The organism is Arthrobacter sp. B3I4 (assembly GCF_030816855.1).
Taxonomy (GTDB): Bacteria; Actinomycetota; Actinomycetes; order Actinomycetales; family Micrococcaceae; genus Arthrobacter.
On the sequence record NZ_JAUSYK010000001.1, the window covers coordinates 451,777 to 506,175 of the forward strand.

The following is a 54,399-nucleotide window of genomic DNA, read 5'->3' on the forward strand; positions in this document are numbered from 1 at the left end:
GGACGCGGCAGGAATTCCAGCCGCGACAGGACATTTGCGCAGGGCAGGATGGGGGGCGCGTCGCATGCCCGTCCCGCCTAAACTGGATGGGCGGCCGGGGCGGCGATAGCCCCGGGCATGCGACGGGCCGGAGGAGAGCTGGATGGAATTCGACGAATCGTTCTGGGACGAGCGGTACCGCCAGCACAGCGAACACGGGTCGGTGTGGAGCGGCCAGCCGAACGCGCAGCTGGTGGTCGAGGTCGCGGGGCTTATGCCTGGCTCGGCACTGGACGTCGGAGCCGGGGAGGGCGCGGATGCCGTCTGGCTGGCCCGCCGCGGCTGGCGGGTGACGGCCGTAGACATTTCCTCGGTGGCGCTGGCCCGGGCTGCCGCGGCGGTGGCGCCGGACCCTGAAACTGCCGCCCGGATCAGCTGGCAACATCAGGACCTCACCGTTTCACCGCCACCGGCCGGTACCTTCGACCTCGTCTCCGCTCAGTACCTCCACCTGCCGGCTCCGGAACGCGACGGCGTGTACCACCGGCTCGCCGCCTCGGTGGCGCCCGGCGGCACGCTGCTGATCGTGGGCCACCATCCCTCAGATCTGGAGACCAGCGTCCGGAGGCCCTCCGCGCCGGGTCTGCTGTTCACCGCCGAACAGGCCGCGGCGGACCTTGATCCGGACGAGTGGGAGATCATCACGTGCGCCGCCCGTCCACGCGCCACCACGGACTCCGACGACGTACAGGTCACCGTGCGGGACGCCGTACTAAACGCCCGTCGACGGGCGTAGCCGCAGACCTCCCGCCAGCCTGCCGGCGCAGAGGGCCCGCCGCGGCACATCCGCTGCCGGCCCTAGCGGTGCGTGAAGTCGGGCTGCCGCTTTTCACTGAAGGCGGCCATGCCCTCCTTTTGGTCCTCAGTGGCGAAGAGCGAGTGGAACACGCGGCGTTCGAACAGCACACCCTGGGTCAGCCCGGTTTCGAAGGCGGCATTGACCGCTTCTTTGGCCACCATCGCCACCGGCTTGGACTTGGAAGCGATGACCTCGGCGGCCTTCATGGCCTCCTCGACGACGTCGGCCGCCGGCACCACGCGGGAGACCAGCCCGGAGCGCTCGGCCTCCGCGGCGTCGATAAAGCGGCCGGTCAGGATCATGTCCATGGCCTTGGCCTTGCCGACGGCGCGGGTCAGGCGCTGCGAGCCGCCCATCCCCGGCAGGACGCCGAGGTTGATTTCCGGCTGGCCGAACTTGGCATTGTCGCCGGCGATGATGAAGTCACACATCATGGCGAGCTCGCAGCCGCCGCCAAGGGCGAACCCGGAGACGGCCGCCACCACCGGGATGCGCAGCCGGGTGAAGTCCTCCCAGCCGCGGAACCAGTCGGCCGCGTACATCTCCATGTAACCCTTGGACTGCATCTCTTTGATGTCCGCCCCCGCGGCGAAAGCCTTGGCCGAGCCGGTCACGACGACGGCGCCCACGTCCGGATCGGTGTCCATCGCGGTGACCGCCGCGACAAGCTCGTCCATGGTGGCCTTGTTGAGGGCGTTCAGCGCCTCGGGCCGGTTGAGCGTCACGAGACCGACCCGGCCGCGGCGCTCCACCAGAATGTTTGCGTACTCGGTCATGCCTGTCCCCTCGACTGCTGTTCGGATTTGTCCCGGATGTCGGTGATGATGCCGGAGAAGTCCCGCCCGGCACCGCCCTCCGCGGCAAAGGTATCGTAAATTTCGGAGGCGAGCGGCCCCAGCCGGGCGGCGACGCCGGTGCTTTCGAGGGCGTTGAGCGCCAGCTTCAGGTCCTTGGCCATCAGCGCGCCGGCAAAACCGGGCTGGTAGTCGCGGTTCGCCGGGCTGGTGGGCACCGGTCCCGGAACCGGGCAGTTGGTGGTCAGCGCCCAGCACTGCCCGGACGCGGCGGAGGCGACGTCAAACAGCGCCTGGTGGGTCAGGCCGAGCTTCTCACCGAGGACGAAAGCTTCGCTGACCGCGATCATGGAGACGCCGAGGATCATGTTGTTGCAGATTTTGGCAGCCTGCCCGGCACCGTGAGCGCCGCAGTGGACGACACGCTTGCCCATCACCTCCAGCATGGGCTTGACGGCCTCGAAGTCCTCATCCAGCGCGCCGACCATGAACGTCAGCGTTCCCGCCTCGGCCCCGACCACGCCGCCGGAGACGGGCGCGTCGACGGCCCGGTGGCCGGCCTCGACGGCCAGCGCCGACGCCTCACGTGCCTCATCCACGTTGATCGTGGAGCAGTCCAGGAACATGGTTCCGGGGCTGGCCGCCGCGAGCAGTCCGGGTGCTCCGCCGGTTCCCCGGTAGGCGTCCAGCAGGTGCTTGCCGCTGGGCAGCATGGTCAGTACGACGGCGGCATCGGCCACGGCTTCGGCGGCCGTATCCGCGGTGCTGATGCCGTGTGCCCGGGCCGCGTCCAACGCAGCAGGCACCACGTCGAAGCCGGTCACCGTATAGCCGGCCTTGATCAGGTTGACGGCCATCGGCCCACCCATGTGGCCCAGGCCAAGGAAGGCAATGGGGCCGGTCTGCACCCCGGGTTGCGCCGGTTCGGCCGGTTCAGCCGGTGATACGTCAGACATTGTCGCGCTCCTTCGAAAGTTTCAGTTCGCGCTCGCCCAGCGGCGCGAAGTACGCCTCGACGTCGTCACGGCCCACCTCGGCAATGCTGGCCGGCTTCCAGTGCGGGGTCCGGTCCTTGTCCACCACCTGGGCGCGGATGCCCTCACGGAAATCCGGGCCGGCCAGGAAGCGCAGGCCCACCCGGTACTCCTGCTGCAGGGCCTCGGCCAGGGTCAGCCCGGAGGCCCGGCGCACAGAGGCCAAGGCAACCTTGACCGCCGTCGGGGACTTGGCTTCGATAGTGTCCGCGACGTCCACCGCCTCCCCGCCGACGGTGCGCAGCCGGCGGATGATCTCCTCGGCATCGTCCCCGGCGTAGCAGGCGTCGATCCATTCCTGTTGCGCGGCCAGGACCGAGTCGGGCGCGGGCTCGGCGAAGCGTGCGACGGCGGCGTCCACCGCCTCGGTTTCCAGCGCGGATGCCAGTTCCTCGAGCCGGTCGGAGGGCACGAAGATGTCGGCAAGTCCCAGGAACAGAGCATCGGCGCCATTGAGGTGCGCCCCGGTCAGGGCCGCATGGGTGCCGGTCTCCCCCGGCGAACGGGACAGCAGCAGGGTCCCGCCGACGTCGGGCACGAAGCCGATGGTGGTTTCCGGCATGCCCATCCGGGTGCGTTCGGTCACGATCCGCACCGAGCCGTGGGCTGAGATGCCGACGCCGCCGCCCAGGACCAGCCCGTCCATGAAGGCCACGTAGGGCTTGGGGTAGTCCGAGATCAGCAGGTCCAGCCGGTATTCGACGGCCCAGAAGTCCGCCGTGGCGTCCCCGCCGTCGAGCATGTCCCGGTAGATGGCGACGATGTCGCCGCCGGCGCACAGGCCCCGCTCGCCGGCGCCGTGGACCAGCACGGCGGCTACGTCGTCGTCATGGGCCCAGCGCGTGAGCTGCTCCAGCATCGCGGCGGCCATGCCTGCGGTCAACGCGTTCACGGCTTTAGGCCGGTTAAGCGTGACGACGCCGAGCCGGCCGCGCCGTTCGAACAGGACTTCGTCGGTGGCGGCGGTCTTTTCGGCCGCTTGCTCCCCCACTAGCTGCCTTCCGGCATCACGAAGCTGGCGCCCTGGCGGATGCCCGAGGGCCAGCGGGTGGTGACGGTCTTGGTCTTGGTGTAGAAGCGGAAGGCGTCGGCGCCATGCTGGTTCAGGTCACCGAAGCCCGAGGCCTTCCAGCCGCCGAAGGTGTAGTAGGCGATCGGGACGGGAATCGGCACGTTGATGCCCACCATGCCCACCTGGACGCGGCTGGCGAAGTCGCGGGCGGCGTCGCCGTCGCGGGTGAAGATCGCCACGCCGTTGCCGAATTCGTGCTCGCTGCACAGGCGCAGGGCCTCGTCGTAGTCCGCGGCGCGCAGCACGCTGAGCACCGGGCCGAAGATTTCCTCCCGGTAGATCGACATGTCCTTGGTGACGTTGTCGAAAAGGGTCGGGCCCACCCAGAAGCCGCCGTCGTAGCCTTCTACCTTGAGGCCGCGGCCATCGGTGACCAGGGTGGCGCCGGCCTCGACGCCGGCGGCGATGTACCCCTCGATCCGTTCCTTGGCGGAGGCGGCGACGACCGGGCCGAAGTCTGAGTCCTCGGCCAGGCTGGGGCCCACCTTCAGGTCCGCGATCCGTTCCTGCAGCTTCTGCACCAGAGCGTCGGCGGTCTGCTGGCCCACCGGGACCGCGACCGAGATGGCCATGCAGCGTTCGCCGGCTGATCCGAAGCCGGCACCAATCAGAGCATCGGCAGCCATGTCCAGGTCCGCGTCCGGCATGATCACCATGTGGTTCTTGGCGCCGCCGAAGCACTGCGCCCGCTTGCCGTGCGCGGCGGCGGTGGCGTAGATGTACTGCGCGATCGGGGTGGAGCCGACGAAGCCGATGGCCTGGACGCGGGGGTCCTCCAGCAGCGCGTCGACCGCTTCCTTGTCGCCGTTGATGACGTTGAACACGCCGTCCGGCAGGCCCGCTTCGGTGAACAGTTCGGCCAGGCGCAGCGGCACGGAGGGGTCCCGTTCGGAGGGCTTGAGGATGAAGGAGTTGCCGGCAGCAAGAGCCGGACCTGACTTCCAGAGCGGGATCATGGCAGGGAAGTTGAACGGGGTGATGCCTGCGACGACGCCGAGGGGCTGCCGCATCGAGTGGACGTCGATGCCGGTCCCGGCGCTGTCGGAGAACTCTCCCTTGAGCAGGTGCGGGGCCCCGGCGGCGAACTCGACGACCTCGATGCCGCGCTGTACATCGCCCTTGGCGTCAAGGAACGTCTTGCCGTGCTCGGAGGACAGCAGGGTGGCGAGTTCATCCATGTTCTGATTGACCAGGTCCACGAACTTCAGCAGGATCCGGCCGCGGCGCTGCGGGTTCATGGCGGCCCACTCCAGCTGGCCTTTTTCGGCGTTGGAGACCACGTTGCGGACCTCTTCCGCGCTGGCCAGCGGAAGCCGCGCCTGCACCTCGCCGGTGCAGGGGTCGTAGACGTCGCTGAAGCGCCCCGAGGTGCCCTCCACGTGCTGCCCGCCGACGTAATGGGAAAGCTCACGAACCATGATGGAATGCTCCTTTTTGCGTGTGACCTAGATCATCTCTGCTCCCGAATATACTCGGACTTCCTACTAATCTCCAGAGCGCCCTTGGCGGGACAGCGGCAGAGCGGCGGGGGCATGTTGGCCCCGGCCGCCGCTCCGGCCCGGGGCAAGGAAAGGTAAGTTAGGGACTGTGAAAATTGCTACCTGGAATGTGAACTCGCTTCGTGCCCGTGCTGACCGCGTGGAGGCCTGGCTCCAGCGCTCCGATTGCGACGTCCTGGCCATCCAGGAAACCAAGTGCAAGGACGACAATTTCCCCTGGGAGCTGTTTGAGCGCATGGGCTACGAGGTGGCCCACTTCGGCGTGAACCAGTGGAATGGGGTCGCCATTGCGTCCCGCGTGGGCCTGGACGACGTCGAACGCACCTTTCTGGACCAGCCGGCGTTTGGCAAGGGCGGCCTGGGCGAGGTGAAGGAGGCCCGGGCGATCGGTGCCACCTGCGGAGGTATCCGGGTCTGGAGCCTCTATGTGCCTAACGGGCGGGCGCTCGATGATGAGCACATGCCCTACAAGCTCAGCTGGCTGGACACCCTGCGCGCCCATGCCGAGGGGTGGGTCCAGGCCGATCCCGAGGCGCAGATTGCGCTGATGGGCGATTGGAACATCGCCCCGCGGGATGAAGACGTCTGGGACATCGACTACTTCCGCTCGGCGGGCCTGACGCACGTCAGCGAACCGGAACGCGCAGCCTTCCGCGCGTTCGAGGACGCGGGGTTCTCGGATGTGGTCCGTCCCCATGCCCCGGGCCCCGGGGTTTACACCTACTGGGACTACACCCAGCTGCGGTTCCCCAAGAAGGAAGGCATGCGGATCGACTTCGTCCTCGCGTCCCCCGCCCTGGCCGGCCGGGTGACCGGGGCAGCGATTGACCGCGAGGAGCGTAAGGGCAAGGGCGCCTCGGACCACGCCCCGGTGATCGTCGAGCTGGCTGACTGATGACAGCCCGCCGGGTAAGCGCAGGCCCGCGATGACGGGTCACCTCTACCGGGGCCAGGCCGGGCTGCCCTTCTCCTCGACGCTGCGGGTCTATGAGCCTCTGGAAGCGTTCCCCGCCGAGCAGCAGAAGTCGCTGCAGTCCATGGGCGCCCGGGCGGAATCCCGCGCCGCCGTTGAGAATGCCGAACTTCAGGCCTCCCTGGGACGCATCACCCGGCCCGGCGGCGATCCGTTTCCGACCGGTCAGACCGACCTGGTGCGCCTGCTCGCTGTCAGCGCTTCCGGTAGCGGCCCGGCGGGACCCGGGAGGACCGGGCGCCATAACGCCGACGGCGACCGCGAAGTCCTGCCGGCCAGGCTCCTGTACTGCCCCAGCCAACTCGTACTCCGCGCCGGGCTGGCCGCCAATGCGCTGATGGAAGGGATCCACGGGCCCTTGGCCCAGCTCCTGATTCCCGAGGAGCAGCGCGACCGGCACCAGGAACGCATCGACCAGGTCAAAGCCCGGGACGGGGGCGGCCGGGTCCACACGCGCGCTTCGACCTGGGGCATCCCGTTCAGCTGGTTCTGCCTGTTCCAGGAATCCGATCCCACGGACGTGGTGGAGGCGGAGGGCCGGATCGTCACTGTCCGCATCCGGGCCACGCTCGGTGTCGCGTTGGAAAGGGTCAGCAACGCCGTCGCGCATCTGGCCCTTGCCGCCCCTGACCTCGACATGCTGGAAGACCTGACCCAGCTCACCGAGTGGCTGGAGCTATTCCACGCCGACTCGGTGGTGGAGCTCGACTACGGTGCGGTGGCGGACAAGGTCTACCCGGACGATTCACCGCTGGACGTGCGGCTGGGCATCGAGTGCCTGGCCGAGGGCGATATGACCGGGGCGGCCGCCGCTTACCGGCGGCTGGCCTCCCGCTGGATTCCGATCCGTCAGCTCGCCCGCGCCTCCTGAGGGACGCTAGATCTTCGGCAGCCGCGAGCCAGAGACGGACGCGACGGGCTCCGCACGCCGCGGTGGCGCCGTCGTGCTCCGGACGATCAACTCGTGCGGGGCCACGGTGGAGCGTACTGCGCCGACGATCCCGTCGAGCTCGTCAAGCAGCATTTTGGTGGCCAGCTCACCCTGCTCGTCCGGACGCTGGCCCACGGTCGTCAGTCCGGCGACGGCGGAAAACTCGTGATCATCGATGCCCACCACCGACAGGTCCTCCGGCACCCGGACGCCGGCCCGGCGGGCCTCGAACAAGACGCCGATGGCCATCTCATCCGAGGCGCAAAAAATTGCGGAGGGCTTCGGACCGGGCCGGGACCACAGCCGCTGGAACGCTTCCTGGCCACTGTGGACGGTGAAGTCGCCCCACACGTCCCACTCAGGCCGGACCGCCAGACCGGCCTGGCTCATGACGTCATGGAACGCCCTGATCCGAACCCGCGGAACGTCGAAGTTCAGGTCCGTCTCGTCATCGCCGTGCAGCAGTGCGATGTCCCGGTGGCCCAGGCCGATGAGGTGGCGCACCGCGGTGGAGGCCGCTGCGTAGTCGTCGATCCCGATATACGCGCAGCCCTCGACGTGGCCGCCGACCACGACCAGCGGGATGTCGATCTTCTGCAGGTGCTCAAGTTCCTCCGGGCTCAAGGCCATACAGAGGACCAGGAGCGCGTCAATCTGTTTGTAGACCATAGTCTTGCTGAACAGCCGCTCCCGGTGGCTGCCATGGCCGCCCAGGTTGAACAGCGACAGATTGTACTGGCGGCCGTGAAGTTCGCGGTCCGCGCCTTCAATGGCTTTCGAGAAGAACCAGCGGCTGACAAAGGGGGCCAGCACCCCGATGGTGCGGGTCCGGCCCGTGGCCAGCCCGGAGGCCGAGGAGGAGGCCACGTAGCCCAGGGCCTCGGCGACGATCAGGATTTTTTCCCGCGTGGCGGGCGACACCCGGGGAAGGCCGCGGACGGCACGGGAGACAGTGGCGGTGGACACGCCCGCAGCGGCAGCCACGTCCTCAATGCTGACGCCGGCGTGGCCGCCGCGCTGCGCCCTGTCTGTTGTCCGTGCCACCTTGTCCCCTAGTCGGCCGGCCGCCATCAGGCGGCCGGTGTGCCGCCCCGCGGCGCCCATCGTTCCCATACTTGCTCGCGCCCCCGCCTGGGGCCGCCCTTAGCGCTGCCGGGTGGCAGTGCGCTGGGGCAGCCGCCGCCGCAGCCTGATCATGCCGTACAAGGCAAGCAGCGTCGCGAGCAGCCCGAGGGCCCAGCCGAGGGCCGGCTGGGCGGTCACCTCCATCCAGACGGTGACCGCCAGCATGACCACGGCCCAGAAACCAAGGAAACCGATAATGATGTCGAAGTCCTCGCCCGAACGCACCCTGCGGTGTGTCCTGCGGACTTCGCCCTGGTTGTCTCCGGCTGCCATCACGAACCCATCAGGAGCCGGTCACTTGACCGCGCCGGCCGTCAGGCCGGCCACGATCTTGCGCTGGAACACCAGCACCAGGATCACCAGTGGAATCGTCACGATGGTGCCGGCCGCCATGATCGCCGTGTAGGGGATCTGGTTGGGCTGCGCGCCGGCGAAGCTCGCGATGGCGACGGTGACCGGCTGGGTCTTGTCGGACGAGAGCTGGCTGGCGATCAGGAATTCATTCCACGAGGAAATGAACGCCAGGATGGCCGTCGTGAAGATGGCCGGAGCCGCGAGCGGCATGATCACCTTCCGGAACGCCTGGCCCTGGGTGCACCCGTCGACGCGCGCCGATTCCTCGAGCTCCCACGGCATTTCGCGGAAGAACGACGTCATGGTGTAGACGGTCAGCGGCAGCACGAAGGAAATGTTCGGGATGATCAGGGCCTGGTAGGTACCCATCCAGCCGATGTTGGTAAACAGCTGGAAGAGCGGGGTGATGAGGGCGACGCCGGGGAACATTGACGCTCCCAGGATGAAGCCCAGCACGAGGTACTTGAACCGGAAGTTCAACCGGGCCAGGGCGTAGGCCGCGAAGACGCCGATCAGCAACGAGACCACGGTCACGGTGGCGCCGATGAAGACGCTGTTGAGCAGCGCCTGGCCGAAGTGGTTGCCGAACGACGTGTCGAACGCGGTCTTGAAGTTGTCCAGCGTGACGTGCGTGGGCAGGATCGAGGTGTCGTAGGTGAAGCCGACCTCGCGGAACGCCGTCACCACCATCCAGTACGCCGGAGCCAGGCACCAGATGAGGATGACCAGGGCGCTGATGTACGTCCGGCCCTGGGCCCACTTCTCCCGGTTCTGGGCGGTCTTGCGCCCACGGTCCTGCTGCGCGCGCAGCTCGGTCGTGGCGGCGGTCATTTCTTCCCCTTACTAGCGCCGGTCTGTTGCTCCACAACGTTCGCGCCGAGGAACCGGACGAAGATGAAGGCGACAAGGAAAATGATGATGAACGTGATGGTGGACAGCGCCGCGGCCACATTGAAGCCTTGCCTGATCTGGTTGATCACCAGGATGGACAGCGTGGTGGTGTTGTTCGCGCCGCCGGTCAGGATGTAGGGCAGGTCGAACATGCGGAGCGCATCCAAGGTGCGGAACAGGATGGCCACCATGAGTGCCGGCTTGACCAGCGGCAGGGTGATCATGCGGAACCGCTGCCAGGCGGTGGCGCCGTCGACCTTGGCTGCTTCGTACACTTCGGCGGGGATCATCTGCAGTCCGGCCAGGATCAGCAGCGCCATGAACGGCGTGGTTTTCCAGACGTCTGCGATGATGACCGCCCACTTGGCCGGCCACTCGCTGCCGGTCCACAGGATCGAGGTGTTGAAGAGCTTGTTGGCGATGCCCTCGAAGGCGAAAATGAAGAGCCAGAGCTTGGCCGTGACGGCCGTGGGGATGGCCCACGGCACGAGGACGGCGGCGCGGACCAGGCTGCGGCCCTTGAAGGTCCGGGCCATGATCATGGCCATCCAGAAGCCGAGCACGGTTTCCAGCGTCACGGTCACGATGGTGAAGAAGAACGTCGTGGCGGTCGCGGACCAGAACTGGGATCCCAGTGTGCCGGGAGGGCAAGCGACAGTGCCGCCGGCGGGCGCCGCGCACTGCTGGGCGATCCAGTTGACGTAGTTCGAGAAACCGGCCGGACCGCCCTCGGTGAAGAGGCCGGTGGCCGGATCCAGGCCGGCGTCGGCCTGGAAAGACATCACGATGGCGCTGATGATCGGGTAAACGATCACGACGGCCAGCGCGATGATCGTGGGGGCCAGCAGCCACGAGGCCCACTTGCCCTGGCTCGCAATGACGTTGTCTTCCCCGACCCCCTTTGGTGGGCGCTGGGGCTCGGTCCTGCCCGACGCCGGCTTCTTTACCGGCGTCGGGCCCAATTCAGTTGCCATGGCGTCGGCTACTTTCCTGCGGTGGCAGTCTCGATGGATTTCTGCATGTCGGACAGCGCTGCGTCAACCGCTTTTTCGCCCTTGATAGCCGGGTAGGCGTTGTCCTGAATAGCCTTGGTAACGGCCGGGTAGAACGGGGTGACCGGACGCGGCACCGCATTCTCGATCGAGGTCTTCAGCACCGGCAGGTACGGCAGTTTGGCGATGAGATCCTTGTCGTCGTAGAGCTTGGTCAGTACCGGAGCCAGCGAACCCTGGGTGGCGAAGAACTTCTGCGTCTCCTCCGTAGTGAGGAACTTCAGGAAGTCCAGCGCGGTGGCCTTGTTCTTGGAGTAGACACTCATGCCGGCGCTGTGGCCGCCAAGCGAGGAAGCACCGGGGCCGGACTTGCCGGGGAGGGCGGTCATGCCGAGCACGTCCTTGACCTTGGAGGACCCTTCAGTGACGGCCAGGTTGTAGACGTATGGCCAGTTGCGCAGGAACAGCAGCTTGCCGTCCTGGAACGCCTGGCGTGATTCTTCTTCCTTGTAGGTGATCGCTTCCTTGGGGATGTTGCCGTTCGCGTAGGCCTTGGCCAGGTTCTCGAGGCCGGCCTTCGCCTCAGGCGTGTTCAGGCTGGGCTTGCCTTCCTTGTCCAGTACGGAACCGCCAGCGGAGTTGATCGCCTCCGAGGCGTTGACCGTGAGTCCCTCGTACTTCGAGAACTGGCCTGAGTAGCAGCCGATGTTGTTGGTCTTGGCGATGGAGCACATGCTCATCATCTCGTCCCACGTTTTGGGCGGGGTGGGGACCAGGTCCTTGCGGTAGTACAGGATGCCGCCGTCGGACGATTCCGGCGCGGCGTAGAGGGTGCCCTTGTAGGAGGCGGCGTCAAGGGTCGGCTTCAGCATGCCGGCCGTGTCGAGTGCCATCTTGTCCTTGAGCGGCTGGAGCCAGCCCTTCGCGGCAAATTCCGCGGTCCAGACGACGTCGACGCTGACGACGTCGTAGTTGGCGTTCTTGGCCTGGAAGTTCTGGACGAGGTCGTCGTGCTGCTGGTCGGCCTGGTCGGTCTGCTCCTTGAACGTGACCTTCTCGTTCGGGTGCGCGGCGTTCCACTTTTCAATCAGCGGGCGGACGACGTTGCTGTTGTCCTTGCCCTGGACGTACGTGATCGGTCCGCGACCCTCGAGGTTGGCCGCAGCGTCGCCGCCCCCGGCGGAGCCGCCGCCACCGCCGGTGCTTCCGCCGCCACCACCGCAGGCGGAGAGGGAGAGGGCCAAGACACCGGCCGCGGCTACGGGAAGTAGATACTTACGGGTTTTCATACAGGTGCTCCTCGCTGAGTACCGGGCGGACCGGTGGTGCAATCGTGTGGTAACCATCACAGTAGTCAGCACGCTGTCCATAATGCAAGCGTTTACATCTCGCGGGGAGCGCCGGGTGCCCCCTGGCGACGGCACGAAGGCGCTGCAGCTCCGCCCCTACTGCGCGACCGCGGGCGGGTCGGAGCTCTTGTTGATTGTGGAACCCGTGTGGTCAGGATCACCCCGGGGGCCTGCAGATCGAGGCAGGAAATCGGCGGTTCAGCGGACCCGCTCCGCGCGGCCAAACCGGGAGCGCGCTCCGGAGCTGAGGTGGATCAGCACGGGTGTGCGCCGGCCGACAACGGCATCCAATGCCTCCACGAGCGCCGATATCTCCGCGGCCAGGGAATGCGGGGCAACTCCCTGGCGGGGCTGGACCCGGATCCGCAGGGGCGGGTTCACCTTTGATCTCATACGTAGTGACCGTGGCGCCCGCCAGATCGGGCCGGTCCGCGAGCGCGGCCCGCAATGCCTGCTCCGCGACGCCTCCGCCGATTCGGACATCCCCGGGTGTTCCGCCGGCGTCCTCTTCGGCGGCGAGCAGGTTCGCACGGCCTTTGCCTTGCTGGGCCAGCCACGCCACCATGGCGCCGATAACCGCCAGCAGCAGGACGGCCATCACGATCCACAGCCAGCTCTCCGGCCGTCCGGGAAAGCGGGTGCTGTCGAAGAAGGACCGGAGGTTGCTCCAGACTCCGGCGGACCAGCCCTGCCACCAGGTCGCGGCGGCCGGCACTGTCGCCAGCAGGACCAGCAACAGCCCGACGGTCAGCAGCTTCGCGCCGAGGATACCGATCAGGATCCGGTTAAGCAGCCGGGGGGTGCCGTTCATGCGCCGATCACCCCCGAGGCGGCCACGTTGACGCGCACTTCGGGCATGGGTGTCAGGCCCATTTCGCGCAATTCCGCCTCCACCGCAGCCTGCACGTCCGCTGCGCGGAGCGGCACACCGGAGGTCGGCCGGACGTTGACCTGCACCTGGTTTCTGGACACTACGACCATCACTTGTTCCTGCGTCACGTTGGCTGCCAGCCGCCCGCGGCGGGCCAGGGCGGAAGCGATCACCTCGTCATCGACAACGACGGCGGCCCTCGGATCGGCGAGCACATGCCGGGCCCGGCGGCCCGGCAGCACCGCGCTGAGGAAGAAGAACAGACCCGCCACGAAAAGGACGACTCCAATGACCCCGAGCAGCAGCGGTGGAACTCCCGCCGGAAGGGCGGTGATCCGGTCCGCCGCGGTCTGCGGGTCGATCAGCCAGGGTGGCTGTCCGACGGCGCGTACTGCGGTCTCCAGCAGCGCGTAGGCGCACACCGCGATGACGAGGATTGCGGCAATAACGGATGCCGGAGCCCGGGAGGCGGTGGTTTCCCTGACCAGGACCCGTTCCATCACCGCCGCATCGCTGCTCGAAGGCTCGGACCCGGAAGCCCGGGGAAGTCGGGGTGGACGTCCCGGCAGCGGGGCATCGCCGGGGTGCGGATCGTCGGCGTGGCGTTCGACGGCGTGGCTCAACGAACCCGCCCTCCTTCACTGACGGTGGCGCCGCTGATGCGGATGTCGACCCGGCTAAGTTCGGCGCCGCTAATCTCAGTGACGCGGCGCAGGATCTGCTCCTTCGCGGCCACCGCCCGGTCCCAGATGGGGCCGCCGAAGGCCGCCACACGTCCTGGGTCCCGGAGCACGGCGGTGAGTGGAGGGACGGCGATTGGCATGACCAGCGACAGAGCCAGCAGACCGTCGTCGTCGGCCCAGTCCGCACGCACGTCCTGGGGCGAAACGCCGAGTGCCTCTGCGGCTGCGGCGCGGGCGACACTGGTGAGGGCCTGGGTGCCGATCCGGTTGTGCCCGGCCAGCAAGCGCCCGGTGGCCAGGCTCATGATGAGGAACGCCGGCCCGTGATGGCGTCGATGACGCTGCGCAGGTCAAGTTTCCCTTCCGCCGCGCGGCCCAGCAGTGCTCCGATGGCCATGAACAGCAGTGAGCCCAGAAAACCCCAGAGACCAAAGGAGAAGGACATGAAGGCAAGGAAGGCCCCGGCGGCGACGCCGGCCACGGTGGGGGTCACTGCAGGACCTCCCGCGCGGGCCGTGCTTCGGCGGCGGTGGACGGCCTGGCCGGGCCGGGGACGAATACGTCGTGGATCTCGATGTTGACTTCAATCACCTGGAGACCGACGAGCTCTTCCACGGCGGCGTAAACGGCGGCACGGATCTGGTCCGCCAAGGGATGCAGGGGCGTGCCGTAGAGCGCCACGAGGTCGATGTCCACGGCCACCTGCGTCTCACCGACCTCGGCCCGGACCCCGGTGGCGTGGTCAAGGCTGCCGACGGCGTCGCGGATCGCTCCCAGGGCGCGGGAGGGGGCGGAGCCGAGGGAATAAACGCCGGGAACTGCGCGGGCCGCGATGCCGGCGACCTTCGCGACGGCCGCCTCGGATATCACGGTTCGGCCGGTTGCCACCGGTAGCACAACGGGCGCCCCTGCTGTCGGTAAAGCCGGAGATGCTCCCACCGGCGGGCCGGCTGTCGGCTGAGAATTCGGATATTCCATCTGGCACTCCCCCTTCTTTGACTCCACCCTAAACCTTGGGGACGACAGTCGCGCCGGATGCGCGCTTGGCTATCTTTCAAACCCAGACGCCGCAGGGAATAGGAGCCCTCGCCACCATGTTGGTTTCTGGTGTGAAGAGCATCGGATTCCTGTCCTTTGGCCATTGGACCGACCACCCCGAGTCGGGCACGCGCAGCGCGTCCGACGCGCTGCTGCAGGCCATCGACCTCGCCGTCGCGGCCGAGGAGCTGGGGGCGGACGGCGCCTACTTCCGCGTCCACCACTTCGCACAGCAGTACGCCTCCCCCTTCCCGCTGCTCGCTGCCATCGGGGCCCGGACCAGCCGCATCGAGATCGGTACCGGGGTGATCGACATGCGCTACGAGAACCCGCTCTACATGGCGGAGGACGCTGGCGCGGCCGATCTGATCTCGGGGGGCCGGCTTCAGCTCGGCATCAGCAGGGGTTCACCCGAACAGGTCATCGACGGGTGGCGCCACTTCGGCTTCGCCCCCGCTGAGGGCGAGTCCGACGCCGACATGGGCCGCAGGCATACCGAGCGTTTGCTTGAGGTGCTGACCGGTGAGGGTTTCGCGGCGCCGAGCCCGCGTCCGATGTTCCCGAACCCTCCGGGGCTGCTGCGCATTGAACCGTACTCGGCGGGCCTGCGTGAGCGCATTTGGTGGGGTTCGGGTTCGAACGCCACGGCCGTCTGGGCGGCGAAGCTCGGCATGAACCTGCAAAGTTCCACGCTCAAGGACGACGAGAGCGGCAAGCCCTTCCATGTCCAGCAGGCCGAGCAGATCGAGCTCTACCGGCAGGCCTGGAAGGAGGCGGGGCACGAGCGGGAGCCACGCGTCTCGGTCAGCCGCAGCATCTTCGCGCTGACGGAGGAGCGTGACTGGCAATACTTCGGCCGGGACCGCCGCAGCTCTGACCAGGTGGGCTACATCGACGAGAAAACGCGCGCGGTCTTTGGCCGGTCCTACGCGGGTGCCCCGGACGAGCTGGCCGCCAAGCTGGCCGAAGATGAGGCGATCGCGGCGGCAGATACCTTGCTGCTCACGGTCCCTAACCAGCTGGGTGTGGATTACAACGCCCACGTCATTGAGGCGGTCCTGACGCAGGTAGCGCCCCAGCTCGGCTGGCGCTGACTGCTCAGCGAGCCCGGCAATGGTCGGGGTGGGTGCCCGTCATGCAGCAGAGGATTCGGCGATCCGCTTTATCGCGGCGAGAGTTTTGGGGATACCGTCGAGGGCCTGCTGCGTGCGGTCTCTGATTTGAAGTTTCGCCTTGTCACCGAACTTTTCCTCGAACATTGCAATCCCGGCCGGCAGGAAGTCCCAGGACTCGCTCAGGGTCGTCCCTGCGCCTGCCGGGGTCAGCGTGAAGCCCCAGCGGACGAAGCGGCCGCCCACAACCCACGCGAACTCGCGGCCGCGGTCGGCGGCCGCCACCTGCGACCGGGTCTCCCAGGACCGGTGCGGGAGTTCATTACGTCCGGTGAACCAGGCCCCGATCTGACCGGCGTCGACGTCATTGTCCCACCAGCACGACGTGCAGACCGGACTCCACTCGCCCGTGCGGGTAATATCGGAAACCAGATCGTAGAGCGCTTCGGGTGACGCCTGAACTGTGACGGACTCCTGGTGATGGCGGATGCTTGTTTCACTCATGGGTCCATCCTCACAGACCGAATCGCCCGCGGGCCTGAGGCAACGAAAAAACCCCGCCGTTCCCGTGTAAAGAATGGGAACTGCGGGGTTCTAGCTGGTGGCTCCGACCGGCGTCGATCCGGTGACCTTTCGATTTTCAGTCGAACGCTCTACCAACTGAGCTACAGAGCCTAGGTGACGTGTCACCATGACAGCCGGAATCTCTTCTGGCAATCAGAGCGACCCTGACGGGACTTGAACCCGCGACCTCCGCCGTGACAGGGCGGCGCGCTAACCAACTGCGCTACAGGGCCTTGATTTTACTGCTTTTCTTGCTTCCTGCGGTATCGCTACCGCACTTTTTCAAGGGCTCCAGCCTACCAGACTTTTTCATCCGGCCTGACCAGTTCCTTGCGTACCCCCAACGGGATTCGAACCCGTGCCGCCGCCGTGAAAGGGCGGTGTCCTAGGCCGCTAGACGATGGGGGCCAGGACGCCATCCGATGGAACCAACGAGGGCAAAAATTAAGGGCCGAAGCCTGTCGTTTTTGTTCGTTTCGGGTTCCTCCGAACTGGACCTATAAAACTATAGGGCCAACTTCCGGATTCTCCAAAATCCCTTCCACAACCCGGGAATAAGCTCTGGACAAGCGCCGTACCAGTGTGTGGATGATGGTCGGATGGACGCCCACGCTGCCCTCAATGAGATCGCTTTCTGGCTCGAACGCGAGCTCGCCACCCCTTTCAAGGTGCAGGCCTTCCGCAAGGCGGCCGACATCATCGCCGCCCTCCCCGCCGAAGAACTGGCGGCACGGCGACGGGACGGCCGACTGAAACGCATGAAGGGCATCGGTGACCGGACCTTCCAGGTCATCGCCCAGGCCGTCGACGGCGAGGTCCCCGAGTACCTGGCGACTCTCCGCGAACGCGGCGCCGAACCGCTCGTCGAGGGCGGCCGTGAGCTGCTGGCGAGCCTGCGCGGGGACCTGCACATGCACAGCAACTGGTCCGACGGCGGTTCACCGATCGAGGCCATGCTGGACGCCGCCCGCACGCTGGGCCGTGAATACGTCGCCCTGACTGACCACTCGCCCACGCTGAAGATCGCGAACGGGTTGACCCCGGAGCGGCTCAATGAGCAACTGGGCCTGCTGCCGGGCATTGAGGCGGCACAGGCCGACGACGGCCGCCCGCAGCCCCGCCTGCTGGCCGGCATCGAAGTGGACATCCTGGAGGACGGCAAGCTTGACCAGACCCCGGAACTGCTGGACCGCTTGGACATGGTGGTTGCGAGCGTGCACTCGAAGCTCCGCTCGGACAGCCGGACCATGACCCGCCGGATGCTGGGCGGCATCGAGGACCCGCACACCCGCGTCCTGGGCCACTGCACCGGACGGCTGATCACCGGCTCACGCGGGACCCGGCCGCCGTCGGACTTTGACGCCAAGCGTGTCTTTGCGGCGTGTGCGGACAACGATGTAGCCGTTGAGATCAACGCCCGGCCGGAACGCCAGGACCCGCCGGATGAACTGATTCAGCTGGCCCTCGACGCCGGTTGCCTCTTCAGCATCGACAGTGACGCCCATGCCCCCGGCCAGCTCGACTTCCTGCAGTACGGCGCCGAGCGGGCCGCCCGCAACGGCGTCCCTGCAGACCGGATCATCACCACCTGGCCCCTGGACCGACTCCTCGAATGGGCCCGCCGCTGACGCCGGCAGTGTTTTGGCAGCAAACCGACTAGATGTGACCGATTTCCGCGAGCCGGTCAGCCGCCGCACCGGCTAGATTGGCAGCATGGCAACAACGGCCCAGACGGGCTCCCCCGCAACAAAAACGCCCCTCCGGCCCGGACAAATCAGCGGGCTCGGCATCGCCGCAGTCATCGTCACTGTCGTACTCTGGGCCTCCGCCTTCGTGGGCATCCGCGCAGTCGGGCCCAGCTTCTCCCCCGGCCCGCTGACCCTGGGCCGGCTCGCCGTGGCGGCCGTCGCCCTGGGGCTCGTGGTGCTGCCCAAGTTCCGCGCAGCGAGCCTCCCCCGGGGCCGCGAGTGGTGGCCCATCCTGGCCTATGGCGTGATGTGGTTCGGCGGCTACAACGTCGCGCTGAACGCCGCCGAACATCTGCTCGACGCCGGCACCGCAGCGCTGCTGATCAACGTCAACCCCATCCTCGTCGCCGTGATGGCCGGCATCATCCTCAAGGAGGGCTTCCCGCGCTGGCTGATCATCGGGAGCCTGGTGGCGTTCAGCGGCGTCGCCGTCATTGCGCTCGGCTCCGGCCAGCGGTCACCGGCCGACGTAGCCGGCGTGCTGCTCTGCCTACTCGCCGCCGCCCTCGCAGCGGTGAGCGTCATCGTGCAGAAACCGGTGCTCCGCAAACTTCCCGCCGCGCAGGCCACCTGGTTCGGCATCCTCGTGGGCACGCTGTGCTGCCTGCCCTTCAGCGGCCAGCTGGTCACCGAACTGCAGGCAGCCCCGCTGCCCGCAACGCTGGGACTGGTCTACCTCGGCGTCTTCCCCACCGCCATCGCGTTCACCACGTGGGCTTACGCCCTCTCGCTGATCGACGCCGGACGGCTCGCCGCCACCACGTACCTGGTGCCGGGCACCACGATCCTGATTTCCTGGCTGCTGCTTGGCGAGATCCCCACCATCTGGGGCCTGGTCGGCGGGGTCATCTGCCTCGCCGGCGTCGCGCTGACCCGGCGTGGATCAGGCTCCCGCTCCGGCTCCCGGCCAAGGAAGGCATCGAAGCAAAGCTCGGTATCGGGCACCCCCCCAGAGCCCGGGGCATAGAGTTTGCCTATGCCCGCCTCCCGGCCTGCCGATCGTGCCAAGCGGAAACGACGACGGCGCGGCCCCCGGCGGCCCCTTTCCGATGTCCGAGGACGAGTTCGAAGCCGCGGTGGGGGATGCGCTGGCCCGGATCCCGCAGGAACTGGCCAACACGATGAACAACGTGGCCGTCTTTATCGAGGACGACTACATTCCGCAGCCCGACGAGGACCCGGACACCGTGCTGCTGGGCCTGTACGAGGGCGTGCCGCTGACCGAGCGGGATTCATGGTGGGACGCCGGCTCGCTGCCGGACCGGATCACCATCTACCGGAAACCGATCCTGGACCTCTGCGCGTCGCGCGAGGACGTGGTCGAGGAGGTAACAGTCACGGTGGTGCACGAGATCGCCCACCACTTCGGTATCAGCGACGATCGGCTGCACGAACTCGGCTGGGGCTAGCGCGCCGGGGTGCGACTAGCCTTGGAAGCATGGGACACGACCACTCGCACGGCATCACGGCCACGGGCACCGCGCGGCACCGCAAACGCCTGATCGCCGTCCTTGGTATCACCTTGGCAGTGGTTCTGATCCAGGTCGCGGGCGCCGCCATCTCCGGGTCGTTGGCCCTGCTGGCGGACGCCGGGCACATGCTCTCCGACGCCGCCGGTGTCTTCATCGCCCTGCTGGCCGCCTGGATCGCGGCCCGGCCGGCGAGCGATGCCAGGACTTACGGCTACCAGCGGGCGGAGGTCCTGGCCGCGCTGGCCAACGCCCTGGTCCTGATCGTCATTTCCGTCGTCATCTTCACCGAGGCCGTCCGCCGGTTCGGCTCCGCCCCCGAGGTGCACACGGACGTGATGCTCTTCGCCGCCATCCTCGGCGCGGTCGCCAACCTCGTTTCACTGCTGATCCTGCGCGGGGCCCAGAAGGAAAGCCTCAACGTCCGCGGCGCCTATCTCGAAGTCCTTGGCGACCTGCTGGGATCCTTCGCCGTGATTGCCGCCGCCATCGTCATCATGGCCACCGGCTACCAGGCCGCGGACACCATCGCCTCGATGCTGATCGCACTGATGATCCTGCCGCGGGCCTGGCACCTGCTGCGCGACGTCGTCGACGTGCTCCTCGAGGCCACCCCCAAGGGCGTGGACGTCCAGATGATCCGCGAACACATTCTGGCCGTGGACGGCGTCGTCTCCGTCCACGACATCCACATCTGGACGATCACCTCCGGCGTGCCGGTGTTCTCGGCCCACGTGGTGGTGGAGGACGCGGCGATGGGCGCCCGCGGGGCAGACAGGGTGCTGGACAAACTGGTCACCTGCCTCGGGTCGCACTTTGACACCGAACACTGCACGTTCCAGCTCGAGCCGGCCACCCACGCGGAGCACGAGGCCCACCAGCACGCTTGACGCGCCGCTCCCGGTCTGGCAGCGTCCGGAACGTCCTAGGAGAGCACGTCCTTGGTAGTGAACTTCGCGTAAGCAAGGGTTCCAAAGACGGCGAGGTAGCCGCCCTGCAGGAGCGCATTCGCCGCGAACGATTCCCAGACAACCGGTTGCCGCAGCAGGTCCGCGAAATCGAGCCAGCGGTGGGTAAAGAGCCACGGATGGAGCCATTCCAGCTGGGGCAGGGCATCCGCGACCTGGGCGACGACGGCGAGCACCACGGTGGCAGCCATCGCGCCGACGGGCACGTCCGTAAGGCTCGACATAAACAGTCCGACGGCGGAGAGCCCCACGAGTGAGACGGCCAGGTAGGCAGCAATCAGCAACAGCCGCACTACGGCATCGGCAGCACCTATCGTGTCGCCGGAGAGCAAGGTGACCGGGCCCACCGGAAAGAGCGCCGCCCCGATGCCGGCGCCGACCACCGCCACTGTCAGCGGTGCAACCACGGCGAACGCGACGGCGCCGGCGTACTTGACCGCCAAGAGCCGGCCCCGGCCCGCCGGGGCCGCCAGCAGGTAGCGAAGGGTGCCCAACCCGGCCTCGCCGGCGAGGGTGTCACCGGCGACCACGCCGATGGTCAGGGGCAGGAACAGCGGAACCGCGACCAGCATGGCGGTTACGCCGACGAACAGTCCGTTCTGGCTGATCCGGTCCAGGAAGGCCGGTCCGCGTCCTGCCGGCACGGCGGACGAGAGCCGCACGGCGACAGCGATCAATACCGGGATGGCGGCGAGGGCCAGCAGCATGGCCCAGGTCCGTCGGCGCCGGAACAGCACGCCGAGCTCGGAGCCGAGCAGCCGCAGCCCCTGGGTCCGTGGCCGGGTCCGGCGCAACCCCGGGGCGCGCCGTGTCTGCGGAGGGGCCGCCTGCGGAACAGCAGACGGCGGATCGGCTGATTGCCGAACGGCTGATTGTTCAGGAGGCCGCGCGGTCCCGCTGGGTTCACTGGGCAACGTCAAAACCTTCCCCTGTCAGTTCGACGAAGCGGTCCTCGAGGCTGCCCTGTTCGAGGGCGAAACCCCGGACCCGGACGCCGGCGGACACCAGTGCCGCCACGACCTGCTCGGGAGGGGGGACGGTGACGCCGGTGCCGCCGACCGGCAGTGGCGCGTACATCACCCGGCCTGCGCCCATCCCGTCGTCCAAGCTACCGCCGGTCGAACCGCTACCGGCCGAGCTGCCCCCATTCGAGCTTTGCTCAGAGCTCCCCGAGCCCGCTCCCCCGACGCCAGCCGGAGTACCGCCGTCGAGCGTCAGGCCCAGCCCGGCAAGAACGCGGGCGGCGGCGTCGGCGTCGGGAGTCAGCAGCCGGAGCCGGGAGCGTCCCGCCTGCCGCAGCTCCGTCATGGTCCCCTGGGCCACAAGGTGGCCCGCACTCATGATCGCCGCGTGGGTGCAGATCTGTTCCACCTCCGCGAGCAGGTGGCTGGAGACGAACACGGTCGCGCCGTCGGCAGCGAGGGACCGCACCAGGTGCCGCACCTCGCGGGTTCCCTGCGGATCCAGACCATTGGTCGGCTCATCCAGCACCAGCAGCTCGCGCGGGGCGAGCAGCGCGTTCGCGATCCCCAGCCGCTGCTTCATTCCCAGCGAATAGGCCCGGACCTTCTTGTCCGCGGCGTGCGCGAGGCCCACCCGTTCCAGGGCCGTGCGCACCCGCTCATGCCGCGTCCCGGCAAGGGCATGCGGGTCAGCGGCGTCGAAGCGCAGCAGGTTCGCGGCTCCGGAAAGGAAGGGGTAGAACGCCGGGCCTTCCACCAGGGCCCCCACCCGCGGCAACACGGAGTGAAGCTGCCGCGGCATCTCCTCGCCGAGGACGCGCACGGAGCCGCTCGAGGCGGCGGCCAGGCCCAGCAGAATCCTGATGGTGGTCGTCTTGCCAGAGCCGTTCGGGCCCAGGAAACCAAAGACCGAACCCTTCGGCACAGCGAGGTCGACGCCGTCAACCGCCAACTGGCGGCCGAAGCGCTTGCTCAAGCCCCGGGTTTCAATGCTCAGTTCGGCCGCTGGGGCGACGGCGGTCAATGGCTGGTGGCTGCGGCCTGGAGCCGCTCAAGCGGCACGGATCCGGCAAAGACCCGGCCGTCGTCGAGGATCAGCACGTTGACCAGCGCCGTCGAAAGCAGCCTGCCCCCGGCTACCGGGACGGTGGCCTGGGCCAGCAGCTCCGCGGCGTTCCCGGACTTTCCAAACTGGTCAGATTGCTGGCCCTGTTGCGGGTCCGCCTTCTGGTCCGGTTTCTGGCCCGGATGGCCGGCCAAATACTTAGCCAGGGCGCCGGCCGGAAGTTCGATCACGGTCTCCCAGCCGGTTCCGCTGACCCTGGGCTGCCCGTTCTTTGCTCCGGGCCGTTCCTTGGAGCCGGGCTCCATGGCGCCGGGGGTCTTGGAATCATGCGTCTTGGAGCCGTACGCCTTGGCATCCGGAACCGGGATCTCCTTGACCACCGCACCCGCCGGCGGGCTGAACTGGAAGATTGCAGCGTCCGGCGCATCGAGCGAGAGCTTGCTGAACGCGACACGGAATGCCGGATCCGCCTGGCCGCGGGCTTTCACTTCGACGCCGAGGGGCATGCCGTTCTGGCCGTCCACCGCAATCGCCACGGACGCCAGCAGGGTGGACGCGGACTTTGGCGTGAGCACCAGCTGGTAAGCGGCACGTCCGGCGACTTCGACGTCAGCGCCGACGGACACGTCGCTGCTCGAGTCAAGCTTGGCCAGGAGTTTTTCCGCTAGGGCGTCCGGGGCGGGCGCGGACTCCTGCCGTGACCGGTGGTGATCCGCAGCCCCGGCCGGGGGAACGGCGTGGGCGGCAGTGTTGTCCTTGGAGTTATAGAACCAGAGATCGTTGCCGTGACGGACGACGTCGCGCTCCGCGAGCCGGTCCAGGACCTGCACCCGGGCGTTGTCCGGGCCGTCGCGGTAGACCCGGGCGGTGTGCGGGCCAGTCAACAGCTCCAGCCAGGCGGTGTCCCCTGCCCCGGCACCAGGACCGGTCTGCGGAAGTGCGGGCAGGCCCAGGCTGGAGGACTGGTCCACCGTCCCGGAAAAGGACGTGACATGGTGCTGGGCAATCAGCGCCAGCACCTGCTCGGGCGACTTGGACGGCAGCGGGTCGCCCGCGCTGGCCGGGACCGATCCAGCGAGGACCCCGGCGGCGATCACGGCGGGAACGACGGCGGCCGGCAACCAGCGCAGCCAGGTGCGGCTCATGATAAACGCGCTCCAACATTGCAGCTCATGAATCAACTTTACGCCTCCAGCCGGGAGCCATCACGCGCACAGTTGATATTGATGCCGCGGGCTTAGCGGTGCTACGAGTCGCTGCGGTAATCCTCGACCGCGCGGCTAGGTGAGCACGTTGAGTGTCAGCTCGGCCGCGCCGAGCGACAGCGCGAGTATCGATGTTCCAACACCGGCAACGAGCAGCAGCCCCGGGTGGGCAAGCCCCACCACGACCCGCCTGAGCCGTGGCCTCCTCCGGAGGAACTTTTTGGGAATTCGCTCCGGTGCGGGGTCCTGTTTCCAGCCGCGGAGACGCCGCAGGAACCATGCGCAGCGGATAATGAAAGCCAGCCAGAGCAAGGACACCACCAAGGGGACCGCGGCCAGCATGAGGTTGAACCCCAGAGCAGTCACCTCCCGCTCTGACGTGCCGACGAGGGACTGGACGGTGGTCGAAATCGAGGCGCTCATGACCACCGAGACCCCCCAAACGAGGAACGCCGCCGTGAGAGCGAGGAATCGGACGAAAAAATGGCCGAGCACCGAGTCCTTGCGCCGGGTGAGGTGCCGGCGCGGTGTGGCCTGCAGCAGGGCGATGGTCGCCAGCACGGTTGGCAGCGCCGCCATTCCGACCATCACGTACCAGAACCAGCCCGCGAAGTCGAAAACGTCGTCGGCGACGATCAGGGCCGCCCAGAAGCCCGTCCACACCCAGCCGGCGGTGAGCGGCCGGCTGACGAGCCAGGCGGGCAGCCAGGGATCGTCGACGGCGGGCGCCTCCGGTTGGGGCACCGCGGGTTGGTCCGCCGCCGGGACGGCTGCGTTCGGCACGGGCTCAGAAGCGCCCGCCATGTCGGTCATGAGCCCACTGTAGCTAGGCGCCCAGCTGCCCTCCATCCCCGACTGCGTCAAAGGTGGCCAGCGGCGGGCCGGCTTAGCAGGGGTGCTAGGAGTCGCCGAGCATGGCACCGAAGCGCGGCCGGTCGGCCAGACGGGGATCCTCCCGGTCTGGAACCACCATCACGGGACCCTTGGCGTGGTGCAGGATGCCGTCCGAGGTGGACCCGAGCAACATTCCAGCGAAGCCGCCCCTGCCACGGGTCCCCACCACGACCAGCTCCACGTGCCGGGTCGCGTCTACCAGGATGTCCACCGGGGAGCCGTCAACCAGCTGCGTTTCGATCTGGAGCCGGGGAAAGTGGCTCTTGAGCCACTCTACTCCGGCGTCGAGCTGGACGCGGATGTCGGCGAAAAGTGCCTCGCGATCCATCGGGGCGGGTACCCAGGCGAGGGAGCCGCTGTACTGCGGCACCGCACAGACCAAGCGCAGCGGCGCGGAGAGGCGCTCTGCCTGGGCGGCGGCTTCGAGGACCGCCACCCGCGCCTGTTCGGACCCGTCGACGCCCGCCACCACGACGTTCTCGATCGGCTGGTGCCCGGACTTCTCCCGTTCAGCCATGACGCGCTTGTCATCCGTGGTCTCGCCCAGCCGGTCGCCGCAGATCAGCGGCACCGTCACCGTCGGGCATTTTGCGTGCGCGGGAAGGGCGCTGCTGACAGAGCCGAGGAGCCGGCCTACGAAGCCGCCCCGCCCGCGGGTTCCGAAGACCAGCAGCTCGGCGGTTTCGGTCATCTCCAGCAACACCCCGGAGGCGTCACCGTTCTCTACCGACGCGTCGACGTCGATGTTGTAGCGGGCCACCTTGTCGATTGCCTGCTTCAGGATGGCTTCCGCACCCTCGCGGATCACCGAGTCGTCAACCGTCGCATATCCGCCATCGAGGCCGGACGCAGCAAAGACCGGGACCGAGTAGGCAGTCACGATGTGCAGCGGGCGCTGGCGGCGCTCCGCTTCCCGGGCGGCCCAGACCAGGGCACAGTGGCTGTGTTCCGAGCCGTCCACGCCGACGACGATCCCCCGAGAAGCGGAGCGCTCGCCGGCGGCGTCCCCCACCTGGTCCGGCTGCGCCTGCTCTTCGGCCATGGGGTCCGCCTCCTCGCGTTACGTGGCTGTCTTGCGGCTATTCTGCCAGAAGTACTGGCCGGTAGCTTGCAGCCCGGAAAGGCCTGTTCACGGCCGGCAAATTTGGGTATGGTCTGAGGCATTGCTGAACCGAGACTCGTCTTTCAGATCGCCCGCTCCCTTTGGGGAGCGCGTCGGAGACGGATCACGGAAAGCCCCGGGCACCGGCCCGGAACCGCACGATTCGAGGAAGGACCCTGCAGTGTCGAGCATGCCTGTGAGCGGCGGAATCGAACGGACCAGCACCGTGGTCATCGGTACGGGCCTGTCCGGGCTGGCGGTGGCGAGCGAACTGCGGCGCCGGGGGGTCAGCGCCATCGTGGTGGACGGACTGGATCTGCTCGGGTCCGGGAACCCGGCCAACACCTCCTCGCTGCAGCGGTGCGACGCGGCGGACGCAGGCACCTTGCGGGAACGCAACGAGATTTTGCGGCACCTGCGAAACTACGCCGCCAGCCACGAACTCGACATCCGCAACAATGTCAGGGCCCTGCGCCTGGATCACCTTGACGCGGATTACCCGGCGGACGGCGGCCCGGACTCCGGCGAGGCGCCCGGCCATACCCAGGGGGGCCAGACCCAGCAGTGGGCCGTCATCACGCCCGGCGGTATCCTGTACGCCGACCATCTGGTCCTAACCCGCTGCGCCCACAGCCAGTTGCGTCGCATGCTGGCCGACCTCGGGGTGGCTGCCGGCCAGAACCTGATGGCTGCGATGCATGCGCTCGGGATGTATCTCGTGGGCGTCGGTGAGCTCATCACGCCCACGCCGAAGGAAGTTCTGCGTCAGGCCAAGCTGGTGGGCCAGGCGATCTCCGCCAAGGTCAACCCGGGCGGCATGCCTGCGCTGCTGCCCGGCGGGCTGGCGCTGCCCGCCTAGGTTTCAGCTCCGCAGGCGGCCCGGTCGGGCCGCGTCAGGGGGCGCTGTCGCCGTCGCCGGCGTCGAGGCGCCGCTTCGCCACCAGTGCCAGCGCCACCAGGATACCGACGGCCACCGCAACGAAGATCACGATGCTCCACGGGAACGGCTGGGAGGCATCGGCCACCGGCGAGGGAGCCGTTGTTGTGCCCGGTGCGGCGGTACCCATGGTCGGCACGGTCGCCGACGCGGCGCCGGACGCCGGCGCTGCTGCCGCCGGGGAACCCGTACCCGCCGTCGAACTGGCGCCCGCCGTCGCGGTGAAGCTGAAGGTGCCTTCGATCGGGTGCCCGTCAGAGCTTGCCAGCCGCCACTGAACGGTGAAGAGGCCGGCCGGCGCGCCTGCCTTGAGCCGCTGTGAGGCCACGTTGTCAAGGATCTGCACCGCACCGTCGGCCCAGTTCGTGCCGGCGGCGTCGCTGACCTTGATCTGCGAGCCCAGGGCCAGCGGGCGGTTGGTAAGGGTGAGGGAGACCGTCTCCGGCACGGCCGGCACGGTCGCACCGTTCGAGGGGCTGGTGGACTCGACGGCGTCGTGGGCGGACGCCGGCCCCGCGCCCGCGAGCGGAACGCCCAGCAGAACGGCAGCCAGCAGAATCAGGCCCAGCAGGGCGCCCGGAAGTCGTTGAACAAAACGCATGGGTGGCCCGCTCCTAAGTGTTGCCTTCCTTACAGACTAGGCGAGTTTGGCGGGTGGGCGCCGTCACTGCTAATAGGATTTAGCTAACACCCCCATTCCCTCCCGGAGGACCAATGCTTAAGCAGGGCTCTGCACTCGATCGGTATTTCAAGATTTCCGAGCGGGGGTCGAACGTTTCCCGTGAGGTCCGCGGCGGGTTCGCCACCTTCTTCGCCATGAGCTACATCGTGGTGCTGAACCCCTTGATCCTCTCCGGCCAAGACTCGTCCGGCGGAACGCTCGGCTTCCCCGCCGTCGCCGCCGTCACCGCCTTCGCTGCCGGCATTCTGACCATCCTGATGGGCGCGTGGGCCAAGCACCCCTTCGCTCTGGCGACGGGACTGGGCGTCAACGCCTTCGTGGCCGTCACCGTCGCCACCAATCCCGGACTGACCTGGCCGGACATGATGGGCCTAGTGGTCCTCTCCGGCGTGACCATGCTGATCCTGGTGCTCACCGGCTTCCGCACCGCCGTATTCAGGGCAGTCCCCGAAGGCCTGAAAACCGCCATCGTGGTCGGCATCGGCTTGTTCATCGCCTTGATCGGCCTGGTCAACGCCGGCTTCGTGCGCCGCATCCCTGACGTCGCGGGCACCACCGTCCCGGTCGGCCTCGGCTTCGACGGCAAACTCCTGGGCTGGCCCACGCTGGTGTTTGTGGTCGGCCTGATCCTCACCATTGCCCTGGTAGTCCGCAAGGTCAAGGGCGCGATCCTGATCGGCATCATCACCTCCACGGTCCTGTCCGTGATCCTGGAATTCACCCTCCACATCGGCCCGAGCTTCGACGGCAAGAACTTCAACCCGCAGGGCTGGTCCCTGGTAGCGCCCAAGTTCACCGAATGGGCCGCCCCGGACCTGTCCCTGATCGGCAAGGCCAACCCGTTCGGCGCGTTTGAGCACCTCGGCTTCGTGGCTGCGACCCTGCTGGCCTTCGTCATTCTGCTGAGCATCTTCTTCGACGCCATGGGCACCATGGTGGGCCTGGCCACCGAGGCAGGCACCATCGACAAAGAGGGCAACATTCCCAACGTGGACCGCGTGCTGCAGATCGACGCCCTCGGCGCGATCGTCGGCGGCGGCGCGTCCGTCTCCTCCAACCAGATCTACGTGGAGTCCGGCGCCGGCATCGGCGAAGGCGCCCGCACCGGCCTTGCCTCGATCGTCACCGGCCTGCTGTTCCTGGTCGCCATGTTCTTCACTCCGCTGATCAACCTGGTGCCGTTCGAGGCCGTCGCCCCGGCGCTCGTCGTCGTCGGCTTCATGATGGTGTCCCAGGTCGGCAAGATCGACTGGCAGGACTGGGGCATCGCGATCCCGGCGTTCCTGACCTTCACCCTGATGCCGTTCACCTACTCGATCGCCAACGGTTTGGGCGCCGGCTTCATCTCCTTCGTGCTGATCCGGCTCTTCCAGGGCCGCGCCCGGGAAGTGCACCCGCTGATGTGGGCGGTGGCCGCCGCGTTCCTGCTGTTCTTCGGCATCGGCCCGATCGAAGCCGCACTGGGCATCCACTAGTCCTCCCGCTCCCCCGCCCGCCGAGTTGGCATTTCGCGGCAGTGTTTCTCGCAGACATTGCCGCGACGTGCCAACTCGGCGGCGTTTAAGCGCTGGTTCCGGGATTTCGGACACGGCGACGGCGGCGCTGCTGGATTTCCGGCCAGGGCTGCGGTGAGCTAGGGGCATGCCTACTCCCGCCCGCACCGCCGACATCCCGCCGCAGCCCTGGACCGGCCGGAACGACGGCGACGGCGCCCAGCACCGGCGCTGGTGGCAGGCCGTCGCACCCTATACCGAAGCGTCCACGGTTCCGCCGCCGGTACCGGCCGGCCTTTCCCGCGGAGGGCCCGCGGTGCTCCTCGGTTTCGGCAGCGACGCCGGTGTCCGGCGCAATAAAGGCCGGGTGGGGGCGGCTGCCGGGCCCGCCGCTATCCGCGCCGCCCTCGGTCCGCTCGCGTTCCACCTGCCACGGGAGGTCTACGACGCCGGTGACGTCACCGTCGCCGGCGACGAGCTGGAGGCCGGGCAGGCGCGGGCCGGGCTGGCCGTCACCGCACTGCTCGACGCCGGCGCCCTCCCCGTGGTTTTGGGCGGCGGACACGAGACCGCGTTCGCCAGCTATCTGGGCGTGGCGGGGTGCGCCGCGGTCCGCGAAGGCCTGAGAGTCGGCGTGCTGAACCTGGATGCCCACTTCGACCTCCGCGACGAGCCGGTGCCCAGTTCCGGCACGCCGTTCCTGCAGATGGCCCGGGCGGAAGCCGCCGCAGGCCGCGAGCTGGACTACGCCGTCGTCGGGATTTCCGAACCGAACAACACCGCCGCGCTGTTCCGGACCGCGTCAGAGCTCGGCGTGGATTACCTGCTGGACGAGGACTGTTCTGTGGAGACCGCAGAGGCTTTCGTGGCCGGGTTCCTGGCCCGGGTCGATGCGGTGTACCTGACGATTGACCTGGACGTACTTCCGGCGTCGGTGGCGCCGGGCGTGAGTGCACCCGCCGCCTATGGCGTGCCGCTGCCGGTAGTCAGTGCTGTCTGCCGCCAGGTCGCGGCCAGCGGGAAGCTGCTCTCCGTCGACGTCGCGGAACTGAACCCGGACTTCGACGTCGACGGCCGCACCGCGAAGGTCGCCGCCCGCCTGATCAACACGCTGCTGCGGTAGCAGCTCCCGCCAGGGGCCACCTTCCGGTCCTAGCCGACGCCACCAGCTAGATGGGAGTGTGCGGGGCGTGGCCTTCGTCGCCGTGGACCTCGACGGCGCGGCGCTGGCGCAGCCGGTCCAGCCGGTTCATCACCGGCGCCGTGGTCGCGCCGTGCAGCACAATGGACATCGCCACCACGAGTCCCACGAAAGCCCAGAGCTGCTGGGCCTGGGCGCCGAAGTTTCCGTGGCTGAGGGCGTAGGCGAGGTAGTACAGCGAGCCGATGCCGCGGATACCGAAGAAGGCAATGGCGCTGCGTTCGCGCGGGCCGGTCTTGCCCCGGAGCAGGCCCAGCCAGCCCGCCAGCGGCCGGACCAGCAGCAGGAATGCCAGCGCCACCAGCACCTCCGCCCAGCCGATGCCGGCCAGCAGGCCGCGTGCGATTGCCCCGCCCAGCAGCACCAGGATGACCACCGTCATGAGCCGTTCCAGCTGCTCAACGTAGGAGTGCATCACCTTGTGGAAACCGTGGGTGCGCTCCGCTGCCCGGATGGTGACCGCGCAGACGAACACCGCGACGAAGCCGTAGCCTTCGATCAGTTCCGTCACGCCGTAGGCCAGGAAGGTCGCCGCCAGCGCGACGAACCCCTCGGAGTGGTTGGACAGCCGGATGGTCTCGTGCCGGGCGGTGAAGAATAGCCGGCCCAGCAGCTTGCCTGTCGCGAGGCCCAGGAGCACGCCGATGCCGATCCGCCAAAGCACGTCCATCGCAAGCCAGTGCCCCAGCAGGCCCGAGGGCGAGGCCCCGGCGAAGCTGATGGCGATGGCGAGATAGACGAACGGGAACGCGAGACCGTCGTTCAGGCCCGCCTCGGAGGTGAGGCCGAAACGGATCTCGTCCTCAAGATCGGTTCCCTCTTCATCGTCGGCAGGTTCCCCCACCTGGACTTCGGAGGCCAGCACAGGGTCCGTCGGGGCTAGGGCGGCAGCAACCAGAAGCGCTGCCCCGAGGCCGAGGCCCAGGAACCACAGGCCCAGCAGGGTCAGTCCAATGATGCACAGCGGCATCGCGATTCCGAGCATGCGCCAAGTCGTCGACCACTGTTTGCGTCCCAGGGGCCGGTCCAGGGCCAGGCCCGCACCCATCAGCGAGATGATGACGCAAATCTCGGTCAGGTGCAGAACGAACTCCCCGTGCTCCAGAGGATCCGGGTTTGGCAGGTCGGGCATCAGCGAGAACACCAGCATGCCTGCGCCGAGAAACACCATTGGCATCGAAAGAGGCGCGTTGCGCAGCAACTTGGGCAGTACGGCCGCAATAAAGACGGCAATTCCCGCAGCGATAAAGACGATACTGGGAGCTTCGAACATGCGCATGCCCTCCTGTAGTAACCGGAATGCGGGTTCGAAATGGGTCGGGGCGCCGTTCACACAGAACGACGCCCCTTGCCTCAAAAGATATACCGCCTCCTGCACACTATCGGCTTTCGGAGGGAAGCCACGCGGTGCGGACTAGAATAGAGGGTGGCCAACCGGCCGGATTCAAGGAAAGACCAGCTAATGAACACACACACCATGCAGTCGCACGGCTCTGATGGCACATCTATCAAACTTTCGTTTGCCAGCGCCCACGAGGTCCACCATGGCCTTGAAAGTGCCGTCAAAACGCTGATCGCCTCGGCCGCCCAGGACCGCCGCTGCGGGATCAAGGTCACCCGGCACGAGCCGGGCGCCTACACCGTGGCACTGGACGACACGGTTCCGTTCGGCGAAACCCACGAGGACGTCGCGGCCTAGAACCACCCGGCTGACGGAGCCGCAGCGCGCAAGGGCCGGTGAGGGTTGTCCCCTCACCGGCCCTTTGCGACTTTACCGTACGGCCGAGCGACCGTGGGCTGAGCTGCCGTGCGCCTAGCTTCGCCGCACCTCCACGCCGTCGGACTTCAGGAACAGCTGCGCCTCCGACGCCGTGCCCGGCACAAGCCAGAGCACGTTGCCGCTGGCCGAAACTTCTTCGACTTCCCCGGCCGCAAGGACCTGTGCGTGCTTAAGGATTTCTATGCGGTCACCGGCTTTGAGGTTGCCCCAGTCGGAGACCGTGGCGGCGAACGCCGTGCGCCTGGACAGGACCGTCCCGCGTGCTTTCATGAAACTTCTACCCCCTCGTAGAGATCTACGCACAGCATCATCGGTGTGCGCTTAATCATATTTTTACTACAGTTCGCCTGCTAAGGCGCCTTCTGCCGCCGAACATTCAGCACCAAGCGGCAAATGTCCGCCGCCTGCGCATTTTCTTTGCCGTCAGGCAAGAATTCCGACTGCGGATTCGGCGGCGGACCGGACCGCGCCCGAGGCCACCACCCGGTCGGCGGCTTCGAGTTCCGGCGACAGGTAGCGGTCCGTTCCGGGGCCGTCGACGACGTTGCGGAGCGCCGCGATCACCGCCGCCCCGGCAGGACCGGGGGTGAGTTCGCCGCCGGAAAGCTGCGTCCGGATATCCAGCGCCCGGGCCGAGGCCACCAGCTCGACCGCCAGGACCCGGCGCAGGTTCTCCACCGCGCGGCGGAGCTTGCGGGCCGCGTGCCAGCCCATCGAGACGTGGTCCTCCTGCATGGCCGAACTCGGAATGGAGTCCACCGATGCCGGCACGGCCAGCCGTTTGTTGTCCGAGACCAGCCCGGCCTGGGTGTACTGGGCGATCATCAGGCCCGAGTCCACGCCGGGATCGGCGGCCAGGAAAGCCGGCAGCCCGTGCGAGCGGGCCGGATCGAGCATCCGGTCGGTGCGGCGTTCGGCAATCGAGCTCAGGTCCGCCACCGCAATGGCGAGGAAGTCCAGGACGTAGGCCACCGGGGCGCCGTGGAAGTTGCCATTGGAGCTGACCCGGCCGTCCGGCAGCACCACCGGGTTGTCGATGGCGGCGGCGAGCTCCCGGGAGGCAACCAGGGCGGCATGGTCCACGGTGTCGCGGACGGCGCCGGCGACCTGCGGTGCGCAGCGCAGCGAGTAGGCGTCCTGCACCTTGGTGTCATTAATCCGGTGGGAGGCGACGATCGCGGACCCGGACAGGACCCGTAGCATGTTGTCGGCGGCCGCGGCCTGGCCCGGGTGCGGCCGGAGGGCGGCGTGCAGTTCGGGCAGGAACACCTGGTCCGTGCCGAGCAGCGCCTCAACGCTCAGCGCGGCGGTGATGTCCGCCGTCGTGAGCAGCTGCCGCAGGTCCGCGATGGCCATCAGCAGCATGCCCAGCATCCCTTCGGTGCCGTTGACCAGGGCCAGGCCCTCCTTCTCTGCCAGCGTGACCGGCTCGATCCCGTGTTCGGCGAGCAAGTCGGCAACCGGCCGCTCACCGCGTGCTCCGTACCTGACGCCGTCGGGCCCCTCCGCTTCGCCCTCGCCCATCAGGACCAGGGCACAGTGCGAGAGCGGCGCGAGGTCGCCGGAGCAGCCGAGGGAGCCGAATTCGCGGACCACCGGAGTGATGCCGGCGTTGAGCACGTCCACCATGGTCTGCAGCACCACCGGCCGGACACCGGTGCGGCCGGACGCGAGGGTTTTGGCGCGCAGGAACATAATCCCGCGAACCACCTCGCGCTCCACTGCCGGACCCATGCCGGCGGCGTGGCTGCGGATCAGGGATTTCTGCAGCTGGGTGCGCAGAGCGCTGGGAATGTGCCGGTTGGCCAGGGCCCCGAAGCCGGTGGAAATGCCGTAGGCGGGAACGTCGCTGGAGGCGAGGCCGTCGATGTGCGCGCGGACCTTGGCGACGGCGTCGAGCGCCTCCGGGGAGATGCTGACCCGGGCGTCATGGCGGGCGACGGCGAGAACGTCCTCGGGGGTGACGCTGCTCGAGCCGAGCGTGACGGTGAGCGGCGAATGGGTTGTGACGGTCATTGGGTGTTCCTAAGTCTGGGGGGCCTGGGTTAGGGGGTCTCTAGCATCGGGATGCGGACGCCGCGTTCCTTGGCGACCTCGACGGCGCGGTCGTAGCCGGCGTCGGCGTGGCGGATGACACCCATGCCGGGGTCGTTGGTGAGGAGGCGTTCGAGCTTCTGCGCGGCGAGGTCGGTGCCGTCGGCCACCGAGACCTGACCGGCGTGGATGGAGCGGCCGATGCCGACTCCGCCGCCGTGGTGCAGGGAGACCCAGGTGGCGCCGGAGGCGGTGTTGAGCAGGGCGTTGAGCAGCGGCCAGTCGGCGATCGCGTCGGAGCCGTCGGCCATGGCCTCGGTTTCGCGGTACGGGGAGGCGACGGAGCCGGAGTCGAGGTGATCGCGGCCGATCACGATGGGCGCCTTGACCTTGCCTTCCTTCACGAGTGAGTTGAACAGCAGCCCGGCCTTGGCGCGGTCGCCGTAGCCCAGCCAGCAGATCCGGGCGGGCAGGCCCTCGAACTCGACGCGTTCGGCTGCGGCGTCGAGCCAGCGGTGGAGGTGCTTGTTCTCCGGGAAGAGGTCCTTGATGGCGGCGTCCGTGACGGCGATGTCCTCCGGGTCGCCGGAGAGCGCCACCCAGCGGAACGGGCCGAGGCCCTCGCAGAACAGCGGCCGGATGTAGGCCGGGACGAAGCCGGGGAACTCGAAGGCCCGGCTGTAACCGCCCTTACGGGCCTCGTCCCGGATGGAGTTGCCGTAATCGAACACCTCGGCACCGGCGTCCTGGAACTCGACCATCGCCTGGACGTGCCGGGCCATCGAGGCTTGGGCTTTCTTAGTGAACCCCTCCGGGTCGGCGGCTGCCTCGCGGTGCCAGTCCTCCACGGTGATGCCCTCGGGCAGGTAGCTCAACGGGTCGTGCGCCGAGGTCTGGTCCGTGACAATGTCGACCGTGAGTTCGCCCGCCTTGTGCCGGCGGAGTATTTCCGGGAAGACCTCGGCAGCATTGCCCACGTACCCCACGGACCAGCCGCGGCGCTCCTCCTTGGCTGCCAGAACCTTGGCGATGGCGGCGTCGAGGTCGGTCTCGACTTCGTCGAGGTAGCGTTTGCCGGCCCGGCGGCGTAGCCGGGTTTCGTCGACGTCGACTATCAGGCAGGCGCCGTCGTTCAGGGTGACGGCGAGCGGCTGGGCCCCGCCCATGCCGCCGCAGCCGCCGGTGAGGGTCAGGGTGCCGGCGAGTGTGCCATCCGCGTCGCCGGTGAGCTTGCGGGCGATCGCGGCGAAAGTCTCAAAGGTTCCCTGCAGGATGCCCTGGGTTCCAATGTAGATCCACGACCCCGCTGTCATCTGGCCGTACATCATCAGGCCCTCGGCCTCGAGCCGGCGGAATTCCGGCCAGGTGGCCCAGTCCCCGACCAGGTTGGAGTTCGCGATCAGCACCCGCGGCGCCCACTCGTTGGTGCGGAAGACGCCGACCGGCTTGCCGGACTGGACCAGTAGGGTCTCGTCCTTGTCCAGGGTTTCCAGGGTGCGGGTGATCGCGTCGAACGCGGCCCAGGAACGGACGGCGCGGCCGGTGCCGCCGTAAACCACCAGGTCGTCCGGACGTTCGGCAACCTCCGGGTCCAGATTGTTCATCAGCATGCGCAGCGGGGCTTCGGTCTGCCAGCTCTTGGCCGTGAGTTCCGTGCCCCGGGCTGCTTTCACCGGGCGGGCACCGGTGGTGAAATCGGCGGGTGCCATGAGGACTCCTTCGTGCTCTGGGGTGTTACTGGGATGCGGTTCTGTATCAACTAAAGCCTGTCCGGCGGCCCGCAGACATAGGCTTCGGCCGGGTACTGTCCGGTATTCCAGACCGAGCAACCTGCCGGATCACGTCATATTAAGGGTCGACGATGATGCCTAGCGCTGGTCGCTCGGGCCCGGGCGGCCGTGGATCCGCCCAGAGAGATCGTCTGCGGTCTTTTGGACTCTCGCGGCGAGGATCGGCCACTGGTCCGCTGGCAGTTTGTCCTCGAGGAAGGTGACGGCGACGGCGGCCGTCGGCCAGCCGGTATGGTCTGTCACGGCTGCGGCGATCGAGCCGAACCCGGGCGTTATTTCGCCGTGTTCGGTGGCGTAGCCGCGTTGCCGGACCTGGTCCAGGTGCGAGGAGAGCGCGGAGTACTTGCTGATGGGCGATGCGGTCTCGTGCCGGGAACTAAAGGCGGCAGCGTTCGGGTACAGCGCCCGGACCTGCGATTTGGGCAGCGCAGCAAGGATCGCCCGGCCGCTGGCGGTGAGGTGGCTGGGCAGCCGGACGCCGACGTCGGTCACAAGCGAGGGCCTGTTCTTGGCCCGTTCCTCTACGATGTAGAGCACGTCACGGCCATGCAGCACGGCCAGGTGTGCGCTCTCCCCGATCCTGTCCACGAGCGTCGCGAGCATCGGCCGCCCGAGCCGGGAGAGCGGTTCCTGGCGCGAATAGGCTGAGCTGAGTTCGAAGGCGCTGATCCCCAGGCCGTAGCGCTGCTCCTCATGCAGGTGCAGCACGAAGCCATTCGCCTCCATGACGCCCAACAGGTGGTAGACGCTGGAACGAGGCAGACCCAGCGCGGTGGCAATGTTCGACGCCGCCATCGGTCCCCGCTTCGAGGCCAGCAGCTTCAGGATGCGGAGCGTGTTCTCGGCGGCCGGGACCTTGGACGTCGGCCCGGCAACCCCCGGTCTGGCGACACCGCGCCTGGCTGCAGCCGCCACCGGCGGAACGACGGCTGTTGCGGTTTCCGCAGGTTGAATGGCGGCTGTCATGTGTTCCTCTTCGACTTTTGAGCGGCATGTCCGGTATCCCGTACTCAAGGATGACCCCCGGACACCGGGAGGCGGCGTCGTCCCGGTCCTCCACTGTCCGGGATACCAGACATTGGCCTTTACTTCCAGCTGCGGGACCATCGCCCCTAGTCCCCGGCACGACGGCGGTGCTTGGCTGGGGGAATCGCCGGCACGAGGAGGTAAGCCGTGCGCTGGCTTGCAGGACTGTTTCTGATCGCGCACGGCCTCGTGCACCTGGCTATCTGGTTGCCGCGGCAGGATGCGAAAGCGCCGTTCGACGTCGGCCACTCCCCTTTCGCGGGCGACGTGCGCCGGCCGGCAACGGCCCTGGCCATCGCAGCGGCGGTGGTGCTGGCGGTGGCCGGTCTTGGGGTTCTGACCGCCGCGCCGTGGTGGGTGCCCGTGACCGTGGCCGGCGCAGGGGTCTCAGCAGCGCTGTTGGTGCTGACCTTCAATCTGTGGTGGCTTATCGGGCTGGGCATAAACGTGGCGATCATCGTGCTGGCCCTGCAGCAGGCAGGGTGAGCAGGGTGGATGCTCGGCACGCGGCCCTGCGCCGGGTGGAACTCAGGACTATCAAGGCAGTCCACACGTTCGCCTGGTTCACGATCGAGGCCGCGATGGTCTACGTTCTCTATGCCGGCTTCAGGGGCCGTTCGGACCGCAGGGCCGGCCTTGCCGCTGCGGTGGTGTTCACGGAAACCGCGGTCTTTGCGGGCAACGGCTTCCATTGCCCGCTGACGGCGGTGGCGGAAAATCTGGGCGATGCCAGCGGCTCGGTCACCGACATCTACCTGCCCGCATGGTTTGCCCGGAACCTCCCGGCGATCCACGTGCCGCTGCTGGTGCTGGCCATAGCGCTGCACTGGCGGAATCTGCACCGCCGGTTCCTGCGGAGGGCGGCGCGCACCCAGCAGTGAGGTCCAAGTAGCCTCTGATGAAGATGGGGTATTTGTTACTCGTGTTACTGCTGGGCCGAATCTCTAGGCTGGAACGACGGGGCGTCCGAACGGAAGAGCCAGGCTGGGGAGTCATCCACGACGGGCCTCCGCGAATGCACTTCGTTCGCCCGCTAGGAGCAGTCAGATGGGTCTTTTACCTGCAAAACCAGCCCGCCCGCAGCCGCACCGCCTCACCCGGGCAGCGGCGCACGCCGTCGACCGGCTCCGGAAAGCCCGCATCCCGTTCCGGCCCGGGGAGGTGGTCGTGGGGGATGACCCTTTCAACGGTCGCCGGCAGGGAACTGTCGAAGTGATCCGGCCGCCCTACCTCGGGCTCCGTGTTCCCGGGACACCGGTCGGGACCTTGGTCTTTTTCGACTATCGCACGGTGCGGCACCCCGAGTAGGCCCGAGTAGGCCCGGGAAGAGGCGGAAGGACCCCGTGCGGGCGGCGATCTACACCCTTTGCGGAAAGACGCCCGCGCCGGCGAGGCCCGAACGCGGAGCCGTTTCCACTTTTGCACAGATCCAGCGCCCCAGCTCGGTGGCCCGCGCGGGATCGATCGAGGTGTCGAAACCGGCCCGCCCCAGCATCCACGCCAGGTCCTCGGTGGACACATTGCCCGCGGCGCCCGGGGCGAAAGGGCAGCCGCCGAGTCCGCCGACGGCGCTGTCAAAAACGGTCACCCCTGCCGCCATGGCCGCGTAGGTATTGGCCAGGGCGGTGTGGCGCGTCTCGTGCAAATGTGCGCGCAGCTGAAGATCCGTTTCTGCCCGCAGTGCAGCGAAGACCTCGCCGACCTGCCACGGAACGGCGCACCCGATGGTATCCGCCAGCGCCACCTCCGCCAGTGCCGCCCGCTGCAGGGCACTGCCGACTACCGACAGCGCCTGCTCGCCCGGTACGTCGCCTTGGTAGGGGCAGCCAAACGCGACCGCGGCCGTGACTGTGAGCGGAATGGAAGCCGCCGCCGCGATCGACGAGACCTCCTCCAGCGAATCAAGTGCCGCCGCCACGGTGGTGTTCTGGTTTGCCTTCGCGAAGGCATCCGTCACCGGCAACACGTAGTTCATCTCATCGACGCCAGCATCGACGGCCCGGACGGCACCCCTGGTATTGAGCACCAAACCTATGTAGCTGGCCCCGGCATCCCGCGGCACACCGGCCATGACCGCCTCCGCGTCGGCCATCTGCGGAACCTTCTTCGGGTTCACGAAGCTGACCGCTTCAATCCGTCGCACGCCTAGAGACACCAGCTCATTGATCAGCTTCAGCTTGTCCTGGGTATGGACAGGCACTTTCTCATTCTGCAGCCCGTCCCGGGGACTGACGTCCACGATGGAAACAGATGGTGCCGGTTGTGTCTGTTCCATCAGATCGCTCCTTCTTCCTTGGCGTTCCTAAGTTCCTCCCCGGAAAGTCCCAGCAGGTTCCCGTAGACGGCTTGGTTATGGGATCCCGGCGTCAAGGGCCCGTTCCAGCCAATACCCCCCGCGCTGCGCGTCAAACGGGGAACAATTCCGGGCTGAACCACAGTGCCTAGTTCCTCGTCCGGAACTTCCACCAGCATTCCCCGCGCCCGCAACTGGGGGTCGGCAAAAATGTCTTCGATGCTGCTGACCGGGCTGTTCGGAACGGCATGCCGGTCCAGGAGCCCGGTCAGCTCGGCGTCGGTGTAACCTGCCGCCCACTCTGCGATCAGGGATTCCAGTTCATCCTGGTTGGCACCCCGGGCTGTGTGGTTGCCAAAGCGCGCGTCCGTGGCCAGTTCCGGGCGGCCCATGGCCGCGGCCAGCCGCACGAAGACCGAATCCTGGTTCGCTGCTATCACAACCCACTTGCCGTCGCTGGAGCGGAAGATGTTCGACGGCGCGATCCCCTTCAGCCCCGATCCGCTCGGGCCCGGAACAATGCCTGCCGCCGCATAGTCAGGGACCGCACTCTCCAGAAGGGAAAAACATGCTTCCACGAGCGATACGTCCACCACCTGTCCGGTTCCGCCTTTCGCGTCCCGCCAGTACAGGGCCAGCAATATCCCCTGCAGGGCGTAGAGCGAAGCCAGACTGTCGCCCAGCGAGATGCCGGTGCGCGGCGGCGCCTGATCCGGGTAGCCGTTGAGGTAGCGCAGCCCTCCCCTGGCCTCGGCCACTGACGCATACCCTGGCTTTTGAGCGTCAGGACCGGTCTGCCCGTAGCCGGAAACCCGGGCGATGATGAGTCCGGGATTGATTTTCCACAGCTCCTCGGGGGCCAGTCCCAGGTTTTCCAGCGTTCCGGGACGGAAGTTCTCCAGGAGTACATCCGCTTCCCGGCACAGCTGAAGGAACAGTTCCCGCCCGCGCGCTGCCTTCAAATCCAGCGTGACGCACTTCTTCCCGCGGGACTGCACGGACCACCACAACGTGTGCCCATGAACCTGCGCCCTGCCCCATTCCCGCATCGGATCCGGCCGGCTTGGTGACTCGATTTTGATGACTTCTGCACCGAAGTCGGCCAGTTGCCGGCCGGCAAAGGGTCCGGCGATCAGGGACCCGAGCTCGAGCACCCGCACACCGGCAAGGGGCCCGGCGGCGGGGGAAGACTCGACGTCGGCTGAGGCACTTGCCGCACCGCCTCGCGTGGGGCTCTCGGATAGGTTCACCATGGCTGGGACTCCTGTTCTACCGTCGCCGAGCACGCGGCGCAGATCGGCCGGTGCTCTAGCGGAGCCTATTGAGCGGCGATTCTTCCCCGCTAGGCCATTTCACATTGTGGACCTAAATCCACGATGTGGGTACGGCTTCCTGAGGAATGGTCCCGCCGATCACCCGCGTGGACTCCTCGGCCGCCGCTAGGACCGGCTCCACCCAGGACGCGCAGACGTCGTATGGCATTCGCAGTGTCGGCCCCATAACAGTGAGGGCGCCGTAGAGCTCGCCCTGAGGCCCAAAAATCGGTGCCGAAATTCCGCTCGCACCGGAAACCCGCTCCCCGGTGGTGATGGCGAAACCGTCCGCACGGGTTTTTGCGACAGCCGCCTCGAGGTTCGCGGCGTCGGTGATCGTCTGGGCAGTGAGCGAGTGCAGCCCGGACCGGTAGATCTGATCGGCGACCTCGGGTGTCCAGGCGAGGAGGACACGCCCCGCGGCGCCCACGTGGAGGGGCATGATTTCGCCGACCTGAACCACCCTGCGCAGCATTCGCCGGGTCTCGGAAAGCGCAATGCACACGCGCTTTCCTTGGGATTCGCGGAAGATACATGCCGTTTCACCCAGCTCATCTCGCAGTCGCCGCAACACCGGGCTGAGCAGTTCGAGGTAGTCGAGGCCCTGGATAGCCGGCGCTGCCCAGTGGGCCATCCGGACGCCGACACGGAACTTGTCGCCGTGTCGGTCCAGAATGCCCTCCTGGACCATGTTGGCCAGCAGTCGCTGCACGGTGGAATGCGGCATGCCGGTCGCGGCGCGGAGTTCGGCAAGCGAAAGCTCCGGCTGGGCGAGCGAAAAAGCATCGAGGATGGAGGTGATTTTTCGAAGGACCAGCAACGGCGTAGTCGACGACTCGGAGGGGGTCATAGTGAAAGTGTATGGGGCCGCCCACGTGAAAGTGCCCCCGTTTCGGACCCAACGATCCGATCGGGACAACGTTGAGTGTGACGGGGCTTACTGTTAGCATCAGGTCCACATCATGATGGTCAACCCACGATGTGGCAATAAATTCCCGGGACGTCAGAGCAGACGTAGCGGGAGTGGAGACGGCACACACCAGAGCCGGCCCGGTAAGGATCAGCAGCGGAAACGATCGGCCAGCGTCGGCCGGGAAGAGTGCGATGATGCCAGCTGCAGAGGCAGACACGTCAAGGTACGCGGTGGAGCTCACCGGGTGCACCAAACAATTTCCGATGCCCGGGGGTGAAATTTACTTCGCCGTCCGCGACATCAACCTTAAAGTCGAGCCGGGACGGTTTGTTTCGATTGTCGGCCCCACGGGGTCCGGCAAGTCGACCATCCTTAACATGGCGGCGGGCCTGCTGAACCCCAGCGTTGGGGAAGTGAAGAGCTTCGGGGAACCGGTCAGCGGAGTAAACCGGCGGGCCTCCTACATGTTTCAGCAGGATCCGCTTCTCCCCTGGAAGACCGTAATCGACAATGTGAGCCTCGGCCTCACCATGGCCGGCGTGTCAAAGGCGGACGCCCATTCAGAGGCGCGGCGGTGGCTTGAAAAAGTGGGGCTTAAGAACTTCGCCGACCGCTACCCCCACCAGCTCAGCGGGGGTATGCGCAAACGGACCGCCATCGCCCAGGCGTGGATCGTCAACCCGGACGTCCTGCTGATGGACGAACCGTTTTCCGCCCTCGACGTTCAGACCCGCCAAATTATGGAGAACGAACTCTTGCAGCTGTGGCAGGAATCGGGAAAGGCCGTTGTCTTCATCACCCATGACCTGGACGAAGCCATCGCACTGTCGGATGAGGTGGTGATCCTCGGGGCAGGGCCCGGAAGCACTGTTGTGGGAAGTTACGAGATCGACATCCCGCGGCCCCGCGACCTCCTCGATATCCGCGACGACCCGCAGTTCGTGTCCCTGCACCGTGAGATCTGGGGCAGGTTGAAGGTTGAAGTCTCCAAGACCTACGAAAACGCCATGGCCGAGGAAGGTGACGTCGCGTGACTCTTTTGGAATCGAACAAGAACGGGCTCTCCGCGGCGCTGGAGGGCGGCAGCCGCCGTCGTACCAGAACTGAGATGTCCCCGCTGGTGATGCGGGGCACCCAGCTGCTGCTCACCATTGTGGTCCTGGGCGCGTGGGAGCTGTCTGTCCGCGCCGGAGTGGTGGACGAATTCTTCTTTCCGCGTCCCACCGAAATCTTCCAGACAGTCTGGCTGTGGGTCTCCACGGGGTTTGTCTTCCCGCATCTGTGGATCACCATGCAGGAGGCGATCCTCGCCTTCCTCGTTGGAGCCGCCGTCGGGCTGCTCCTGGGCTTCGTGCTGGCCCGGGTACGCTTCCTGGAGCGCCTGCTGGACCCGTTCCTGCAGATGTTCAACGCCCTCCCCCGCGTGGTTCTTGCGCCCATCTTCCTGCTGTGGTTCGGACTGGGCATCTGGTCCAAAGTCGCCTTCGGCTTCACCCTTGTGTTCTTCATCGTCTTCTTCAACACCCTCGAAGGCGTCAAGAGCGTTGACCGCGTACTCGTGGACAATGCGCGGATGTTGGGGGCGTCCGAGAAGCAGCTGCTGCGCCATGTGTTCATCCCCAGCGCCCTCACCTGGATCTTCTCCAGCCTGCACATCAGCGTCGGATTCGCCATCACGGGCGCAGTGGTCGGTGAATACCTCGGCGCCTCGGCCGGTGTCGGTTACGCCATCGCCCAGGCCCAGGGCGTCTTCGACACCAAAGGCGTCTTCGCCGGGATGTTCATTCTGATGATCGTGGTGCTCATCATCGATCTCCTCGTCAACCGCCTGGAACGACACCTGCTTCGTTGGCGTCCCGTCCAGTCCTCCTAGCCAGCCAACCCGCCATTACCCCTCAGAAGGGACCTCAGATGACACAGCATGAAAACCGGGCCAGGCGCCGGAGCATCTTCCGCCCGGTCACCCTTGTCGCCGCAATTGCTCTTGCCCTTTCCGCCTGCGGCACGCCGTCGGCCGCGCCCCCGGGTCAGTCCGGCAGCGCCGCAGCCGGCGGCGGCAGCAGTTCCAAGGTGACCATCGGCGTCGGCGGTCAGACTCTGCTGACCTACCTGCCGACGACGCTCGCGCAGGAACTCGGCTACTACAAGGACGAGGGCGTGACGGTCGAGCTTCAGGACCTGCAGGGCGGCTCCAAGGCGCTGACGGCGATGGTTGGCGGCAGCACCAACGTGACCAGCGGGTACTACGAGCACACCATCCAGATGCAGGCCAAGAACCAGAAGATCAAAGCGTTTGTGGACATGGGAAGGTCCTCCGGGCTGGTGCTGCTGGTCGCGCCGAAGAATGAGGGCAAAATCAAGACCCTCGCCGACCTCAAGGGCAAGAACGTGGGCGTCACCGCCCCCGGGTCCTCAACCGACATGTTCATCAAATACCTCCTTTCAAAGAACGGCCTGCAGACGACGGACGCAGCTGTGTCAGCCATCGGTGCAGGCTCCTCCGCCGTGGCGGCCGTGGAACAGGGCCAGGTTGACGCCGCCGTCATGCTGGAACCGGATGTCTCGGTCTTGAGCAAGCGGATCGGCCACGATCCGGTCATCATCGAAGACGTCCGTTCCGCCGACGGACTCAAGGAAGTTTTCGAGACGGACGCCTGGCCGTCTTCGAGTCTTTACGCCAAGACGGAGTGGCTGGACGCCAACAAGGAAACCGCCGGCAAGCTCGCCAAGGCCATCAAGCGGACCCTGGAATTCATCGCCGGACACTCCGGGGAGGAGATCGCGGCCAAGATGCCTGAGAGCTACTCCGGGGGCGACAAGGCCCTTTACGCCAAGGTGATTGAGGACTTGAAGAAGACGCTGAGCAAGGACGGCGCCTTCACCGAAGACGGAGTCCAGGCGGTGCTGAAGACACAGCAGGTGGCCAATCCGGAAGTCGGTAACAAGGACATCAAGCTGTCGGAAACGTACACGAACGAGTTCGTGAAGTAGAACCCCTTAGCCCCATCGAGGGCCCGCTGTCCGGCTACGGACGGCGGGCCCTCTCGCGTTCTGCCCGACGGCGGCAGGTGTCGTCGCCCGACGACTGCTAGGGGCCGCTCGGCTTCCCGTCATCCGGCTCGCCCTCGTCCCGGCGCCGGAAGTCCCCGGGCCAGTCAGACCGACGGATCCGCCGCAGTTCCTCGACCGGCCCAAGATGGCCCCACTCATCACGGCCGAGCCGCGCCAGGGGGCCAAGCAAATCAATCCGGGGATGGTTTCCTTCCAGGACGTCCGCCGAGACCGCTGCGTGGGTAACCTCGCCGAAGACCAGGACACAGTCACCCATGGCCAGGGTGGAATGCAGCCGGCATTCCAGGGCCACCGGGGATTCCGCTACCCGAGGCACGCTGACCGTCACGCTGGCTTCCCGGGTGAGACCTGCGGCGTCAAACTCGCTGACCTCCGGCGGGAAATTCGTGCCGGTCGCGTTGACCTCGGCGAGGAAATCAGCGGGCGCGAGACTCACCACAAATTCCCCCCGCTCGTTGATGTTCCGCAGCGTATCCTTCCGGCCCACCGAGGTGAACTGGATGATCGGCGGCGTCACCGACGCGACAGTAAAGAAGGAATGCGGAGCCAGATTGTCCACGCCGCCCGCTGAGGTGCTGGACACCCACGCGATGGGCCGGGGAACGATAACCGCCGTCAGCAGGCGGTAGAACTCCGCGGAGGACAGGTCCGCCGGGCTGAAATCCTTGCGCATGCTCCCAGCCTAGCGGCGTGCCCGGTGGACAGTTCCGCACGAACAGGCCCGAGCGGCTTGATACACCTAGCGGGCGGACCAGCCGCCGTCCATGGTGTAGCTCGCGCCGGTGACCATGCCGGCGTCGTCCGAGGCCAGCCACGCCACCAGCGAGGCGACCTCCTCCGGCTCGACCAGGCGCTTCACAGCCGCCTCGGTGAGCATGATCTTGGCGAGCACCTCGGACTCCGGGATGCCGTGCACCTTGGCCTGGTCGGCGATCTGCGACTCCACGAGCGGCGTGCGGACGTACCCGGGGTTAATGCAATTGGAAGTAACACCGTGGGCGCCGCCTTCCAGCGCCGTCACCTTGCTCAGCCCTTCCAGGCCGTGCTTGGCCGAGACGTAGGCACTCTTGAACGGCGAGGCGCGTAGACCGTGCACCGATGACAGGTTGATGATCCGGCCGAAATTGTTCGCGTACATGTGCGGCAGCGCAGCACGGATCAGCAGGAACGGCGCTTCCAGCATGAGCGTGATGATCCGGCGGAAATCGGCCGGATCGAAGTCCTCGATCGGGCTGATGCGCTGGATCCCTGCGTTGTTGACCAGGATGTCGCAGTCCAGGGTCAGCGTCTGCAGCGCTTCGACGTCGAGCAGGTTCACGCCCCAGGCGGTGCCCCCCACTTCGTCGGCAAGGGTACGGGCGGCGGCTTCGTCGACGTCGGCCACCACAACCTTCGCGCCCCTTGCGGCGAGCGCACGAACGCTGGCAGCGCCGATGCCGCCCGCGCCGCCGGTGACCAGTGCCTTGCGGCCGTTGAGCGAGTTTTCCATATACCCAGCCTTCCAGTTCAGAGAGTTTGCCACCGTGGTATGGGCTCCGTTGAGTATGGCCGCAGATTCCCGGCCGCTCAATGGTCAAAAGGGCACGATGTGTGTGCAGAATTGCACATATGAATGCAAACCCTGACGACCTGCTCGTGCTGCTGGCGGTCTCCCGCTCGGCGAAGTTCACGACCGCGGCCCAGGTCCTTGGCCTGAACCACACCACGGTCTCCCGCAGGATCGCCGCCCTGGAGAAGTCGCTGGGTGGCCGGGTGCTGTCCCGCGCTTCCGGCGGCTGGGAACTCACCGACCTCGGCGCCGCGGCGGTCGCCGTCGCCGAAGAGGTGGAGAGCGCCGTCCGCTCGCTGGAACAGCCCGGCACGACGCCGGACCCGATCACCGGCGTCGTACGCATGACGGCGACCGACGGTTTCAGCGCCTACATCGCCGCTCCCGCAGTGGCGCGGCTGCGCCGGGACCACCCCGGGCTCAGCGTGGAGATCATCACGGTGACCCGGCGTGCCCTGCAGCAGCGTTCCGGGCTCGACATCGAGGTGGTGGTCGGTGAGCCGCAGGTGCACCGGGCCGAGGCCGCCCGGCTGGGCGAGTACATGCTGGGCATGTACGCCTCCCGGAGCTATCTAGCGGAATACGGAACGCCGGCATCGGTGGATGAACTCAAGGAGCACCCACTGGTCTATTTTGTCGATTCGATGCTTCAGGTGGATGACCTTGACGCGCCGCGCCGGCTGGTGCCCACGATGCGGGACGGGCTGAGCTCAACCAACGTCTTCGTCCATGTGGAGGCGACGCGGGCGGGGGCGGGAATTGGTTTTCTGCCCTGCTTTGCCGCGGACCTGCACCAGGATCTGGTTCGATTGCTGCCCGAGCAGTTCGCGGAGCTGCTCCCCTACTGGATGGTGCTTCGGCCCGATTCTTTGCGCCGGCCGGCCGTGGCGGCCGTCGTGCAGGCCCTGCGCGAGCAGACCGAGGCACACCGCGAGGCGCTGATGGGCCGCGGAACCCCTTCGACTGCTCCGTAGGGGTCGCGTTTTGGGGTGCCAAAACGACCGTTACGGAGCAGCCGATTGGGGTTCGGACGACGGCGGGGCGGGGGCCGGCGGGTCGTGGCGGACCGCGGCGCCGGCTGCGAAGGCCCGTACCTTGGCGTCGTGCCAGAGGTGGGCCGGCACCGCTCCGCCCAGCAGGCGCCGGGCGAGACCGGGATCGTCGTCGAACGGCTGGTCGCTCCCTGCGATGATCATGTTGCCGTAGCGCCGCCCTTTGAGCATCGCCGGGTCCGCGATGATGACTGTGTGCTCGAAAGCTGCCGCGATGGTGGCGGCGTCCTCCCGGGCGTTGGTCAGTGCCGGGGCGTCACCGGAGTTCACGACGTAAACCCCGCCGGGGGCGAGGAGACGCCTGGCATGCTCGGTGAACTCACTCGTGGTCAGCGGCCGCGGGGTGACGGAGCCGCCAAAGACGTCGCGGATGATCAGGTCCCTCGTCTGGGGCGTGAGTCCCTCGGTCACTTCCCTGGCCTCCCCCACGCGCAGGCGCAGCAGCGGTGCCTTCGGCAGGTCGAACCAGCCGCGGACGTAGGCGGCGAGCTTGCCGTCCAGTTCCACCACCACCTGGCGGGCCTCGGGGTATGCCGCATGGAAGTAACGTGCCAGTGAGCATGCTCCTCCGCCGAGGTGCAGGGAACGCAGCTTCGGCCGGCCCGCAGGCGGCCAGCGCGACTCCACCAGGGCCGCAATCCAGCGCATGTACTCAAAGTCGAGGAACAGCGGGTCCGCAAGATCGATATGGGAGCTCATGACGCCGTTGATCCGCAGCAGCCAGCCGGTCGAATTGTCCTGGTCCGGGATCAGCTCGCAGTCCCCGGTGTCGATGTAGTACACCCCTGCAACCGGACCGTCCGGACGGGCGCCCTTGGGCACTTCCACTACTCCCGGCGTCGAGGCGCCCGCGTGCCGCGCCGCGGCCCTGCCCCGCTTGGCCATCAGCGGCTCTCCGGTTGACTCATGCTTCCACCCTAGCGGGCCGCCCCGAAGGGATTTTCAGCTTCGTCTTGTAATCCGATGGCAAGCGTGCTTACTATTCATTAGTAATCATGCTTACTATTCGAGTTCGGCGCTGCTGGTCGGCTAGCCGGCAGCAGATCTACAAGGAAAGAGAGCGACGATGACAGAGAACCAATGGCCCCAGGACAGCACCTACGGCACCCCCGAGGTGCAGGGCGACACTGAACTGCGGCAAACCTCGACGTTCCCGCCCGCTTCCACCGGGACTTCCACTGGAACGTCCACGAAGAAAGACGCCGCCAAGGACGAGGCCAGCGAAGTGAAGGACCAGGCCGCAGCCTCGGCACAGAACGTGGCCGAAACCGCGAAGACCGAAGCGGCCAACGTCGCCGGCGAAGTCAAGAGCAACGCCAAGGACCTCATCAACCAGGCCCGGACGGACCTCACCTCGCAGGCGGGCACGCAGCAGCAGAAGGCCGCCCAGGGCCTGCGCTCCATCTCCGAGGAACTGCACACGATGGCGGGCGCTTCCGATCAACCCGGCGTCGCCAGCGACCTCATCCGCCAGGTTGCGGACCGCTCCTCGAGCATGGCCACCTGGCTTGATAACCGCGACCCGGGCTCGCTGCTTAACGAGGTAAAGTCCTTTGCCCGCCAGCGCCCCGGCACGTTCCTGATGGTTGCTGCAGGTGCAGGCGTTCTCGCCGGACGCCTCAGCCGCAGCCTCAGCGCAGGCGCCCCGGGCACGGAATCCACCGGCACCTCCGGTACCGCCGCGCAGTACAACACCCCGGTTACCCGGGTGCCCGATGCCGGCATCGCAGTCCCGCCGCCGCCGGTTACCTACCCGGAAACGACAACGGCCGGCCTGGCTGACACCTACCCGGCCAACCCGCTCGCGGGTTCCGGTACCCAGTCGGATCAGTGGGCGAGCGATCCGTTGGCCGCCGATCCGTACCGAGTCGATCCGGTAATCGAGTCGGACCGTGAGGATCCGTTCGACGGAGGCCGTCGATGAGCACCGAGATGCCTATGGGCGCCCCGACGCCTCCCCCCGAGTCCCACATCAAGGCGGAGAACAACTCCCTGGGTGATCTGCTCGGCGACGTTACGCGCGACATGTCCACCCTGATGCGTCAGGAAGTGGAACTCGCCAAGGCCGAACTGAAGCAGACCACCAGCCGCGCGGGTAAAGGCGGCGGCATGCTTGCCGGTGCCGGCGTCGCAGGCCACTTTGTCCTGCTGTTCCTTTCCCTGGCGCTCTGGTGGGGACTGGGAACTCTGATGGGACTGGGTTGGTCCGGCGTTGTCGTCGCGATCATCTGGGGCATCATCGGCGCCATCCTGGCTTCGATGGGCCGCAAGGAGCTCAAAGCGATCAAGGGCATGCCCCAGACCGCCGAGACGATTCAGGAAATCCCCCCGACCCTCAAGCCCAGCCACTAAAGCGAGGAAAACACCATGAGTGAAAACCCGGATGCCATCCGCGCCGACATTGAAGCAACACGTGCCCGGCTCGGAACCAACGTAGATGCCGTAGCCGACAAGGTCACGCCGTCGCACATCGTCCAGCGCCAGACTGACAAGGTCAAGGACGCCGTCTTTGGAGTGAAGGAGAAAGTCATGGGAGCAGCCGACCACACCGCCGGCCACGTGCAGTCCACCGGCGGCAGCGCCTCCTCGCACCTCAGCGACGCCGGCTCCGCAGTAGCCGACGCGCCGCACCAAGTGAAAGCCAAAGCGCAGGGCAACCCGCTTGCCGCCGGGCTCATCGCCTTCGGTGCCGGCCTTCTGGTCTCTTCCCTGATCCCGGCCAGCCAGAAGGAGCGCGAAGCAGCCGACAGCCTCAAGACGGCGGCCGAACCGCTGACGACGGAGCTGACCGAGGCTGCACAGCATGTAGCCGAGGGACTCAAGGAGCCGGCCCAGGCCGCCATGGACAACGTCAAGGCCACGGCCACCGACGCTGCCCAGAACGTCAAGGGCGAGGGCCAGACGGCGGTCTCCGACGTCAAGGACCGCGCCGCTGACGCCAAGGACAACGTCCAGCAGGCCTAGCCTGACCCTGAAGACGGCCGGTTGCCCTCGCTGACGCGGCGGGCAGCCGGCCGCTGCGCTTAACCACGAAAGAAGATCCCGATGGCCAAGAATTTCACCAAGGCGGAAACTGGTTCCATGGACGACGCCGAAACCGCGAAGAGCAGCACCGCGAAGGCCCGGACGGCCCCTGCCCCGGACGATGCACGCAAGCCGGACGGCCCGACCGACGTCGCCAAGCCCTCCTGGAAGTACATCTCCAAAAAGACCCTGCGCGAGTTCACCAAAGACCAGTGCCCCGACCTGGCCGCGGCGCTGACGTACTACTCGGTGCTGTCCATTTTCCCGGCACTGCTGGCGCTGGTTTCCCTCCTCGGGATCTTCGGGGATCCGCAGAAGACCACCTCCGCCCTGCTCGACATCGTCCAGGGCTTCGCTCCGGGGCAGACGCTGGATACCATCCGCCCCGTGGTTCAGGACCTTGCTAGCTCGTCGGCTGCCGGCCTCACGCTGGTCCTCGGCCTCCTCACCGCGCTGTGGTCCGCCTCCGGCTACGTCGGCGCCTTCGCCCGGGCGATGAACCGGGTCTACGAGATCGACGAGGGCCGGCCCTTCATCAAGCTGCGCGGCACCACGCTCGGCGTGACCATCGTGAACCTGCTCATCGTCGTCATTATTGCGGCGATGCTCGTACTGAGCGGGCCCGTGGCAGAATCTGTCGGAAACATGATCGGGCTGGGCGGTGCCTTCCTGACCGTCTGGAACATCGTTAAGTGGCCGGTAATGCTGGTGCTCATCGTCGTGGCGATCGCTATCCTCTACTACGCCACCCCGAACGTGAAACAGCCGAAATTCCGCTGGATGAGCATGGGCTCCGCCATTGCCCTGGTCGTGTTCCTGTTGGCCTCGCTGGCCTTCGGCTTCTACGTGGCCAACTTCAGTAGCTACAACAAGACCTACGGCGCCATCGGCGGCGTCATCGTCGCCCTGCTCTGGCTCTGGATCCTGAACATGTCGCTGCTGTTCGGCGCCGAGTTCGACGCCGAAACCGAGCGCGGCCGCCAGCTCCAGGCCGGCATTGAGGCGGAGGAAACCATCCAGCTGCCTCCTCGGGACACCAAGAAGAGCGACAAGCTTCAGGCCAAGGAGGAAGAAGACATCCGTCACGGCCGCGAGCTGCGAGAAGAGTACGCCAAGCAGAACGGGACGGACTCCGACAGCAACGGCAATGCCAGCGCGCGGGGCACCGGCTCCAACGACGCCGAGCAGGACCGGCGGGGCGGCAGCCACACCGTCTAAACCCAGGTTGAAGTTTCGGCGCAGACGCCGGCCGTTTCGCGGCCTGCCCTGCGGATGACCAGAAGGCGGGCGCCTCCCGGCGCCTGCCTTTTGTGCGCCCGCCTTATGTGCGCCCGCCTTGTGTGCGCCCGCCTTTGTGCGGGCGCTCTTGTGCGTCCTGGAGCCGCAATGCGCCGCGGGTCCAAAGCCCCTAGCCGCTCGAGGCGGGCGGGCTTTTACTGGGGAAACGCACCGCTGGGTGCCAATGCCCGCCTAACCGGGAGGATCCATGCCAACAGCCGCAGGTCCCCCGCCTCCAGCCCTTGCCGTCGGCTATGACGATTCGGACTCCGCGCGCCTTGCCGTCCGCTGGGCCGCCGAGCATGCCGCGGCCAGCGGAATGCCTCTGCGGGTGGTGCACGCCTGGGTGTGGCCCGTGTTCACCAAGAACCTCGGCCCGGTCAGGGGCGTTGCGGGCAGCGGCCTCCGCCACTCCGCCGAGGCCATCCTCGCCGACGGCGTCGCGCTAGCCCGGGAGACGGCTCCGGGGCTCGCCGTCGAGGGCGTGATGGAGGCCGGGCTGCCCGCCCAGGTGTTGCGGCAGGCGGCCGACGGTGCCGGACTCCTGGCGGTGGGAAGCCGCGGCATGGGCGGGGTGCTCGGGCATCTTGCCGGCTCAGTTTGTCTGGAGCTGGCGGGATCCGCCCCGTGCCCGCTGATGGTTGTCCGCCGGCCCCGCTCGCCGGGACGGCCGGTTGCCGTGGGCGTCGATGCAGCGCCCCGGAGCGGGGCGGTGCTGGCCGACGCCGCCCGCTTCGCCGCCGCGGTCGGGGCAGGACTGCAGGTTGTGCACGTGGCCCCGGGCCGGGGCGGCAACCGCGCGGACCGCGGCCGCCACGCCCCGCTGCAGGGCGCCGATTTGCTGGAGCACGCGGTTGCCGAGGCGGGGCGGATCGTGCCCGGGCTGACCGTCTCCGGCACCCTCCGGGAAGGCCAGTCCGCGGCCAGGGAGCTGGTGGAGGCGGCCGCCGACGCGGATGTCCTGGTGCTGGGCCGGCACGAGCGTGACGGTGGCGTGGGCAACACCGTCTCCGCGGTGCTGCACAAGGCACCCTGCAATGTCATGATTACGCGCTGATCCGGATGCGAGCCTGGTGGGTGGCGCAGCCGGGACCCATTGGGTCCGGCCCGCTGGTGTTCGGCGAACGCGCTGACCCGGTGCCCGGCCCGGGTGAGGTCCTGGTCCGCGTGACGGTGTGCGGGGTGTGCCGGACGGACCTGCACCTCGCGGAAGGGGATCTGGTGCCCCGGCACCCCGGCGTCATTCCCGGCCACGAGGTGGTCGGCGAGGTGGTCGGGGCCGGCCCGGGCGCGGCCAGATTCAACAGCGGGGAACGCGTCGGGGTGGCGTGGCTCGGCGGCACGTGCCGGTCCTGCCGGTTCTGCGCCCGGGGGCAGGAAAACCTCTGTTTGTCCCCCACCTTCACCGGCTGGGACCGCGACGGCGGCTACGCCGAACTCATCACGGTCGCCGAAGACTTCGCCTACCGGCTTCCGGACGCCTTCGCTGATGAGGACGCGGCACCGCTGCTGTGCGCGGGCATCATCGGCTTCCGTGCTCTGCTGCGGGCCGATCTGCCGGTCGGCGGCCGGCTGGGTATTTACGGCTTCGGCGCCTCCGCGCACCTCGCAGCGCAGGTCGCGCTGTACCAGGGCGCCCGGCTCTATGTGATGACGCGGTCCCCCGAAGCCCGCCGGCTGGCCCTGGACCTCGGTGCCACGTTCGCCGGCGGGGCGGAGGAGCCGCCGCCGGATCTGCTTGACGCCGCCATCCTCTTCGCTCCGGCCGGCAGCCTGGTCCCGCCCGCGCTCCGGGCCTTGGACCGGGGCGGAACCCTCGCCGTCGCTGGCATCCACCTGAGTGAGATCCCCGCCCTGGACTACGCCGCCGGACTTTTCCAGGAACGCCAGCTGCGTAGCGTCACGGCCAACACCCGCGCCGACGGCGAGGAGTTCCTCCGCATCGCCGCCGAGATTCCGCTCCGGCCAACTACCACCGCCTACCCCTTCGAGGCCGCAGACCAGGCGCTCCGGGACCTTGCCGAAGACCGGGTGACCGGCGCCGCCGTCGTCCGCGTCAGCCCGTAACCCGCCCGGCGGCGCGCAAGAACTCGTGCTGCTCACCGGCGCCCAGGAGCACCTTCTGACTGCCCACCCGCACCAGGACCGGGGCCGCATCACCGGGTGCGGCGGAGACCAGCAGCCGGTCGGTCTCCAGGTGCACCGACAGCAACTGGTCGCGGTACCGGACCTGGAAGTCGACCTGCCGGAGCTGGGCCGGCAGCCGGGGCGTGAAGTCCAGGGCGTCGCGGGTGATCCGCAATCCGGCAAAGCTGCGCTGGACGACGTCGATCGAACCCGCCATGGCGCCCAGGTGGATGCCGGAGCTGGTGGTTCCGCCTTGGGTGTCGTCCAGGTCCGCGTCCAGTGCCTCGCGGAACGTGGCCCAGGCCCGGTCCGGGTCGCGCTGGGCGAGGACTGACGCGTGCGCCACCCGGCTGAGAGTGGAACCGTGCGCCGTCCGGGCGAGGTAGAAGTCCACCGTCGCGGCCATCTGTTCCGGGGTAACGGGGTAACCGAGCCGGTCGAGGAACGCCGTCAACTGGTCTTCACCCAGGACGTAGAGCAGCATCAGGACGTCGGCCTGTTTGGCGAGCCGGTAGCGGTTCGTGCTGTCACCCTCGGCTTCCAGGATCAGGTCCAGCCGTTCGATGTTGCGGTAGCCACGGCGGTAGTGCGCCCAGTCCAGCTCGGGTAAAGCCTCGTAACCGGCGAACTGGCTGATGATGCCGTCCGCGTGGAACGGCACGAACATGCGCCGGCTCAGCCGTCCCCAGGCTGCAGTCTCGGCCGTCGTGATGCCCAGCCGGGCCCGGAGGTCCTCCATGTCGAAGCCCTGGACGGAGCGCATGATCCATTCGGCCTGGTCGAAGACCCAGGCTGCCATGATGTTGGTGTAGGCATTGTCATCCAGTCCGCTACCCGGGTCACCGGGTGCGCCGGTGTGGTACTCGTCCGGCCCCATGACGCCCCTGAGGTGGAACCGGTCGTCCGTGGCGTCGTAGTCAGCCATCGAGGCGAAAAGGCGGGCGACGCTGACGATGAGTTCGGCGCCGTGCTGGGTGAGCCACCCGCGGTCCTGCGTGGCCTCGAAGTACTGCCAGGCGTTGAAGGCTACGGCCAGCCCCACATGGCGCTGCAGATGCGAGTAGTCCGGCATCCAGTGCCCGGACAGCTTGTTGTAGAGCAGCTTCGGGGTCTGCTCAGTGCCGTCGCTGCCGCTCTGCCACGGGAAGAGCGCTCCCCGCAGCCCGGCAGCCCTGGCCGCGTCACGGGCGGTTCCGAGCCGGCGCCAGCGGTAGTCGATCAGCTCGCGCGCCAGCGACGGCAGCCGGGAGTTCAGCACCGGGAGGACGAACAGCTCGTCCCAAAAGACGTGCCCGCGGTAG

At 67.5% G+C, this 54,399-nt stretch carries 57 protein-coding genes, 3 tRNA genes and 1 pseudogene (1 of these 61 only partly in view); 25 read left to right on the forward strand and 36 right to left on the reverse strand.

Going from position 1 to position 54,399, the window contains the following annotated elements:
• The first annotated feature begins 142 nt into the window (after positions 1-142).
• The gene (locus tag QFZ61_RS02100) at positions 143-775 is read left to right on the forward strand and encodes a bifunctional 2-polyprenyl-6-hydroxyphenol methylase/3-demethylubiquinol 3-O-methyltransferase UbiG (RefSeq protein WP_307032870.1); all 633 of its coding nucleotides are present in this window, start codon (positions 143-145) and stop codon (positions 773-775) included.
• 62 nt (positions 776-837) lie between these two features.
• Here the strand turns inward: QFZ61_RS02100 and QFZ61_RS02105 are convergent, their stop codons facing one another.
• The 4 genes from QFZ61_RS02105 to QFZ61_RS02120 are packed head-to-tail and all read right to left on the reverse strand — an operon-like array spanning position 838 to position 5,156.
• On the reverse strand, positions 838-1,614 hold the full coding sequence (locus QFZ61_RS02105; RefSeq protein WP_307032872.1) for an enoyl-CoA hydratase: 777 nt from the start codon (positions 1,612-1,614) through the stop codon (positions 838-840).
• Positions 1,611-2,588, reverse strand: a complete 978-nt coding sequence (gene mmsB, locus QFZ61_RS02110) for a 3-hydroxyisobutyrate dehydrogenase (RefSeq protein ID WP_307032874.1) — start codon at positions 2,586-2,588, stop codon at positions 1,611-1,613. Before mmsB ends, QFZ61_RS02105 begins: the two co-directional genes overlap by 4 nt.
• Positions 2,581-3,657: an enoyl-CoA hydratase/isomerase family protein gene (locus tag QFZ61_RS02115; RefSeq protein ID WP_307032876.1), complete on the reverse strand. Its 1,077-nt coding sequence runs from the start codon at positions 3,655-3,657 to the stop codon at positions 2,581-2,583. Before QFZ61_RS02115 ends, mmsB begins: the two co-directional genes overlap by 8 nt.
• Positions 3,657-5,156, reverse strand: a complete 1,500-nt coding sequence (locus QFZ61_RS02120) for a CoA-acylating methylmalonate-semialdehyde dehydrogenase (RefSeq protein ID WP_307032878.1) — start codon at positions 5,154-5,156, stop codon at positions 3,657-3,659. The genes QFZ61_RS02115 and QFZ61_RS02120 overlap by 1 nt, the downstream gene beginning before the upstream one ends.
• 169 nt (positions 5,157-5,325) lie before the next feature.
• On the opposite strand from QFZ61_RS02120, the gene QFZ61_RS02125 reads away from it, so the two are divergent.
• Together QFZ61_RS02125 and QFZ61_RS02130 are read left to right on the forward strand one after the other, a co-directional pair.
• Positions 5,326-6,132: an exodeoxyribonuclease III gene (locus tag QFZ61_RS02125; protein WP_307032880.1), complete on the forward strand. Its 807-nt coding sequence runs from the start codon at positions 5,326-5,328 to the stop codon at positions 6,130-6,132.
• 31 nt (positions 6,133-6,163) lie between these two features.
• Complete coding sequence (locus QFZ61_RS02130; protein WP_307032882.1) at positions 6,164-7,081, forward strand: hypothetical protein; 918 nt, start codon at positions 6,164-6,166, stop codon at positions 7,079-7,081.
• A gap of 6 nt (positions 7,082-7,087) precedes the next feature.
• On the opposite strand, the gene QFZ61_RS02135 is transcribed toward QFZ61_RS02130, so the two are convergent.
• From QFZ61_RS02135 to QFZ61_RS02180, 10 genes and pseudogenes are all read right to left on the reverse strand, one after another.
• Entirely contained in the window at positions 7,088-8,185 is a 1,098-nt protein-coding gene (locus tag QFZ61_RS02135; RefSeq protein WP_307032883.1) for a LacI family DNA-binding transcriptional regulator, read from the reverse strand.
• 99 nt (positions 8,186-8,284) lie between these two features.
• A complete protein-coding gene (locus QFZ61_RS02140) occupies positions 8,285-8,539 on the reverse strand; it encodes a hypothetical protein (protein WP_307032885.1) in 255 nt (84 codons plus the stop codon).
• A 21-nt stretch (positions 8,540-8,560) separates the two neighbouring features.
• On the reverse strand, positions 8,561-9,451 hold the full coding sequence (locus QFZ61_RS02145) for a carbohydrate ABC transporter permease (protein WP_307032886.1): 891 nt from the start codon (positions 9,449-9,451) through the stop codon (positions 8,561-8,563).
• Positions 9,448-10,485 (reverse strand): carbohydrate ABC transporter permease, encoded by a 1,038-nt coding sequence (locus QFZ61_RS02150; protein ID WP_307032889.1) that lies wholly within the window; start codon positions 10,483-10,485, stop codon positions 9,448-9,450. The genes QFZ61_RS02145 and QFZ61_RS02150 overlap by 4 nt, the downstream gene beginning before the upstream one ends.
• An 8-nt stretch (positions 10,486-10,493) precedes the next feature.
• Entirely contained in the window at positions 10,494-11,792 is a 1,299-nt protein-coding gene (locus QFZ61_RS02155; protein WP_307032891.1) for an ABC transporter substrate-binding protein, read from the reverse strand.
• A 258-nt stretch (positions 11,793-12,050) separates the two neighbouring features.
• Positions 12,051-12,663: pseudogene (locus tag QFZ61_RS02160) on the reverse strand (hypothetical protein).
• The gene (locus QFZ61_RS02165) at positions 12,660-13,226 is read right to left on the reverse strand and encodes a DUF6286 domain-containing protein (protein WP_373427181.1); all 567 of its coding nucleotides are present in this window, start codon (positions 13,224-13,226) and stop codon (positions 12,660-12,662) included. The pseudogene QFZ61_RS02160 and the gene QFZ61_RS02165 overlap by 4 nt, the downstream one beginning before the upstream one ends.
• Before the next feature lie 116 nt (positions 13,227-13,342).
• Positions 13,343-13,711 (reverse strand): hypothetical protein, encoded by a 369-nt coding sequence (locus QFZ61_RS02170; protein ID WP_307032893.1) that lies wholly within the window; start codon positions 13,709-13,711, stop codon positions 13,343-13,345.
• Positions 13,708-13,899: a hypothetical protein gene (locus QFZ61_RS02175; RefSeq protein WP_307032895.1), complete on the reverse strand. Its 192-nt coding sequence runs from the start codon at positions 13,897-13,899 to the stop codon at positions 13,708-13,710. Before QFZ61_RS02175 ends, QFZ61_RS02170 begins: the two co-directional genes overlap by 4 nt.
• Positions 13,896-14,384: an Asp23/Gls24 family envelope stress response protein gene (locus QFZ61_RS02180; RefSeq protein WP_307032897.1), complete on the reverse strand. Its 489-nt coding sequence runs from the start codon at positions 14,382-14,384 to the stop codon at positions 13,896-13,898. The genes QFZ61_RS02175 and QFZ61_RS02180 overlap by 4 nt, the downstream gene beginning before the upstream one ends.
• A gap of 116 nt (positions 14,385-14,500) precedes the next feature.
• Here QFZ61_RS02180 and QFZ61_RS02185 point away from each other — a divergent pair, with 116 nt between their 5' ends.
• Positions 14,501-15,538 carry an LLM class flavin-dependent oxidoreductase gene (locus tag QFZ61_RS02185; RefSeq protein WP_307032899.1) on the forward strand — a complete coding sequence of 346 codons (1,038 nt, stop codon included), beginning with the start codon at positions 14,501-14,503 and terminating at the stop codon, positions 15,536-15,538.
• A gap of 39 nt (positions 15,539-15,577) precedes the next feature.
• Here the strand turns inward: QFZ61_RS02185 and QFZ61_RS02190 are convergent, their stop codons facing one another.
• From QFZ61_RS02190 to QFZ61_RS02205, 4 genes are all read right to left on the reverse strand, one after another.
• Positions 15,578-16,060 carry an SRPBCC family protein gene (locus QFZ61_RS02190; RefSeq protein WP_307032901.1) on the reverse strand — a complete coding sequence of 161 codons (483 nt, stop codon included), beginning with the start codon at positions 16,058-16,060 and terminating at the stop codon, positions 15,578-15,580.
• A 95-nt stretch (positions 16,061-16,155) separates the two neighbouring features.
• A tRNA-Phe gene (locus QFZ61_RS02195) sits at positions 16,156-16,231 on the reverse strand.
• Positions 16,232-16,279: 48 nt separating this feature from the next.
• Positions 16,280-16,353, reverse strand: a tRNA-Asp gene (locus QFZ61_RS02200).
• A 102-nt stretch (positions 16,354-16,455) separates the two neighbouring features.
• A tRNA-Glu gene (locus QFZ61_RS02205) sits at positions 16,456-16,528 on the reverse strand.
• A gap of 191 nt (positions 16,529-16,719) precedes the next feature.
• Between QFZ61_RS02205 and QFZ61_RS02210 the strand changes: the two genes are divergently transcribed.
• From QFZ61_RS02210 to QFZ61_RS02225, 4 genes are all read left to right on the forward strand, one after another.
• Positions 16,720-17,748, forward strand: coding sequence for a PHP domain-containing protein (locus QFZ61_RS02210; RefSeq protein WP_307032903.1), 1,029 nt, complete (start codon positions 16,720-16,722; stop codon positions 17,746-17,748).
• 85 nt (positions 17,749-17,833) lie between these two features.
• Positions 17,834-18,835 (forward strand): DMT family transporter, encoded by a 1,002-nt coding sequence (locus tag QFZ61_RS02215; RefSeq protein ID WP_307032905.1) that lies wholly within the window; start codon positions 17,834-17,836, stop codon positions 18,833-18,835.
• Between the two features lie 34 nt (positions 18,836-18,869).
• Entirely contained in the window at positions 18,870-19,277 is a 408-nt protein-coding gene (locus tag QFZ61_RS02220) for a metallopeptidase family protein (protein WP_373427112.1), read from the forward strand.
• A 29-nt stretch (positions 19,278-19,306) separates the two neighbouring features.
• Positions 19,307-20,227: a cation diffusion facilitator family transporter gene (locus QFZ61_RS02225; protein ID WP_307032907.1), complete on the forward strand. Its 921-nt coding sequence runs from the start codon at positions 19,307-19,309 to the stop codon at positions 20,225-20,227.
• 35 nt (positions 20,228-20,262) lie between these two features.
• Here the strand turns inward: QFZ61_RS02225 and QFZ61_RS02230 are convergent, their stop codons facing one another.
• The 5 genes from QFZ61_RS02230 to QFZ61_RS02250 form a co-directional block, all read right to left on the reverse strand.
• Positions 20,263-21,099 carry an ABC transporter permease gene (locus QFZ61_RS02230; protein ID WP_307032909.1) on the reverse strand — a complete coding sequence of 279 codons (837 nt, stop codon included), beginning with the start codon at positions 21,097-21,099 and terminating at the stop codon, positions 20,263-20,265.
• 109 nt (positions 21,100-21,208) lie between these two features.
• Positions 21,209-22,291, reverse strand: coding sequence for an ABC transporter ATP-binding protein (locus QFZ61_RS02235; RefSeq protein WP_373427113.1), 1,083 nt, complete (start codon positions 22,289-22,291; stop codon positions 21,209-21,211).
• Entirely contained in the window at positions 22,288-23,478 is a 1,191-nt protein-coding gene (locus QFZ61_RS02240) for a hypothetical protein (RefSeq protein ID WP_307032914.1), read from the reverse strand. The genes QFZ61_RS02235 and QFZ61_RS02240 overlap by 4 nt, the downstream gene beginning before the upstream one ends.
• Before the next feature lie 135 nt (positions 23,479-23,613).
• A complete protein-coding gene (locus QFZ61_RS02245; RefSeq protein WP_307032916.1) occupies positions 23,614-24,351 on the reverse strand; it encodes a hypothetical protein in 738 nt (245 codons plus the stop codon).
• A gap of 85 nt (positions 24,352-24,436) precedes the next feature.
• Positions 24,437-25,474 (reverse strand): universal stress protein, encoded by a 1,038-nt coding sequence (locus QFZ61_RS02250; RefSeq protein ID WP_307032918.1) that lies wholly within the window; start codon positions 25,472-25,474, stop codon positions 24,437-24,439.
• A gap of 250 nt (positions 25,475-25,724) precedes the next feature.
• Between QFZ61_RS02250 and QFZ61_RS02255 the strand changes: the two genes are divergently transcribed.
• Positions 25,725-26,393 (forward strand): FAD-binding protein, encoded by a 669-nt coding sequence (locus tag QFZ61_RS02255; protein WP_307037955.1) that lies wholly within the window; start codon positions 25,725-25,727, stop codon positions 26,391-26,393.
• A 34-nt stretch (positions 26,394-26,427) separates the two neighbouring features.
• Here the strand turns inward: QFZ61_RS02255 and QFZ61_RS02260 are convergent, their stop codons facing one another.
• On the reverse strand, positions 26,428-27,072 hold the full coding sequence (locus QFZ61_RS02260; RefSeq protein WP_307032921.1) for a copper resistance CopC family protein: 645 nt from the start codon (positions 27,070-27,072) through the stop codon (positions 26,428-26,430).
• 113 nt (positions 27,073-27,185) lie between these two features.
• On the opposite strand from QFZ61_RS02260, the gene QFZ61_RS02265 reads away from it, so the two are divergent.
• Positions 27,186-28,628, forward strand: a complete 1,443-nt coding sequence (locus QFZ61_RS02265; protein ID WP_307032922.1) for an NCS2 family permease — start codon at positions 27,186-27,188, stop codon at positions 28,626-28,628.
• Between the two features lie 166 nt (positions 28,629-28,794).
• Positions 28,795-29,769: a formimidoylglutamase gene (gene hutG, locus QFZ61_RS02270; protein WP_307032924.1), complete on the forward strand. Its 975-nt coding sequence runs from the start codon at positions 28,795-28,797 to the stop codon at positions 29,767-29,769.
• 46 nt (positions 29,770-29,815) lie between these two features.
• On the opposite strand, the gene QFZ61_RS02275 is transcribed toward hutG, so the two are convergent.
• Positions 29,816-31,120 carry a sodium:proton antiporter gene (locus tag QFZ61_RS02275; protein ID WP_307032927.1) on the reverse strand — a complete coding sequence of 435 codons (1,305 nt, stop codon included), beginning with the start codon at positions 31,118-31,120 and terminating at the stop codon, positions 29,816-29,818.
• Between the two features lie 189 nt (positions 31,121-31,309).
• Here QFZ61_RS02275 and QFZ61_RS02280 point away from each other — a divergent pair, with 189 nt between their 5' ends.
• A complete protein-coding gene (locus QFZ61_RS02280; protein WP_307032929.1) occupies positions 31,310-31,546 on the forward strand; it encodes a hypothetical protein in 237 nt (78 codons plus the stop codon).
• A 114-nt stretch (positions 31,547-31,660) separates the two neighbouring features.
• On the opposite strand, the gene QFZ61_RS02285 is transcribed toward QFZ61_RS02280, so the two are convergent.
• The 4 genes from QFZ61_RS02285 to QFZ61_RS02300 form a co-directional block, all read right to left on the reverse strand.
• A complete protein-coding gene (locus QFZ61_RS02285) occupies positions 31,661-31,897 on the reverse strand; it encodes a hypothetical protein (RefSeq protein WP_307032931.1) in 237 nt (78 codons plus the stop codon).
• A 153-nt stretch (positions 31,898-32,050) separates the two neighbouring features.
• The gene (gene hutH / locus QFZ61_RS02290; RefSeq protein ID WP_307032932.1) at positions 32,051-33,643 is read right to left on the reverse strand and encodes a histidine ammonia-lyase; all 1,593 of its coding nucleotides are present in this window, start codon (positions 33,641-33,643) and stop codon (positions 32,051-32,053) included.
• A gap of 29 nt (positions 33,644-33,672) precedes the next feature.
• On the reverse strand, positions 33,673-35,370 hold the full coding sequence (hutU, locus tag QFZ61_RS02295) for a urocanate hydratase (RefSeq protein WP_307032934.1): 1,698 nt from the start codon (positions 35,368-35,370) through the stop codon (positions 33,673-33,675).
• Between the two features lie 159 nt (positions 35,371-35,529).
• Positions 35,530-36,417, reverse strand: a complete 888-nt coding sequence (locus QFZ61_RS02300) for an IclR family transcriptional regulator (protein WP_307032936.1) — start codon at positions 36,415-36,417, stop codon at positions 35,530-35,532.
• Between the two features lie 207 nt (positions 36,418-36,624).
• Between QFZ61_RS02300 and QFZ61_RS02305 the strand changes: the two genes are divergently transcribed.
• The 3 genes from QFZ61_RS02305 (at position 36,625) to QFZ61_RS02315 (ending at position 37,785) form a co-directional block, all read left to right on the forward strand.
• A complete protein-coding gene (locus QFZ61_RS02305) occupies positions 36,625-36,963 on the forward strand; it encodes a hypothetical protein (protein ID WP_307032938.1) in 339 nt (112 codons plus the stop codon).
• 5 nt (positions 36,964-36,968) lie between these two features.
• Positions 36,969-37,358 carry a hypothetical protein gene (locus QFZ61_RS02310; RefSeq protein ID WP_307032940.1) on the forward strand — a complete coding sequence of 130 codons (390 nt, stop codon included), beginning with the start codon at positions 36,969-36,971 and terminating at the stop codon, positions 37,356-37,358.
• 166 nt (positions 37,359-37,524) lie between these two features.
• Positions 37,525-37,785: a hypothetical protein gene (locus QFZ61_RS02315; protein WP_307032942.1), complete on the forward strand. Its 261-nt coding sequence runs from the start codon at positions 37,525-37,527 to the stop codon at positions 37,783-37,785.
• 49 nt (positions 37,786-37,834) lie between these two features.
• Here QFZ61_RS02315 and QFZ61_RS02320 read toward each other — a convergent pair whose 3' ends face one another.
• The 3 genes from QFZ61_RS02320 to QFZ61_RS02330 all read right to left on the reverse strand — a co-directional run bounded on the left by QFZ61_RS02320 (position 37,835) and on the right by QFZ61_RS02330 (position 40,933).
• Positions 37,835-38,752: a hydroxymethylglutaryl-CoA lyase gene (locus tag QFZ61_RS02320; protein ID WP_307032943.1), complete on the reverse strand. Its 918-nt coding sequence runs from the start codon at positions 38,750-38,752 to the stop codon at positions 37,835-37,837.
• A complete protein-coding gene (locus tag QFZ61_RS02325) occupies positions 38,752-40,023 on the reverse strand; it encodes a CaiB/BaiF CoA-transferase family protein (protein ID WP_307032945.1) in 1,272 nt (423 codons plus the stop codon). Before QFZ61_RS02325 ends, QFZ61_RS02320 begins: the two co-directional genes overlap by 1 nt.
• A gap of 112 nt (positions 40,024-40,135) precedes the next feature.
• Positions 40,136-40,933 (reverse strand): IclR family transcriptional regulator, encoded by a 798-nt coding sequence (locus QFZ61_RS02330; RefSeq protein ID WP_307032947.1) that lies wholly within the window; start codon positions 40,931-40,933, stop codon positions 40,136-40,138.
• Positions 40,934-41,259: 326 nt separating this feature from the next.
• Between QFZ61_RS02330 and QFZ61_RS02335 the strand changes: the two genes are divergently transcribed.
• Genes QFZ61_RS02335 through QFZ61_RS02345 form a run of 3 tightly spaced genes read left to right on the forward strand, consistent with a single transcriptional unit; the run spans position 41,260 to position 43,987 of the window.
• Positions 41,260-42,030, forward strand: coding sequence for an ABC transporter ATP-binding protein (locus QFZ61_RS02335; RefSeq protein WP_307032949.1), 771 nt, complete (start codon positions 41,260-41,262; stop codon positions 42,028-42,030).
• The gene (locus QFZ61_RS02340; RefSeq protein WP_307032951.1) at positions 42,027-42,869 is read left to right on the forward strand and encodes an ABC transporter permease; all 843 of its coding nucleotides are present in this window, start codon (positions 42,027-42,029) and stop codon (positions 42,867-42,869) included. The genes QFZ61_RS02335 and QFZ61_RS02340 overlap by 4 nt, the downstream gene beginning before the upstream one ends.
• Before the next feature lie 38 nt (positions 42,870-42,907).
• The gene (locus tag QFZ61_RS02345) at positions 42,908-43,987 is read left to right on the forward strand and encodes an ABC transporter substrate-binding protein (protein ID WP_307032953.1); all 1,080 of its coding nucleotides are present in this window, start codon (positions 42,908-42,910) and stop codon (positions 43,985-43,987) included.
• Between the two features lie 97 nt (positions 43,988-44,084).
• Here QFZ61_RS02345 and QFZ61_RS02350 read toward each other — a convergent pair whose 3' ends face one another.
• Positions 44,085-44,741 carry a flavin reductase family protein gene (locus tag QFZ61_RS02350; protein ID WP_307032955.1) on the reverse strand — a complete coding sequence of 219 codons (657 nt, stop codon included), beginning with the start codon at positions 44,739-44,741 and terminating at the stop codon, positions 44,085-44,087.
• A gap of 66 nt (positions 44,742-44,807) precedes the next feature.
• Complete coding sequence (locus QFZ61_RS02355; protein ID WP_373427182.1) at positions 44,808-45,614, reverse strand: 3-hydroxybutyrate dehydrogenase; 807 nt, start codon at positions 45,612-45,614, stop codon at positions 44,808-44,810.
• A 62-nt stretch (positions 45,615-45,676) separates the two neighbouring features.
• On the opposite strand from QFZ61_RS02355, the gene QFZ61_RS02360 reads away from it, so the two are divergent.
• Positions 45,677-46,591, forward strand: a complete 915-nt coding sequence (locus tag QFZ61_RS02360; RefSeq protein ID WP_307032959.1) for a LysR family transcriptional regulator — start codon at positions 45,677-45,679, stop codon at positions 46,589-46,591.
• 30 nt (positions 46,592-46,621) lie between these two features.
• On the opposite strand, the gene QFZ61_RS02365 is transcribed toward QFZ61_RS02360, so the two are convergent.
• Positions 46,622-47,554, reverse strand: a complete 933-nt coding sequence (locus QFZ61_RS02365) for a spermidine synthase (RefSeq protein ID WP_307032961.1) — start codon at positions 47,552-47,554, stop codon at positions 46,622-46,624.
• A 181-nt stretch (positions 47,555-47,735) separates the two neighbouring features.
• Here QFZ61_RS02365 and QFZ61_RS02370 point away from each other — a divergent pair, with 181 nt between their 5' ends.
• The 6 genes from QFZ61_RS02370 (at position 47,736) to QFZ61_RS02395 (ending at position 53,038) form a co-directional block, all read left to right on the forward strand.
• Positions 47,736-48,593 carry a hypothetical protein gene (locus QFZ61_RS02370; protein WP_307032963.1) on the forward strand — a complete coding sequence of 286 codons (858 nt, stop codon included), beginning with the start codon at positions 47,736-47,738 and terminating at the stop codon, positions 48,591-48,593.
• Positions 48,590-49,021 carry a phage holin family protein gene (locus QFZ61_RS02375; protein WP_307032966.1) on the forward strand — a complete coding sequence of 144 codons (432 nt, stop codon included), beginning with the start codon at positions 48,590-48,592 and terminating at the stop codon, positions 49,019-49,021. Before QFZ61_RS02370 ends, QFZ61_RS02375 begins: the two co-directional genes overlap by 4 nt.
• 15 nt (positions 49,022-49,036) lie before the next feature.
• Positions 49,037-49,633, forward strand: a complete 597-nt coding sequence (locus QFZ61_RS02380) for a DUF3618 domain-containing protein (protein WP_307032968.1) — start codon at positions 49,037-49,039, stop codon at positions 49,631-49,633.
• 81 nt (positions 49,634-49,714) lie between these two features.
• Entirely contained in the window at positions 49,715-50,911 is a 1,197-nt protein-coding gene (locus tag QFZ61_RS02385) for a YihY/virulence factor BrkB family protein (protein ID WP_307032970.1), read from the forward strand.
• A gap of 268 nt (positions 50,912-51,179) precedes the next feature.
• Complete coding sequence (locus QFZ61_RS02390) at positions 51,180-52,028, forward strand: universal stress protein (RefSeq protein ID WP_307032972.1); 849 nt, start codon at positions 51,180-51,182, stop codon at positions 52,026-52,028.
• A gap of 20 nt (positions 52,029-52,048) precedes the next feature.
• Positions 52,049-53,038, forward strand: a complete 990-nt coding sequence (locus QFZ61_RS02395; protein WP_373427114.1) for a zinc-dependent alcohol dehydrogenase family protein — start codon at positions 52,049-52,051, stop codon at positions 53,036-53,038.
• Here QFZ61_RS02395 and QFZ61_RS02400 read toward each other — a convergent pair.
• Positions 53,028-54,399, reverse strand: the 3' portion of a protein-coding gene (locus tag QFZ61_RS02400) for an HAD family hydrolase (RefSeq protein ID WP_307032976.1). It continues 1,799 nt past the right edge of the window; the window shows 1,372 of its 3,171 coding nt (coding positions 1,800-3,171); its start codon lies beyond the right edge, outside the window; the stop codon is at positions 53,028-53,030. The genes QFZ61_RS02395 and QFZ61_RS02400 overlap by 11 nt on opposite strands.

What these genes read in the sequence shown, in the direction of transcription:
- QFZ61_RS02100 (WP_307032870.1), top strand. Translation starts at nt 143, where the DNA reads ATGGAATTCGACGAATCGTTCTGGGACGAGCGGTACCGCCAGCACAGC.
- QFZ61_RS02105 (WP_307032872.1), bottom strand. Translation starts at nt 1,614, where the DNA reads ATGACCGAGTACGCAAACATTCTGGTGGAGCGCCGCGGCCGGGTCGGT.
- mmsB (WP_307032874.1), bottom strand. Translation starts at nt 2,588, where the DNA reads ATGTCTGACGTATCACCGGCTGAACCGGCCGAACCGGCGCAACCCGGG.
- QFZ61_RS02120 (WP_307032878.1), bottom strand. Translation starts at nt 5,156, where the DNA reads ATGGTTCGTGAGCTTTCCCATTACGTCGGCGGGCAGCACGTGGAGGGC.
- QFZ61_RS02130 (WP_307032882.1), top strand. Translation starts at nt 6,164, where the DNA reads ATGACGGGTCACCTCTACCGGGGCCAGGCCGGGCTGCCCTTCTCCTCG.
- QFZ61_RS02140 (WP_307032885.1), bottom strand. Translation starts at nt 8,539, where the DNA reads ATGGCAGCCGGAGACAACCAGGGCGAAGTCCGCAGGACACACCGCAGG.
- QFZ61_RS02145 (WP_307032886.1), bottom strand. Translation starts at nt 9,451, where the DNA reads ATGACCGCCGCCACGACCGAGCTGCGCGCGCAGCAGGACCGTGGGCGC.
- QFZ61_RS02150 (WP_307032889.1), bottom strand. Translation starts at nt 10,485, where the DNA reads ATGGCAACTGAATTGGGCCCGACGCCGGTAAAGAAGCCGGCGTCGGGC.
- QFZ61_RS02155 (WP_307032891.1), bottom strand. Translation starts at nt 11,792, where the DNA reads ATGAAAACCCGTAAGTATCTACTTCCCGTAGCCGCGGCCGGTGTCTTG.
- QFZ61_RS02170 (WP_307032893.1), bottom strand. Translation starts at nt 13,711, where the DNA reads ATGAGCCTGGCCACCGGGCGCTTGCTGGCCGGGCACAACCGGATCGGC.
- QFZ61_RS02180 (WP_307032897.1), bottom strand. Translation starts at nt 14,384, where the DNA reads ATGGAATATCCGAATTCTCAGCCGACAGCCGGCCCGCCGGTGGGAGCA.
- QFZ61_RS02185 (WP_307032899.1), top strand. Translation starts at nt 14,501, where the DNA reads ATGTTGGTTTCTGGTGTGAAGAGCATCGGATTCCTGTCCTTTGGCCAT.
- QFZ61_RS02190 (WP_307032901.1), bottom strand. Translation starts at nt 16,060, where the DNA reads ATGAGTGAAACAAGCATCCGCCATCACCAGGAGTCCGTCACAGTTCAG.
- QFZ61_RS02210 (WP_307032903.1), top strand. Translation starts at nt 16,720, where the DNA reads ATGGACGCCCACGCTGCCCTCAATGAGATCGCTTTCTGGCTCGAACGC.
- QFZ61_RS02215 (WP_307032905.1), top strand. Translation starts at nt 17,834, where the DNA reads ATGGCAACAACGGCCCAGACGGGCTCCCCCGCAACAAAAACGCCCCTC.
- QFZ61_RS02225 (WP_307032907.1), top strand. Translation starts at nt 19,307, where the DNA reads ATGGGACACGACCACTCGCACGGCATCACGGCCACGGGCACCGCGCGG.
- QFZ61_RS02240 (WP_307032914.1), bottom strand. Translation starts at nt 23,478, where the DNA reads ATGAGCCGCACCTGGCTGCGCTGGTTGCCGGCCGCCGTCGTTCCCGCC.
- QFZ61_RS02245 (WP_307032916.1), bottom strand. Translation starts at nt 24,351, where the DNA reads ATGACCGACATGGCGGGCGCTTCTGAGCCCGTGCCGAACGCAGCCGTC.
- QFZ61_RS02250 (WP_307032918.1), bottom strand. Translation starts at nt 25,474, where the DNA reads ATGGCCGAAGAGCAGGCGCAGCCGGACCAGGTGGGGGACGCCGCCGGC.
- QFZ61_RS02255 (WP_307037955.1), top strand. Translation starts at nt 25,725, where the DNA reads ATGCCTGTGAGCGGCGGAATCGAACGGACCAGCACCGTGGTCATCGGT.
- QFZ61_RS02260 (WP_307032921.1), bottom strand. Translation starts at nt 27,072, where the DNA reads ATGCGTTTTGTTCAACGACTTCCGGGCGCCCTGCTGGGCCTGATTCTG.
- QFZ61_RS02265 (WP_307032922.1), top strand. Translation starts at nt 27,186, where the DNA reads ATGCTTAAGCAGGGCTCTGCACTCGATCGGTATTTCAAGATTTCCGAG.
- hutG (WP_307032924.1), top strand. Translation starts at nt 28,795, where the DNA reads ATGCCTACTCCCGCCCGCACCGCCGACATCCCGCCGCAGCCCTGGACC.
- QFZ61_RS02275 (WP_307032927.1), bottom strand. Translation starts at nt 31,120, where the DNA reads ATGTTCGAAGCTCCCAGTATCGTCTTTATCGCTGCGGGAATTGCCGTC.
- QFZ61_RS02280 (WP_307032929.1), top strand. Translation starts at nt 31,310, where the DNA reads ATGAACACACACACCATGCAGTCGCACGGCTCTGATGGCACATCTATC.
- QFZ61_RS02285 (WP_307032931.1), bottom strand. Translation starts at nt 31,897, where the DNA reads ATGAAAGCACGCGGGACGGTCCTGTCCAGGCGCACGGCGTTCGCCGCC.
- hutH (WP_307032932.1), bottom strand. Translation starts at nt 33,643, where the DNA reads ATGACCGTCACAACCCATTCGCCGCTCACCGTCACGCTCGGCTCGAGC.
- hutU (WP_307032934.1), bottom strand. Translation starts at nt 35,370, where the DNA reads ATGGCACCCGCCGATTTCACCACCGGTGCCCGCCCGGTGAAAGCAGCC.
- QFZ61_RS02300 (WP_307032936.1), bottom strand. Translation starts at nt 36,417, where the DNA reads ATGACAGCCGCCATTCAACCTGCGGAAACCGCAACAGCCGTCGTTCCG.
- QFZ61_RS02315 (WP_307032942.1), top strand. Translation starts at nt 37,525, where the DNA reads ATGGGTCTTTTACCTGCAAAACCAGCCCGCCCGCAGCCGCACCGCCTC.
- QFZ61_RS02320 (WP_307032943.1), bottom strand. Translation starts at nt 38,752, where the DNA reads ATGGAACAGACACAACCGGCACCATCTGTTTCCATCGTGGACGTCAGT.
- QFZ61_RS02325 (WP_307032945.1), bottom strand. Translation starts at nt 40,023, where the DNA reads ATGGTGAACCTATCCGAGAGCCCCACGCGAGGCGGTGCGGCAAGTGCC.
- QFZ61_RS02330 (WP_307032947.1), bottom strand. Translation starts at nt 40,933, where the DNA reads ATGACCCCCTCCGAGTCGTCGACTACGCCGTTGCTGGTCCTTCGAAAA.
- QFZ61_RS02335 (WP_307032949.1), top strand. Translation starts at nt 41,260, where the DNA reads ATGCCCGGGGGTGAAATTTACTTCGCCGTCCGCGACATCAACCTTAAA.
- QFZ61_RS02345 (WP_307032953.1), top strand. Translation starts at nt 42,908, where the DNA reads ATGACACAGCATGAAAACCGGGCCAGGCGCCGGAGCATCTTCCGCCCG.
- QFZ61_RS02350 (WP_307032955.1), bottom strand. Translation starts at nt 44,741, where the DNA reads ATGCGCAAGGATTTCAGCCCGGCGGACCTGTCCTCCGCGGAGTTCTAC.
- QFZ61_RS02360 (WP_307032959.1), top strand. Translation starts at nt 45,677, where the DNA reads ATGAATGCAAACCCTGACGACCTGCTCGTGCTGCTGGCGGTCTCCCGC.
- QFZ61_RS02365 (WP_307032961.1), bottom strand. Translation starts at nt 47,554, where the DNA reads ATGGCCAAGCGGGGCAGGGCCGCGGCGCGGCACGCGGGCGCCTCGACG.
- QFZ61_RS02370 (WP_307032963.1), top strand. Translation starts at nt 47,736, where the DNA reads ATGACAGAGAACCAATGGCCCCAGGACAGCACCTACGGCACCCCCGAG.
- QFZ61_RS02375 (WP_307032966.1), top strand. Translation starts at nt 48,590, where the DNA reads ATGAGCACCGAGATGCCTATGGGCGCCCCGACGCCTCCCCCCGAGTCC.
- QFZ61_RS02380 (WP_307032968.1), top strand. Translation starts at nt 49,037, where the DNA reads ATGAGTGAAAACCCGGATGCCATCCGCGCCGACATTGAAGCAACACGT.
- QFZ61_RS02385 (WP_307032970.1), top strand. Translation starts at nt 49,715, where the DNA reads ATGGCCAAGAATTTCACCAAGGCGGAAACTGGTTCCATGGACGACGCC.
- QFZ61_RS02390 (WP_307032972.1), top strand. Translation starts at nt 51,180, where the DNA reads ATGCCAACAGCCGCAGGTCCCCCGCCTCCAGCCCTTGCCGTCGGCTAT.